Source organism: Allobrachymonas denitrificans DSM 15123, assembly GCF_900110225.1.
GTDB classification, from domain to species: domain Bacteria; phylum Pseudomonadota; class Gammaproteobacteria; order Burkholderiales; family Burkholderiaceae_C; genus Brachymonas; species Brachymonas denitrificans.
Genome location: NZ_FOCW01000001.1, coordinates 1,126,956 through 1,184,626 on the forward strand (window position 1 = coordinate 1,126,956; position 57,671 = coordinate 1,184,626).

Sequence of the window (57,671 nt, forward strand, 5' to 3'; positions counted from 1 at the left end):
CAGCATGCCGATCTGCCTGCGGGCAGCACGGTGCGGGAGGCACTGGCGCTGTGGCAGCATGCTGAAGTCCAGGCTTGGCTGGCTGCCGATGGTGCGGATGAAACGCTGCAATGCGGCATCTGGGGCCGCAAGGTGGCGCTGGACCATGTCCTACGTGCGCAGGATCGCGTAGAGTTGTATCGTATGCTCCAGGTGGACCCCAAGGTGGCGCGGCGCGAGCGCTTTGCCAGCCAGGGCGCCCGCACGGCTGGCCTGTTTGCCCGCCGCAGGGCAGGGGCCAAGCCCGGATACTGACAAACCCGGCGTGCCTGCACGCAGAAAAGGACTGTTCATGCTGCATCCCTTCGCTTTTCGCAAGAGTCTCGCTCTGTCTGCGCTTGCCGCTGTCGCCTTGCTCGCGGGCTGTGCCAGCACCCTGTCGGGCCAGGGCCCTGTGCCTGCGGCTGCCGAAACCTGGACCAAGCCCGGTGCCACGCTGCAGGATACGCAACAGGCGCTGCAGGCCTGCGGCTACGTCGACCGCTTCAGCATCGGCACCAAGGCCATCGCCAGCCAGTTTGCCTGCATGAACGACAAGGGCTACACCTTCAACGTCAACCGCCAGCTCAGGCGCGAGCACTGCGTCGCCCCGGAAATGCCGGCCGGCTGCGCGGTCTACTGGCATACGCTGAACCGCTGAACGGTGCATTGCATCGCCGGTAAACCGGCCCGTGGTTGACCGCCTGCAACACCCCGGCAGGCGCGAAAGCCTCCGTTGTTACAGGGACAGACGCCTGCGAGTACAATCTTGCTTTTGGAGGAATCCCCATGCGCCTGCTCGGCAAAGCACTCACGTTCGACGACATTCTCCTGGTGCCCGCATACTCCGAAGTCCTGCCCAAGGACACCTCGCTGCGCACCCAGTTCACCCGCAACATCCAACTCAACCTCCCGCTCGTGTCGGCCGCCATGGATACGGTCACCGAGGCACGCCTGGCCATCGCCATGGCGCAGGAGGGTGGCATCGGCATCATCCACAAGAACATGACGGCGCAGGACCAGGCCGCGCATGTGTCCAAGGTCAAGCGCCACGAAAGCGGCATTCTGCGCGACCCGGTGGTGATCACACCGACCACGACCGTGCTGGAAGTCAAGCGCCTGTCCGAGGAGCTGGGCGTGTCCGGCTTCCCCGTGCTGGATGGCGGCAAGGTGGTGGGTATCGTCACCAACCGCGACATCCGCTTCGAAACACGCCTGGATGTGCAGGTCAAGGACATCATGACCCCGCGCGAGCGCCTGGTCACCGCGCCTGAAGGCATTTCGCTGGAAGATGCCAAGGCCAAGCTGCACGAGCACAAGCTGGAGCGCCTGCTGCTGGTGAACGATGCCTTCGAACTGAAGGGTCTCATCCTGGTCAAGGACATCAACAAGCAGACCAATTTCCCCAATGCCGCCCGTGACGACAACGGCCGCCTGCTGGTAGGCGCGGCGCTGGGAGTGGGCCCGGGCACCGAAGAGCGCATCGAGGCGCTGTCTGCCGCTGGCGTGGACGCCGTGGTGGTCGATACGGCCCATGGCCACAGCGCCGGCGTGATTGACCGCGTGCGCTGGGTCAAGCAGAACTATCCGCATATTCAGGTCATCGGCGGCAACATTGCCACCGGTGCTGCTGCCAAGGCACTGGTCGAGGCGGGCGCAGACGCCGTCAAGGTCGGTATCGGCCCCGGCTCCATCTGCACCACGCGCATCGTGGCCGGCGTGGGCGTGCCGCAAATCATGGCGGTAGACAGCGTCGCCACCGCGCTCAAGGGCACGGGCGTGCCGCTGATCGCCGACGGCGGCATCCGCTTCAGCGGCGACATCGCCAAGGCCATTGCTGCTGGAGCCAACACCGTGATGATGGGTGGCATGTTCGCCGGCACCGAAGAGGCACCGGGCGAAGTGATCCTGTTCCAGGGCCGCAGCTACAAGAGCTACCGCGGCATGGGTTCCATCGGCGCCATGCAGCAGGGCAGTGCCGACCGCTACTTCCAGGAAGCGACCAGCGGCAACCCGAACACCGAGAAGCTGGTGCCCGAAGGTATCGAAGGTCGCGTGCCCTACAAGGGCTCGGTGCTCAACATCATCTACCAGATGGCCGGCGGCCTGCGTGCATCCATGGGCTACTGTGGTTGCGCCACCATCGACGAGATGCGCGAAAAGGCCGAGTTCGTGGAGATCACCGCAGCCGGTATCCGCGAGAGCCACGTGCACGACGTGCAGATCACCAAGGAAGCGCCGAACTATCGCGCGGACTGAGTCGCCATGCGGCGTCAACACGGGCTGGGACGCACCTGAAATGGTGGCTCAGCCCTTTTTGGTTTAACGGACATTCCCATGCAACACGACAAAATCCTCATTCTCGATTTCGGCTCCCAGGTGACGCAGCTGATTGCCCGCCGCGTGCGCGAGGCGCATGTGTATTGCGAGGTCCATCCCTGCGACGTGAGCAGCGACTGGGTGCGCGAGTTTGCCTCCGACGGCAAGCTCAAGGGCGTGATCCTGTCCGGCAGCCATGCCAGCGCGTATGAGGAAAGCACCGACAAGGCACCCGACGCCGTGTTCGAACTGGGTGTGCCGGTGCTGGGCATCTGCTACGGCATGCAGACCATGGCGCTGCAATTGGGCGGCAAGGTGGAAAGCGGGCACCAGCGCGAGTTCGGCTACGCCGAAGTGCGCGCCCATGGCCACACCGCATTGCTGAAGGACATCGCCGACTTCACCACGCCCGAAGGCCACGGCATGCTCAAGGTGTGGATGAGCCATGGCGACAAGGTGACCGTGCTGCCGGAGGGCTTCAAGCTGATGGCGTCCACGCCGAGCTGCCCGATTGCCGGCATGGCTGACGAGGCGCGCGGCTACTACGCCGTGCAGTTCCACCCCGAGGTGACGCACACGGTGCAGGGCAGGGCGATGCTGGATCGCTTCGTGCTGGACATCTGCAAGACCAATCCCGACTGGATCATGCGCGACCATATCGAGGAGGCCGTCAAGGCCATCCGCGAGCAGGTGGGCGACGAGGAAGTGATTCTGGGCCTGTCCGGCGGCGTGGATTCTTCCGTCGCGGCGGCGCTGATCCACCGCGCCATTGGCGACCAGCTCACCTGCGTGTTCGTGGATCATGGCCTGCTGCGTTTGAACGAAGGCGACATGGTGATGGAGATGTTCGAGGGCAAGCTGCACGCCAAGGTGGTGCGCGTGGATGCCAGCGAACTGTTCCTGGGCGAACTGGCCGGCGTGAGCGATCCGGAGCAGAAGCGCAAGATCATCGGCCGCCTGTTCGTGGATGTGTTCAAGGCCGAGGCGGAGAAGCTGAAGGCGGGCGATGGCGGCCACAAGGGTGCCACCTTCCTGGCGCAGGGCACGATCTATCCGGACGTGATCGAATCGGGCGGCGCCAAGAGCAAGAAGGCCGTGGTCATCAAGAGCCACCACAACGTGGGCGGCCTGCCCGAGCAGCTGGGCCTGAAGCTGCTGGAGCCGCTGCGTGACCTGTTCAAGGATGAAGTGCGCGAACTGGGCGTGGCGCTGGGCCTGCCGCACGACATGGTGTACCGCCATCCCTTCCCCGGCCCGGGCCTGGGTGTACGCATTCTGGGCGAAGTGAAAAAGGAATACGCCGATCTGCTGCGCCGTGCGGATGCGATCTTCATCGAAGAACTGCGCTCCACCATCGAACCGAACAGCGGCAAGAGCTGGTATGACCTGACTTCGCAGGCATTTACCGTGTTCCTGCCCGTGAAGAGCGTGGGCGTGATGGGCGATGGCCGCACGTATGACTACGTGGTGGCGCTGCGTGCGGTGCAGACGAGCGACTTCATGACGGCGGACTGGGCGGAGCTGCCGTACAGCCTGCTGAAGCGGGTGAGCGGGCGGATCATCAATGAGGTGCGGGGGATTAACCGCGTTACGTACGATGTGAGTTCCAAGCCGCCGGCGACGATTGAGTGGGAGTGAGCCAGGATGGTGGGGTCGCCATGACCCCACCTCTTGAAGGAAGGCCCGCAGCGCTTGATGCGGGCTTTTTTGTCATCTCGGACTGCGAGTGAATCTCGTTCAGGCAAGGGTGTCCAGAGCTTCGTCGATGACATCGCGCAGTCGTTTCAACTCCTCCTTAGACAGGACGCCACTGAAACGAACCCGATGCTCCGGCCAGCGCGCAGTAGGCACAAACGACGAAATCAGCAAGTGGTGCTGATCCCCCTGGATCGGCTTGACAATGGCGTCGAGTTGCCAGGAAGGGTTGGACTGGATGTTTGCCATGATGGATGCTCCGTTGGTTCCCCCGCGAGCCTGTTGAAGGAGGCATGCGAGGCGGGGAGGAGCTCGGCGTGCGACCTTTAGGCGTTGGTGACGCGGCGCCAAGTAGTGCAATAAAGCCCGCGATCAATCGCTGCGATTGATGGGAGCAAGTCTAGCATCGGATGGCCTTCAAAGAACGCTTAGACTTCTCGTTGGTGCGGTCTTCAATCCTGCCGCTGAAACACAAAATTTTTTCATGTCCCAGCTTTCTTCCAATTCGACCGATGTGGACTTCATGCGCCTGGCTCTGGAGCAGGCAGAGCAGTCATCGCGCATGGGAGAAGTGCCGGTGGGTGCCATCGTGGTCGCACCAGACGGGCGCACGATTTTGGGAAGAGGTCATAACCAGTGCATAGAGGGGCACGACCCCTCTGCCCATGCCGAGATCCAGGCCATGCGCCAGGCAGCGCAAGCCTTGGGCAACTACCGTCTTGAAGGCTGCACGCTCTATGTGACGCTGGAGCCATGTGCCATGTGCAGTGGTGCCATGCTGCACGCGCGGCTGGCGCAGGTGGTGTATGCGCTGCCTGATCCGCGCACTGGCGCGGCGGGATCGGTGCTGGATCTGTTTGCAGCGTCGGAGATCAACCATCAGACCAGCGCGCGTTGCCTGTCGGACGAGGGCGATTCAGCAGAAGTGCGACGGGAATGCTCCGAATTATTGACGGGATTCTTCCGCAAGCGCCGCCAACAGCAGGCCCGGCAACGCACGCAGGCAGAATCTGCGCCGCTGCGTGAGGATGCCTTGCGCCCCCCTGCGCGCGCCTTGGCGGGCGAGGGCGTCTGGCAGAAGGACAGTCGTTGGTCGCTGGTCCCCGACCCGCGTGACCCATCAGCCGCGGCGTGGCGCGTGCATGTGCTGGAAAGTGGCAACCTCGATGCACCCTGTGTAGTGCTGCTGCATGGTTATGCCGGCTGCGGCCATTTGTGGCAGGAGCTGAGGCAAGCGGCGACACAGGCAGGCTGGCGTGTACTCGCCCCCGATTTGCCCGGACATGGCCTGAGCGACAAGCCCCGCCAGCCCGCACTGCACACGCTGGAGTGGCAGCAGGCCATGCTGCAAGCCTGGCTGGAGCGCCAGAATCTGCCGGACGACTGGCTGCTGGTAACGCTGGATCAGTCCGTGCTGCTGGAACCCTCGGCACTTCCGGCGCACAGGGTTTTGGCGCTGGAGCACGTGGATGCCGTTGTCCGCTGGCCGGATGCGGCAGCAGGACATACCTACACCGATCTGAAGGCAAGCACAGCCACCGCAAAGGATTGGCGCCAGCGCTGCCAGCGAAGCCCCCGTTTTGACCTGCCCGAACACTGGGCACTGGATGACCATCCCAAACTGGGCGTGCTGTGCCAGGCCAGCTACCCGGATGCCGGCCACCGCGGCGCCTTGCGCTGGCCCCTGTTTGCAGCACAAGCTCTGGGCGACGCGGATCGCGCATGGTGGCAGGCCCACGGCCAACGCCGGCAAGTGCACGCCCTGGAGCCGGCTCCCGCCAAGCTGCCGCAACCCGGCGCCCGCATCCGCGCTGCGCTGCGGCACAATATCCCCTGGATTCTTCACTGGCTGGAGCAGCACCGCGCCGCTCCGCCCAACCCCTGACCATGGCACACATCTACATCTACTCCCCCTCCGGCGCAGTGCGCGACAAGACGGCTTTCCGCCGCGGCATCAAGCGCCTGCAGGCGCTGGGGCACGAGGTGGAGGTGGATCCGGATGCGCTCACCAGCTTCCAACGCTTCGCCGGAGAAGATGCCACCCGCCTGGCCGCCATTGGCCGCGCAGCCGCCAGCGGCGCCGATGTGGCACTGACCACGCGCGGCGGCTACGGCCTGACGCGCATCCTGCCCGACATTCCGTACCAGCAGATCGCCAAGGCCATCGACAAGGGCACGCGCTTTGTCGGCCTGAGCGACTTCACCGCGCTGCAACTGGCCTTGCTGGCCAAGGTGGGCAACGAGGCGGTCACCTGGGCGGGCAACCTGCTGATCGACGACTGGGGCAAGCCGGAAGAGCCGGACGAGATCACCCAAGCCTGCTTTGAAGAAATGCTGGACGGCAGCAGCGAAGGCGCCGGCTGGTACGTGACCAAGCGCGAAGAGCCGGATGCCGAACTGGCGACCCTGGTCGAGCCGATCCACGATGCCACGCTCTGGGGCGGCAACCTGTGCGTGCTGACCAGTTTGCTTGGCACGCCGTATTTCCCGCAAGTGGAGCAGGGCGTGCTGTTCCTGGAAGATGTGGCCGAACATCCCTACCGTGTCGAGCGCATGCTCACGCAACTGGCGCTGGCCGGCGTGCTGGACAAACAGCAGGCCATTGTGCTGGGCCAGTTCAATGACTACATACTGATTCCGCACGACAAGGGCTTCAACATGAAGGCCGTGGTGCAGTGGCTGCGCACACGCACCAAGACGCCGATCTTCACCGGCCTGCCGCATGGGCATGTGCCCACCAAGGTGCTGCTGCCTGTGGGCGCCCAGGTGGAGATGGCCGCCGAAGGGCGGGATCGCGTGCTGGTCTGGGGCCACCAATAGGGCGGAGCCGGCGATTGCGCCAGCCCGTCCAGACCGGATGCTCGGCGCGCTTATGCCTTCCCGGCCGTCAGCATGCGCTCCACATAGCGCGCAATCAGGTCAATTTCCAGATTGACCCGGCTGCCCGCCTGCAGCACGTGCAGCGCGGTATTCTGCACCGTATGCGGAATCAGGTTGATGCTGATTTCGCAGCCAAAGCCGTTGGCATCTACCGGCATGTCTTCTACCCGGTTCACCGTCAGGCTCACGCCGTTCACGGTGATGGAGCCCTTGTAGGCCAGAAAACGCGCCAGCGCCGCCGGCACGCGGATGCGCAGCTCCATGCTCTCGCCCACCGGTTCGAAGCTGCTGATTTCGCCAATGCCGTCCACATGGCCGCTCACGATATGCCCGCCCAGGCGATCGTGCGAGCGCAGCGCCTTTTCCAGATTGACCGGGCCGGTCACAGCCAGGCCGGCTGTCTTGTCCAGTGATTCGGCAGAAATGTCGATGCTGAAGCGGTTGGCAGCCACATCGAAATCCACCACCGTCATGCAGGCGCCGTTGAGCGCAATGCTGTCGCCCAGCGCCACGTCGTCCAGATAGCCGGCAGGGGTGTCGATGGCCAGGCGCTTGCCGTGGGCGCTGCTGGCGCCCAGATCCTGCACGTCCACGATTTTTCCAACTCCGGTAATAATGCCTGTAAACATGGTGCTCGCTGTTCGATGAAAGAAAGCTTTCATTGTATGTCGGGCGCCTTTCCTTGCCCGAGTCATGCCTGTTCAACCCTCTGCCGCCATGCCCCCCGTCGCCGACGATATCGAGCGGCTGGAAGTGTGCTCGCAATGCGATAGCGTGGTGGGCCTGAGCGCGCTGCAAAAGGGCGAAACCGCCTGCTGCGGGCGCTGCGGTCATGAACTGGAACGTTTCCACGGCTGGACGCCGCGCCAGTTGCTCGCCGTGTGCCTCACCGCCTGGATCATGCTGATCCACGTACTGGCCTATCCGCTGGTCACGCTGGACGTGCGTGGCAACCTGCAGTCCACCTCGATCTGGGAGAGCATTCTGTTTGCCTGGGAAAGCGGCAACATGGTGGTGGGCTGGATGACCTTTCTCACTGCCGTGCTGCTGCCGGTGTCGGAACTGGCGGTGATTACCAGTGCCCTCTGGTGCATCAGCGCGCGGGCCTATCCGCGCGTGCTGGTGTGGGCGCTGCGTGCGGTGGAAGTGGCACGCAACTGGAACATGCTGGCGGTGTTTTTGCTGGGTGTGCTGGTGGCGCTGATCAAGCTGACCACCATCGGGCAACTGGATATTGGCCTTGGCCTGGTCTCGATGTCGGTGCTGGTGGTGCTGCTGGCGGTGCTGGCGCGGGTGGATGCGCACACCCTCTGGCGCATGGCCGAAGAAAAGGGACTGGTGCCGCAGAGCCACCTGCCGCTGCATATCGACACGGCAGATCCGCGCTGGCATCGCAAGTTCCTGATCTGCCACAGCTGCGGCATGGTGCACAGTGCCCCGCAGGAAGACCTGCAGGCGCAAGGCCGAATGCCGGCCTGCACGCGTTGTGGCGCCACGCTGCGCCATCGCAAGAAGCACAGCCTGGCGCGCTGCTGGGCTCTGCTGATCACGGCGCTGGTGTTCTACATTCCGGCCAACCTGCTGCCCATCATGGCTACGGGGACGCTCAATGAGCCACCCACGGAGCACACCATCCTCTCGGGCGTGGTTGATCTGTACCGATCCGGCTCCTGGGGGATCGCCATCGTGGTGTTCGTGGCCAGCCTGGCGGTGCCGGTGATCAAGTTTCTGGTGCTTGGCTGGCTGTTGCTGTCGATCCAGTTCAAGTGGCTGGGCAACGTGGCGCAGAACGCGGTGCTGTTCCGTGCCATGGAGCTGATCGGCCAGTGGTCCATGCTCGACGTGTTCGTGGTGGTGCTGCTGGCGGCGCTGGTCCACTTTGACGGGTTGATGGAAGTGAAGATTGGTGCAGCGGCCTGGTCTTTCGGCACCATGGTAGTTTTCACGATGCTGGCCGCCCAGCATTTCGACCCGCGCCTGTTGTGGGATGCCTACGACGAGGCCTGCGCTGACGCGCAGAACGGCAACACTGCAGGCACAATGGACCGTTCCCCGCCGACCGAAGAGGCTCGCGAGAGCGCCTGAGGCAGGTGGCACGCACAACCTGATTTGCTACATGGACCCACGCCAAGATTCTCACGCCACACCCAGAGCGCCGAACACGACGCCTCCCACTGGCGGCCAGATTCCGCCGGAGAGCGAAGTTCCCGGCTATCCGGTTGCGGCCAGCGAGACGGGTGAGGCCGCTCCCCGCTCCTTGCCTGATCAGGGGCAGCAGTCTGGCGTACAGGGGGATGGTCTGGTGAAGCATACGGGCTCAGGCGCAACAGCGACGTCCGTTCAGGCAGAGGCTAAAGAGGCCAGCTACAGCTCCGGTACGCCCCGCAATGGCGAGCACGACACCGTGCTGCCCCCCCAGCCCGTCATCCGCGCCCAGACCCGCCGCCCGCGTTTCTCGCTGATCTGGCTGCTGCCGCTGGTGGCCGTGCTGATCGCTTTATCCATGGCCGTGCACAACTGGCTGCAGACCGGCCCCATGATTTCCATTCGCTTCCAGACCGCCGAAGGTCTGGTCGCGGGCAAGAGCCAGGTGCGCTACAAGGAGGTGGTGATCGGCACCGTGCGTTCCGTTTCGCTGGCAGAGCAGGGTGACGGCGTAGTTGTGCAGGTGCAGCTTGAGGGCACCGCTGCCAAGGTGGCCAACAGCGGAACGCGCTTCTGGGTGGTGCGTCCCCAGTTGGGCCTGGGTGGCGTCACTGGCCTCGGTACGCTGCTGTCAGGCGCCTATATCGGCACCGATGCAGGCGACTATGCCAACCCCAAGCAGACCGAGTTTGTCGGCCTGGAGCAGCCGCCTGCCGTCACGCGCGACAGCAAGGGCAAGCGCTACTACCTGATGACCAACACGCTGGGATCGCTCGGCATCGGTTCCCCCGTGTTCTACCGGCGCGTGCAGGTGGGGCGTGTCACGTCCTATGCGCTGGCCAAGGATGGCAAGGGCATCGGGGTGGAGGTTTTCATCGACCAGCCCTACGACGCCTACGTGACCCCACGTACCCGTTTCTGGAATGCTTCCGGGATTGATGTATCGGTCGGATCGGATGGGGTCAAGGTCAACACCGAATCGCTGGCCGCCATCGTGGCTGGTGGCGTGGCCTTTGGCGAGCCGCCGGAATCCGCTGTGCCGGTGGCGGCCGAGCAGATCGCCAAGGCCGTGGCCGATACGGCACCGGAAGGCACACGTTTCCAGTTGCATGACAACGCCAAGGTGGCCATGTCGAGCCGCTCCGAAACGCCGGTGGTCGTGCGCATGCGCTATGACCAGTCCGTGCGCGGGCTGGCCATCGGGGCGCCGGTCGAGCTGGGCGGCATGCCGATCGGCGAGGTGTTTGAAACCAGTCTGGACTTCGATCAGGAGCGCAAGAATTTCTTTGTCTGGGTGGATGCCTTGCTGTATCCGCGCCAGATGGGCGATGCCTTCCTGCACCTGATGGAAGAAGCCGGTGCTGCCAGCCAGACGGCCAAGGAGCAGGATCGTGCCTTCATCCGTTACCTGGTCGAGCACGGCTATCGCGCCAAGCTCAAGACCGGCAACCTGATCACCGGACAGCTCTACGTGAACATCGAACGGGTGCCCAAGGCGCCGGTGTTCAGCGGCCGCTATGACGCGCTGCCAGTGCCATTCCCGACGGTGCAGGGCGCCAATATGGAGCAGTTGCAGACGCAGCTGTCCAACATCGCCAACCGTCTGGAAAAAGTCAGGTTCGACGAGATCGGCACCGATCTGCAAAACAGTCTGAAGTCGGCCACGCGTGCACTCGACACGGCCAACCGTTCGCTCAACAACCTCACGCCGGAGGCGCGCGTGATGCTGGTCGATGCGCAGAAGGCCCTGCGCTCTGCCGAGGCCACCATGGCAGCGGTACAGCCCGCCGTAGGCCCGGGTGGCGTGACCGATCAGGCGAATGACGCCTTGCTCGAAGTGCGCAAGGCGGCGCAATCGCTGCGCGGCCTGACCGACTATCTCAAGACCCATCCGGATGCGCTGCTGCGTGGACGCAGTGGCGCAGCGCCACAACCAGCGCCCGTTCCGATGACCAGCGGCCCGCAAGGCGGCCAATAAGGAGGCGCCATGCATCGCTTGCTGTTTCGTTCCCTCATTCCCGTAGCCTGTGCCGCTGTGCTTGCAGGCTGCGCAGGCGGCAAGGAGCCCAGCTTCTATACCCTGCAGGCCCCTACGGAGGCTGCCATAACGCCGGCCGTGCGTGCCGCCAGTGTGCTGGTGGTGCCGGGTCCGGTGCGCGTGCCGGACGCGCTGGACAAGCCCGAAGTGGTGGTGTTGAGCGGGGCGCAGCAGGTCATCCCGCTGCCGACCGACCTCTGGCGCAGCCAGTTTGGCGAAGAGGTCAAGACTGCCGTGCTGGGGACGGTGCTTGCAGACAGCCGCATTGCGCAAGCGCCTGCAGGCGGCTATGCGCAAGGCAATGCGATCCCGCAATACGCGCTGCACCTGGGAGTGGACCGCATGGACATCGCGCTCGGGCAGTACGCGAGGCTGGATGCCACTTGGAGCCTGCAGCGCCTTCCGGCCGGCATGGCAGGCGCTCCGACGGTCTGCCGCGCCAGCTGGCAACGGGAGGTGCCCGGAAGCAGCGTGCAGGATGCCGTTGCAGTGCATCAGGCACTGATGCAGGAATGGGGATTGCGCATTCGACGGCAGTTGCTGGGGCAATCCGGCCAGATCAGCGGCATCAGCGGCTGCGGCGGTTGAGGCAGGCCTTGTCGCCAGTGGGCGACCGGGCCAGCTGGCTTGTCAGCTCAGCTGCAGTCCCAGCCACTCGCGCAGCACACGACGGCTTGCAGCCAGCCCGTGGCCGCTGGGCAAGGCGTCCAGCAAGGGGCGCTCATACGGTCCGGTAAACCCCATGGGCGCTGGTATCACCGTCAGACCCTTGCCGGCAAACGCCTGCAGGCTGCGTGGCAGATGCCAAGCGTGGCTGACCAGCGCGACCCGGGTGATGCCGCGCTGCCGCAGCAACCGGGCCATGTTCTCGCCGTTTTCGCGGGTATCACGTGATTGCGAATCGGCCAGGGTGACCGGAACGCCATAGGTGTGTGGCGCTACCTGCTCGGCAATGACCGCCTCGGCCAGAGCAGGGCGGGGGGCAGACAGGGTGCCTGCAGTCGGCTTGTCGGCATTGCCCCAGCCCACGCCACCGGCATAACCTAGCGGCACTTGCAGTTGTCGCGCCAGCATGGCTCCATAGCGTAGTCGCTCCATGCTCATGGCGTTGAGCTGCGGCCCGGCATACTCGGGCGCATCCAGCGTGATGCCTCCACCCAGCACGACAACGGCCTGCGCCTGCTGTTGCTGCAATTGCGCGGGCGTCACTGCCGGGTACTGGGGCAGCAGGGCGCGATCCAGCCAGACGGCTACGCTCTGGCAGGACAGCAGCCACAGTGCGCCAAATCCCGCCAGCACCACCATGCGTCCCGGCCAGGACACGGCAGGACGCGCCCGCCAAAGCAGCCAGAACCCCGCCAGTAACATCAGCAGCGGCGACAGCGGCGGCATCACCAGGGCGGTCAGCACCGGCTTCCAGGCGCCCAGCGACATCAGCCAGGCACTCACATCCGGCATGCCGATCACCGACAGAATCACTGCGTTGCCCCGAGGGTCCGCGCCCGTGCAGCAGAGGCAGCCAGCGCTTCCTGCTCGCCACGCGCTGCCTCGGCATTCCCTTTCAGTGTGTTCCAGCCGGCCAGATGCTGCAGGCTGATGTCGCCCAAGGCCTCGATCCAGGTCGCATCGTCATTCAGGCAGGGAATGTATCCATAGCGTTCGCCACCGACCTCGGTAAAGGCGTGGCGCACTTCCATATTGATCTCTTCCAGCGTTTCCAGGCAATCGCTGGTAAATCCCGGACACATCACGTCGATATGGCGCACCCCTTGCTGTGCCAGTGCCACTACAGAGGGTTCGGTATACGGCTCCAGCCATTTCGCCTTGCCGAAGCGCGACTGGAAAGTCATCAGCACCCGATCCGGCGGCAAGCCCAGCGCCTCGGTCAGCAAACGCGCCGTCTTGCGGCATTCGCAGTGATAGGGGTCACCTAGCGTATGGGTGCGCTCGGGCACGCCATGAAAACTCAGCACCAGGCGCTCGCCCTGGCCGTTTGCCTCCCAATGGCGGCGCACGCTCCTGGCCAGCGCTTCGATATACAGTGGATGATCGTGGTAGCGGTTGACGAAACGCCATTCCGGCACTGAACGCACCTCGGCGCTCCACTGGAAGATCTTGTCCAGCACGCTGGCGGTGGTTGTGCCTGAATACTGGGGATAGGCCGGCAGCACGAGGATGCGCTGCACGCCATCTGCCTTCAGTGCATCAAGCGTGGCATCCAGACCCGGTTTGCCGTAACGCATGGCGGCGCGCACCTCGACGTCGTGCCCGCGTTCCTGCAGCCATTGCGATAGCAGCTCGGCCTGGCGCAGCGTCCAGGTCAGCAGGGGAGAACCTTCCGGAGTCCAGATCGAGGCGTACTTCTTTGCCGATACAGCCGGCCGCGTACGCAGGATGATGCCGTGCAGAATCGGCTTCCAGAGCATCGGCGGAATTTCCACCACACGCGGATCACCGAGAAATTCGCGCAGATAGCTACGCACGGCCTCCGGAGTGGGGGCGTCAGGAGTGCCGAGGTTGCACAGGACGATGGCCGTGCCGGCCTTGCGGCCGTGCTGGTAGGCAGGTTCGGGGCGGAAAGCCATGCAGGAATGTGGAAAGGGAGTACAACCGGGCAGGCCCGGACAGAAGGGGCTTCATTGTCGCACATGGGCGAACTGCTCCCATTTGCACCGTTCTCGCAGCCTGTTGCACAAATTTGTGCGGCTATTGGCTTGCGGTGCCGGCATTTGTCCCCAGCTATGTTATCGTGTGCCCTTCTACAATAAACAAACACGGAGAATATCGTGAGTAATAAAGGTCAATTGCTGCAGGATCCCTTTTTGAATACCCTGCGTCGCGAGCATGTGCCGGTGTCCATCTATCTGGTCAATGGCATCAAGCTGCAAGGTCAGATCGAGTCCTTCGACCAGTACGTCGTGTTGCTGCGCAACACGGTCACGCAGATGGTCTACAAGCACGCCATTTCCACCATCGTTCCCGGCCGCGCCGTCAATTTCTCGGTAGCGCCCGAGGCTGGCGAGTCTGCTGACTCCGCTGCAGCCTGATCCCCAGCCCGATCCGCGTCCGCGCGGCGGGCTCCACCTTTCTCCTGGTGCCCTGATTCCCTGATGCAAGACAAGAATGCCGCCCCTCTCGCCGTTCTGGTGGGGGTGGATTTTGGCCTTCCGCATTTCGATGCGGAACTGGAAGAACTCGGGCTGCTCGCCCAGACCGCCGGTCTGGAGCCGGTGGCGCGTATCACCTGCAAACGCAGGGCACCCGATCCCGCCTTGTTCGTGGGCAGCGGCAAGGCAGACGAGATCAAGCTGCTGGCCGAGCAGCATGGCGCCACCGAAATCCTGTTCGACCAGGCGCTCAGCCCCGCGCAACAGCGCAACCTGGAGCGCACCCTGGGCATGCCGGTCAACGACCGCACCATGCTCATCCTGGAAATATTCGCGCAACGCGCGCGCAGCCACGAGGGCAAGCTGCAGGTCGAACTCGCGCGTCTGCAATACCTGAGTACGCGTCTGGTGCGCCGCTGGAGCCACCTGGAGCGCCAGCAGGGCGGAACCGGCACCCGTGGCGGCCCCGGCGAAACCCAGATCGAGCTGGACCGCCGCATGATCAACGAGGCGATCAAGCGCATCAAGGAGCGGCTCGAAAAGGTCAAGCGCCAGCGCGCCACGCAGCGCCGCCAGCGCCAGCGTACCGACACCTTTGCTGTTTCGCTGGTGGGCTATACCAACGCCGGCAAGTCCACACTGTTCAATGCACTAGTCAAGGCGCGTACCTACGCGGCCGACCAGTTGTTCGCCACACTCGACACCACCACACGCCAGCTTTACCTGCCGCAGATCGGCCGCAGCATTTCGCTGTCCGACACGGTGGGTTTCATCCGCGACCTGCCGCACGGTCTGGTCGAGGCCTTCGAAGCCACGCTGCAGGAGGCAGTCGACGCCGACCTGCTGCTGCATGTGGTGGATGCCTCCAGCCCGGAGTGGGTGGAGCAGATCAACGAAGTGCAGCGCGTGCTGGGCGAAATCGGAGCGGACAAGATTCCGCAGGTGCTGGTATTCAACAAGCTCGACGCCCTGCCTGCTGATCGCGAGCCGGTGGCCCTGGCAGATACCTATGCCATCGACAGCGTGCAGGTGCCGCGTCTGTATCTGAGCGCCCAGAAGGGCATCGGCCTGGATGCGCTGCGCGACCTGATGGCCGAGGCGGCCCAGGCCAAATGGCAGCAGGCCTGGCCAGGGCAGGGCGATGGCGATGGCGATGGCGATGGCGATGGCGATGGCGATGGCGATGGCGATGGCGATGGCGATGGCGACACGCCTTGATCCCCGCGGAAATTTTGTCATTTCCAGGCTGGTATAGTCTTTAGTTCCGGAAGAACGGCCCCATATCCCTTCCCATACCGGTGCATTGCGCCGGCCGTGCTGGAGCGTCCTGCCGCGCGCGAAACATGCGCGCATGCCTGCCAGCTCCTGAGAAGTCGCCCCAGACACCCATGGATTCAATGAACGAGACCACTTATTCCTCCTCTGGTCGCGCCCAACCCGGCGCAACCGGGCTGCGCCGTCTGGCGCTGGCCCTGCCGCCCGCGTTCCAGCGCATGTTCAACCTGAACGATCCCCGCTGGGGCCGCAACGAGGATGATGCGGAAGATCGCCCGGCTGCCGCGCACGAGCCGCGCAACCAGCAGGACGACGACCGCCCGCAGCAGCGTCCCGGCAAGCGCCCCGAGCAGGGGCCGCCCGATCTGGATGAACTGTGGCAGGACCTCAACCGCAAGCTGGGCAACCTGTTTGGCGGCCGCGGTGGTCAGGGCGGCGGTGGCGGTGGCGAGCCACGCTGGAATCCGCTGGGAGGCGCGCAGCCGCCGAGTGGCAAGGGTGCCAGCATCGGCATCGGCATGATCGCGGCCGTCGCGGTGGTGGTCTGGCTGCTGAGCGGCTTCTTCATCGTGCAGGAAGGCCAGCAATCCGTGGTCACCCGTTTCGGCAAGTACCAGTCGACCGTGGGAGCCGGTATCAACTGGATCCTGCCGTACCCGATCGAGCGCCACGAAACCGTCAACGTCACGCAGATCCGTTCCGTCGATATCGGTGGCGACTCCGTCATCAAGAGCACCGGCCTGCGCGACTCTGCCATGCTGACTGCCGACGAGAACATCGTCGAAGTCAAGTTTGCCGTGCAGTACCGCCTGAGCAATGCGCGTGACTATCTGTTCGCCAGCCGCAACCCGGATCAGGCCGTGGTGCAGGCAGCCGAAACCGCCATCCGCGAAGTGATCGGCAGCATGCGCATGGATGCCGCGCTGGCCGAAGAGCGTGACCAGATCGCCCCCCGCGTGCGCAAGCTGATGCAGGTCATCCTGGATCGCTACAAGCTGGGCGTGGATGTGGTCGGCGTGAACCTGCAGCAGGGTGGTGTACGTCCGCCCGAGCAGGTGCAGGCTGCGTTTGACGATGTGCTGAAGGCCGGCCAGGAGCGCGAGCGCGCCAAGAACGAGGCGCAGGCCTATGCCAACCGCGTGATTCCGCTGGCTGTCGGTACTGCTTCTCGCCTGAAGGCCGAGGCTGAAGGTTACAAGGCCCAGGTGGTGGCTCAGGCAGAGGGTGATGCCTCCCGCTTCTCCGCCATCCTGCCCGAGTACCAGAAGGCCCCGCAGGCCACGCGCGACCGCATGTACAACGACACCATGAAGGATGTCTACAGCAAGGTCACCAAGATTCTGGTGGATGCCAAGCAGGGCAGCATGCTCTATCTGCCGCTGGACAAGATCCTGCAGAACCAGGGCGCGGCTGCGACGACCGGCACGACGGCAGCACCCGCTGCCAGGCCGGCGGCCCCGGCCACCGAAACTCCGGCGCCGGCAGCTGCCACCAGCACGGATGCCCGTGCCCGTGACGCCGACCGTTCGCGCGAGCGCTGATCGCCTGACAAACGCATTCCGCTGAAAGAGACACTGTCCGATGAATAAACTCATTACTGCCGGCCTGGCCCTCGTGATTGCCTTGTTTGCCGCCAGCTCCGTCCTGTTCGTGGTGGACCAGCGCCAGTTCGGCGTGGTCTACGCCCTGGGCCAGATCAAGCGCGTGGTGACCGAGCCCGGCCTGTACGTCAAGCTGCCGCCGCCGTTCCAGAACGTGCGCTTCGTGGACAAGCGCCTGCTCATGCTGGACAGCCAGGACAACGAAACCATGCTGACCGCCGAGAAGCAGCGCGTGGTGATCGACTGGTATGTGCGCTGGCGTATTTCCGACCCGCAGGCCTATATCCGCAACGTCGGTACCGACGAGACTGCCGGCTCCAACCAGCTGCTGCGCGTGGTGCGCAACGCTTTCCAGGAAGAGATCAACAAGTACACCGTGCGTGAGCTGCTGTCAGGCAAGCGCGAGGCGCTGATGCAGAACGTCAAGGCCGAGGTGGTGCAGGCGGTCCAGGGCGGCAAGACCTGGGGTGTGGAAATCGTGGACGTGCGCATCACCCGCGCCGACTATGCCGAAGCGATCACCGAATCGGTGTACCGACGCATGCAGGCCGAGCGTGAGCGCGTGGCCAACGAGCTGCGCTCCACCGGTACTGCCGAGGGCGAAAAAATCCGTGCCGATGCTGATCGCCAGCGCGACATCACCGTGGCCGAAGCTTACCGCGACGCGCAGCGCGTGAAGGGTGAGGGCGATGCCGAGGCAACCCGCATCTATGGCGACTCGTTCGGCAAGAGCCCGCAGTTCGCCAACTTCTACCGCGGCCTGGAAGCCTATCGCAAGAGCTTCGAGAACAAGAACGACGTGATGGTGGTCGATCCCGCCAGCAACGACTTCTTCAAGTCGCTGCGCCAGGGTGGTGCAGCCGTGGGCGGCAACTGATCCACCGGGGCAGCATGCAGGACGATGTGCTGTGGCTGGCATTGGCCTTCATGCTGATGTTCGAAGGCCTGTTTCCGCTGCTGCTTCCGGCGCGCTGGCGCGAGGTGTTCCTGGAACTCACGCGCCTGCCTGACCACCGCATTCGCCTGTTCGGCTTCATCAGTGTGGCTGGCGGGTTGCTGCTGTACTGGATCAGCAGCAACTGAGTGGGTCATCGGGTGACGGTTTGTGTCAACCTGATGGATTGCTTGTAAAATCTGGTTTTTAACAGACCTGATATTTTCCAATGTCCGCCTGGGTACTTCCCGACCATATCGCTGATGTGCTGCCTGCGCAGGCACGACTGATTGAAGACTACCGGCGTACCCTGCTGGACACTGCGCGCAGCTACGGCTACGAGCTGGTGATGCCGCCGCTGGTAGAGCATATCGACTCCCTGCTGTCCGGCACCGGCGAAGCGCTGGATCTGCAGACCTTCAAGATGGTCGATCTGCTGTCCGGCCGTACGCTCGGTGTGCGTGCCGATACCACGCAGCAGGTCGCCCGCATCGACGCCCACCTGCTCAACCGCGAAGGCGTGGCCCGTCTCTGCTATTGCGGCCCGGTGCTGCATACGCGCCCCGAGCAGCCCCACGCCACGCGCGAGCCGCTCCAGTTCGGTGCAGAAATCTATGGCTGCAGCGGCTCTGGCGCAGAGCTCGAAATCCTATCCCTGGCCCTCGATTCGCTCAAGTGCGCGCACACTCCGACGGAACGTGGTCTGGTGGCCGACCTGGCCGATGCGCGCATCGTGCCCGCATTGCTGCAGCAGGCTCCCGATGCCAATGTCGACATCGACCGCCTGCAGACGGCCCTGATCTCCAAGAACGCCGACGCGCTGGAACTGGCTGCCCAGGCACTGCCCGGTGCGGTGCGTCAGCAGCTGCATGCGCTGCTCGGCCTGTACGGCGACGTGTCCGTCATCCGCAAGGCGCGCAATGCCTTGCCCGCGCTGCCGCAGATCAGCCAGGCGCTGGACGAGCTCCAGTGGCTGTGCGATCACATCCAGCGCACGCATCCCGACATTACCCTGCTGATCGACCTGGCCGATGCTGCTGGTTACGCCTACTACAGCGGCGTGCGCTTCGCGCTCTATCTGCGCGGCTGCAGCGAGGCGCTGGTGCGTGGCGGCCGCTATGACGAAGTCGGCGCCGTGTTCGGTCGCAATCGTCCCGCCGTCGGTTTCAGCCTGGATGTGAAGGCGCTGGCCAACCTGTCCACGCCGTCTGCGCGCCCGGCCGCCATTGCCGCCGAATGGCGCGAGGCACTGGACTGGCGCCAGACCGTGCGCGCGCTGCGTGCCGGTGGTGAAACCGTCATCGTCTCTTTCCCGGGGCAGGGCGTCGAAGAAGACACTGCCTGCTGCGACCGCAAGCTGGTCGAGCAAGACGGACAATGGGTGGTGCAGCCCGTGTCCGCCGCCTGAGCGGATCGCTGTTCGCGCGATCCCGTTAACCCTTTGTTTTGATTGAAGGAACATGCAATGAGCAACAATCTGGCTGGCCAGGCCGCCAAGGGCCGCAACGTCGTGGTGGTTGGCACCCAGTGGGGTGACGAGGGCAAGGGCAAGCTGGTCGACTGGTTGACCGAGAGCGCCAACGGCGTCGTCCGCTTCCAGGGCGGCCACAATGCCGGCCACACGCTCGTCATCAACGGCGTCAAGACCGCGCTGCACCTGATTCCGAGCGGCATCATGCGCCCGGGAGTGAAGTGCTACATCGGCAACGGCGTGGTGCTGTCCGTGACCAAGCTGCTCGAAGAAATTGCCGGTCTGGAAAAGGCGGGCGTGGAAGTGCGTTCGCGCCTGCGCGTGAGCGAGGCCTGCCCGCTGATCCTGCCGTTCCACGCCGTGCTCGACATCGCCCGCGAAGCGGCCAAGACCCGTGCCGGCGCCGAGAAGATCGGCACCACCGGCCGCGGCATCGGCCCGGCTTACGAGGACAAGATTGCCCGCCGTGCGCTGCGCGTGCAGGACCTGAAGCATCCCGAGCGTTTCGCCGCCAAGCTGCGCGAACTGATCGAGCTGTACAACCACATCCTGAGCAGCTGGCTGCATGCCGCCGAGGTGGATTTTGGCGATGCGCTCAAGCCCTATCTGGTGAACGGCCAGGTGCAGTATGACGCGGTGTATGCCGAAGCCATGCAGCAGGCCGAAGTCATGAAGCCCATGATTGCCGACGTGTCGCGCGAGCTGAACGAAGTGCACAAGCAGGGCGGCAATCTGCTGTTCGAAGGTGCGCAGGGCACGCTGCTTGATGTCGACCACGGCACCTATCCCTTTGTCACCTCCAGCAACTGCGTGGCCGGCAACGCCGCTGCCGGCGCAGGCGTTGGCCCCGGCATGCTGCACTATGTGCTGGGCATCACCAAAGCCTACTGCACCCGCGTGGGTGGCGGCCCGTTCCCCACCGAGCTGGACTGGGAAACCGAAGGCACGCCGGGCTGGCACATGGCCACGGTGGGCGCCGAAAAGGGCGTGACCACCGGCCGCAACCGCCGTTGCGGCTGGTTCGATGCCGCACTGCTCAAGCGCAGCGCCCAGGTCAACGGCCTGAGCGGCCTGTGCATTACCAAGCTGGACGTGCTGGACGGCCTGACCGAACTGCAGCTGTGCGTGGGTTACGAACTCGACGGCGAGCAGATCGACATCCTGCCGCTGGGCGCTGATGACATCGCCCGCTGCAAGCCGGTGTACGAAACCCTGCCGGGCTGGAGCGATACCACCGTGGGCGTGACCGAGTACGACAAGCTGCCGGAACAGGCACGCAAGTACCTGCAGCGCATCGAGGAAACCACCGGCGTGCCGGTGCACGTGATTTCGACCAGCCCGGATCGTGATCACACCATCATGATGCGTCACCCCTTTGCAGCGCCCGAATCCTGCTGCTAAAACATTCACACCGGCCCACAAGGCCGGTTCTTCACTGGGAGGCCCGGCCATGTTGACGGAAGACGGCAAGCATCTGTATATCTCCAACGACGAGTATCACCGCGTGATCGAGCGTCTCGCGCTGCTGGTGCACGAGTCGGGCTGGCAGTTTGACACGATCCTGTGCCTGGCGCGCGGCGGCATGCGCCCGGGAGACGTGCTCAGCCGCATCTTCGAGGTGCCGCTGGCCATCATGTCCACCAGCTCCTACCGCGAGAACGAGGGCAAGACGCAGGGCACCCTGGATATTGCCCACTACATCACCACGCCCAGAGGCCAGATTGCGGGCCGCGTGCTGCTGGTGGACGATCTGGCAGACAGTGGCGTCACGCTGCAGGCCGTGGTGGAAAACCTGCGCTCCCACTACCCGGCGATTACCGAGCTGCGCTCCGCCGTGCTCTGGACCAAGGGCGTTTCGGCCTTCAAGCCGGATTACTCGGTCGAGCACCTGCCCACCAGTCCGTGGATCCACCAGCCGTTCGAGCACTATGACTCCGTGCGCCCGGCGGCCTTGTCCACGCGGCTCGGCTTCTGACGCGGAGCCGGCTGACGACCATGGGCTTCTTCCGGCGCTGGATCCCCGATCAGGAAACGCTGGCGCGCAGCCGCTGGCTGGGCTGGCTCGCCCCCTGGCTGGGACAGCCGGCCTTGTGGGTCTGGTCGCGTCACGGGGTGGCGCTGGGTGTTGCCATTGGCATCTTCTTCGGCATGCTGGTGCCGGTGGCCCAGATTCCGGCATCTGCGGTGGCGGCCATCGTGCTGCGCGCCAACCTGCCGGCTGCTGCAGCCAGTACGCTGGTGAGCAATCCGGTGACGTTTGCTCCGGTGTATTACCTGGCGTATCGCCTTGGCAATCTGGTGCTGGAACCTGATCAGCCTGCAGCCGGTCCGGACAAGGCCAGCGCCGCGCGGCAAAAGGCCAGCGAGATGCAGCACACCATCGAGAGCAGCCGCAAGGTCGGCTTCTGGGAAGGCATCAAGCTCATGGGCAGGCCGCTGATGGTGGGGCTTGCCATTCTGGCAGTCGCCGGAGGCGTGCTGGCTTACGTGTTGATCAGCCTGATCTGGTCGGCGCGGCAGTGGTACAAGATGCGCCGCGGGCGGGCCTGAATTTGCGCGTTATCATGCCGGCATGAAACGTCACGCCAGCACCGCTCTCATCCATCACGACTACCAGCCGCCCTCCGAATTCGAGGCGCCGCAGCCTCCGGTCTGCAAGGCGTCCACCGTGTTCTTTCCCAATGTGGCAGCCATGCGCGAGCGTACCTGGCTGGACAAGAGCGGCTACACCTACGGCCTGCATGGAACGCCCACCAGCTACACACTGGAAGAGCGCCTCTGTGCCCTGGAGGGAGGGCGCCACGCGGTGCTGGTTCCGAGCGGGCTGGCTGCCATCGCCTGTGTCAACATGGCCTTGCTGCATGCGGGCGACGAGGTGCTGATTCCCGACAATGCCTACGGCCCGAGCAAGACGCTGGCCGAGGGTGAGCTGGATCACTGGGGGATTGCGCATCGCTACTACGACCCCATGGATGTGAATGATCTGGCGGACAAGATCGGTCCCAATACCCGTCTGGTGTGGCTGGAGGCGGCAGGATCGGTGACGCTGGAGTTTCCCGACCTGCTGGCACAGGTGCGCACCTGTCGCGAACTGGGGGTGCTGACAGCCCTGGACAATACATGGGGCGCGGGCCTGGCGTTCCAGCCATTCGACTTGCTGCGCAGTGGGGATGAAAATGCCGTCGGTGTCGACGTCAGCATCCATGCCCTGACCAAGTATCCGAGCGGCGGCGGAGACGTGCTGATGGGCAGCGTCATCACGCGCGACCCGGCACTGCACAAGCGCATCCTGCTGAGCCACATGCGCATGGGATTCGGGGTGGGCATGAATGATGTGGAGGCGGTGTTGCGCAGTCTGCCCAGCATGGCGCTGCGCTACCACGCGGCTGATCGTGGCGCGCGCCATGTTGCACATTGGTGTGCACAGCAGCCGCATTTCGCCCAGGTGCTGCACCCCAGCCTGGCGGATGCTCCCGGGCATGCGCACTGGCAATCACTCTGCTGCACGCCGGATCAGCCGCACGGGGCTGCGGCGGGTTTGGTTAGCGTGGTGTTCGAGCCGCACTACACCCAGGATGAAATCGATGCCTTCTGCGACAGCCTGCAGCTGTTCCGCATCGGTTACAGCTGGGGTGGGCCGGTCAGCCTGGTCATGCCGTACCAGCTGGAAGAAATGCGCGAAGTCTGGCCCGAGCACATCGCTCAGGGTACGCTGGTGCGCCTGTGCATCGGACTGGAAGATCCGCGCGATCTGGAGGCGGATCTGGCGCAGGCCTTGCAGGTGCTGCCGGTCTGATTCGATCCCCTGAGGATGCGTCAAGCGTGTCCTTGCGCTGGCGTGAATGTGTCGTCACGCCAGCTTTGATGCCCGATGGTTTTTGCTGCGGCAACAGCGCTGCCGATTACTTCGGCAGAAGCTTTCTGAGTTCCGGCAACACGTTGCCGGCAATGGTGGCCTGCGCCCGGGCGTTGGGGTGGATGCGGTCGGACTGGAAGTACTGCAAGGCATTTGGGGCGTCGGCCACGCCCTTGAGCAGGAAGGGCAGCACTGCGACGCTCTCCGCCTTGCCCACGTCCGTGAACACCTGGGCGAACTGGCGTGTATAGCTTGCGCCATAGTTGGGCGGCACCTGCATGCCCAGCAGCAGCACCTTGGCCCCGGACTTTTTCGCCAGCTGCGTCATGGAGGTGAGGTTGGCTTGGGTCTGCGCAAGCGGCAGGCCGCGCAGGGCATCGTTGGCCCCCAGCTCCAGCAGTACGACCTTGGGTTGATGGGTTTTCAGCAACTGTGGCAGACGAGCGCGGCCGCCGGCAGTGGTGTCTCCGCTGATGCTCGCGTTGATCACTTTGGCCTTGATCTTGTCAGCGTCCAGCTGCTTCTGCAGCAAGCTAACCCAGCCTGAGCCGCGGGGCAGGCCGTATTCGGCGCTGATGGAGTCGCCGACCACAAGCACGACAGGCGGTACGGCTGTCTGCGCAAGCGCCGGGGTGGCAAAGGCGCAGGCAAGCAGGGCGCAGACAAATCCGGATACACGGCGGCGCGGGAGGGAGGCAGAAGGCGAAGTTGTCATGGGTATTGGAATGGAAAAGGGCACCGAAGGTTCCCGGACGCATGCGGACACGACATGCATCAGCGGATGCATGGTTACCATGGATGCTGTTTCCGCCATTACAAGTGACCTGCATCATGAGCTCTTCCTTGCCCACCGAACCGTCCAATACCCCTTTGGCTGCAGACACCATTGTCAGCGTGCGCAACGTATCGAAAAGCGTGGAGCAGGCAGACGGCACGCTGCACATTCTGCGCGATATCAGTTTTGATCTGGAGCGCGGCAGCGTGACCGCCATCGTGGGGGCATCCGGTTCGGGCAAGAGCAGCCTGCTGGCCATCATGGCTGGGCTGGATGTTCCGACATCAGGCACGGTGCTGGTGGACGGAGCCGACCTGTTCGCGCTGGATGAGGACGGCAGGGCGGCCCTGCGTGGCCAGACCATGGGCTTTGTATTTCAGAATTTCCAGCTCATGCCGAACCTGACCGCGCTGGAAAACGTGATGTTGCCCCTGGAGCTGGCAGGCCGCGCAGATGCACGCGATGCGGCGAGAGCGATGCTGGAGCGCGTGGGTCTGGGGGAGCGCCTGAATGCCTATCCGCGGGTGCTTTCTGGCGGGGAGCAGCAACGGGTGGCGTTGGCACGGGCCTTTGTGCAACGGCCGAAGCTGCTGCTGGCGGACGAACCTACAGGAAGCCTGGATGCCGCGACAGGTGAGCGGATTTTGCAGCTGCTGTTCGCCTTGAACCGGGAGCAGGGCACCACACTGGTTCTGGTAACCCATGACGCCGGGCTGGCACAGGGGTGCCAGCAGCAACTGGTAATAGTGAACGGGCGAGTCGTTGGCTTGCACCCCTGAGCGACGTTGCGACCGTTCCGGGCGCCCGGCCCTGAATAGCCTTCTGAAACCGCATGCGATCCTTGAGGTCCATGCGGTTTTGCGTGGTGCAGCGGCGATAATTCCAGTATGTCCTCATCCCACAAGATTGTTTTCGGCTTTCATGCCGTCGGCGTGCGCCTGAAAATGGCACCGCAGTCGGTGCTGGAGGTGTTTGTCGACCCCACGCGCCGCGATGCGCGCATGCGCCAGTTCATCGAGCGTGCCAAGGAAGCCAGGGTGCAGCTGGTGGAGGCCGACGGCCTGCGCCTGTCGCGCCTGAGCGGCAGCCACGGGCATCAGGGCGTGGTGGCGCGCGTGACCGAGATCCAGCTCAAGCAGTCGCTGGACGATCTGCTGGACAGCCTGGACGAGCCGCCGTTGCTGCTGGTGCTGGATGGCGTAACCGATCCGCACAACCTGGGCGCCTGCCTGCGCGTGGCCGATGGCGCCGGGGCGCATGCCGTGATCGCCCCCAAGGACCACGCTGCCGGCATCAATGCCACGGTGGCCAAGGTGGCCAGCGGGGCGGCCGACACCGTGCCGTATTTCATGGTGACCAATCTGGCGCGTACGCTCAACGAACTGAAGGAGCGCAATATCTGGATCATCGGCACCAGTGGCGATGCCGACAAGACGCTGTATCAGGTCGACATGCGTACGCCCACGGCTCTGGTGCTGGGCGCAGAAGGGCCGGGCATGCGCCAGCTTACGCGCAAGACCTGTGACGAGCTGGTCAGCATTCCCATGCAGGGTGCCGTCGAGAGCCTGAACGTTTCGGTGGCGAGCGGCGTATGTCTGTATGAGGCGCTGCGACAGCGCGCTCAGCCCTAGCGCCCGGAATCGAAGGGAGAGGAGTCCCATGCCCTTGCAGGAAAAATTGCAGCAGGTGCGCGGCTGGATCCAGTCGGCGCAGCGAATCGTGGCGCTGACTGGCGCCGGCATCAGTGCCGAATCCGGCGTACCGACCTTCCGGGACGCACAGACCGGAATGTGGGCCCGTTTCAAGCCGGAGGATCTGGCGACCGAGGCGGCGTTCCGCCACGATCCGCAGCGCGTCTGGGATTGGTATGCGTGGCGGCGCGAGCTGGTTGCGAAGGTGCAGCCCAATGCGGCGCACCATGCGCTGGCAGAGTTTGCCACTCGCCATCCAGGCAGGCTGACGCTGGTGACCCAGAACGTGGATGGCCTGCACCAGCAGGCGGGCAGCAGCGATGTGCTGGCCCTGCACGGAAATCTGCAGCAGGATCGCTGGCTGCGCCCCTGCCCGCAGGAACGCTTCCCTGAACGCGATTGCGAGCCGGCTACTGCCACCGACGGGCATCCGCCCAAGTGCGATGTCTGCGGAAACATGCTGCGCCCTGGCGTGGTCTGGTTCGGCGAGGCCTTGCCCGAAATTGCCCTGTTCCGTGCCGATGAGGCAGCGGGCAATTGCGAGCTGATGCTGGTGATCGGCACTTCCGGCCTCGTGTATCCGGCAGCGGGGCTCGCGGATGTGGCGCGCCGCGCCGGCGCGCGTGTGGTCATCATCAATACCGCTCCGACTGAATTGGATGATCTGGCCGACTGCGTGCTGCGCCGCAAGGCTGCCGAGTGCCTGCCGTCCTTGCTGCAGGTGGAGTCACAGAGCGTGACGATGGAGGAGGGCGCATGAGTCTCCGAAAAGCCGGACTGGCTGCCGTTGTACTTGCCATGGCATTGCTGGGCTGCACCCAGGAACAGCAGAACAAGATCAGCCGCGATATCCAGAACTGGACCGGCACGAACGGCGTGCTGGAGGTGTACTCCGGCGACAAGGTGGTGCGCCGCTTTCTCAAGATCGACAAGATGAGCACGGCCATGGGCACCGATGACGGGCGCGCGCGCAATTACCGCTTCGGCTATGGCGTGCTGGACGAAAACCTGAATTTCGTGGCCGATCCCGACGAGCGCAAGGTGTACTTCGAGATCAGCGACTACACCAACATGGTGTTTTTCGAGAACCCGCGCTGAGGGGGCGCTGGCTGCAAGCCGTGTGTCGATGGCGCTGTGCGCAGGGGCAGGGCGACCAAAGCCCTTTGCCCCTGTTGTGAACAGGCACGCCAAAGCCGTTGCCAGGGCAGGGCGTTGCCCGTTCTGCTGGCGCCAAAACCCTGCACAAACTAGAATGCGCGCATGATTGCTACCAGCGCCCGCAGTACTTCGCGCGCCTTTACCTCCCGTTCTTCCGCCAAGCCGCTCAACAGCTACAAGCCCTTCTGGGCCAAGCGTTTCGGCACGGCGCCTTTCCTGCCCATGAGCCGCGCCGAGATGGAGCAGCTGGGCTGGGACAGTTGCGACATCGTCCTGGTCACTGGCGACGCCTATGTCGACCATCCGAGCTTCGGCATGGCCGTGATCGGCCGCGTGCTGGAAGCGCAGGGTTTCCGGGTGGGCATCATCGCCCAGCCGGACTGGCAGAGTGCCGAACCCTTCAAGGCGCTGGGCAAGCCCAACCTGTTCTGGGGCGTGACCGCTGGCAACATGGACAGCATGATCAACCGCTACACGGCTGATCGCAAGATCCGCAGCGACGATGCCTACACGCCCGGCGCCGAGGCCGGCAAGCGTCCCGACCGCGCCGCCATCGTCTACAGCCAGCGCTGCCGCGAAGCGTACAAGGATGTGCCCATCGTGCTGGGTGGCATCGAGGGCAGCCTGCGCCGCATTGCCCACTACGACTACTGGAGCGACAAGGTCCGCCGCAGCATGGTGGTGGACAGCAAGTGCGATCTGCTGCTGTATGGCAACGCAGAGCGTGCGCTGGTGGAAGTGGCGCACCGTCTGGCCCAGCGCGAGCCGGTGGAGAGCATTACCGATGTGCGCGGCACGGCATTCGTGATGCGCAGCAGTCCCGAAGGCTGGCAGGAAATCGATTCTTCCGAAGTGGACCAGCCGGGCCGTGTCGATGAGCACGTGCATCCGTATCAGACGACGGGTGAACGCGCTCAGGAACAGGCCTGCGCTACTTCGCAGGCTGCCGGAGAGCAGGTCGTGCGGATTGTGCGCCGGCAGGACAGTAGCCCGGGTGGTGCGGTTGCCGGGAACAAGGCGCCAGCATTGTCTGCCCCGGCGGTCAATGTGGAGAAGGGGAGCGAGCCAAAGAACGCTTCCGTGCAGCCATCGCACCGTGTCGCCTCTATCGTGCGCGATCGCAGCGTGATCCGCCTGCCCAGCTACGAGCAGGTCAAGGCCGATCCCGTGCTGTACGCGCATGCCAACCGGGTGCTCCATCTCGAAACCAACCCCGGCAACGCCCGCGCGCTGGTGCAGGCGCATGGCGAGGGACATACTGCGCGTGACGTATGGCTGAATCCGCCTCCGATTCCGCTGACGACGGAAGAAATGGACTGGGTCTTTGATCTGCCTTACGCACGCAGCCCGCACCCGCGTTATGCCGACGAAAATGGCCGCCATGACGGCGCCACCAAGATCCCGGCCTGGGAGATGATCCGCTTCTCGGTCAACATCATGCGCGGCTGCTTTGGCGGCTGCACCTTCTGCTCCATCACCGAGCACGAGGGCCGCATCATCCAGAGCCGCAGCGAAGCGTCCATCATCCGCGAGGTGGAGGACATGCGCGACAAGGTGCAGGGCTTTACCGGCATCGTCAGCGATCTGGGCGGGCCGACGGCCAATATGTACCGGCTGGGTTGCAAGAGCAAGGAGATCGAGGCAGCCTGCCGCAAGCCGAGTTGCGTGTATCCGGGCATCTGCCAGAACCTCACCACCAACCACGATCCGCTGATCGCCATCTACAAGCGTGCGCGCAAGCTGCCGGGCGTGAAGAAGGTGCTGATCGGTTCCGGCCTGCGTTATGACCTGGCGGTGAAGTCGCCCGAATACGTGAAGGAGCTGGTGCAGCATCACGTGGGTGGCTATCTCAAGATCGCGCCCGAGCATACGGAGCAGGGACCGCTGTCCAAGATGATGAAGCCGGGCATCGGCAGCTACGACCGCTTCAAGCAGATGTTCGAGAAGTTCAGCAAGGACGCGAACAAGCAGCAATTCCTGATTCCGTACTTCATTGCTGCGCACCCCGGTACCAGCGACGAGGACATGATGAATCTGGCGCTCTGGCTCAAGCGCAACGGCTTCCGTGCGGATCAGGTGCAGACCTTCTATCCCAGCCCCATGGCCACGGCCACGGCGATGTACCACTCGCGCATGAACCCGCTCAAGGGGGTGCACCGCCCCGATGGCCCCAATGCCGATCGCGCGGAAGTGGTGGACGTGGTGAAGGGCGAGCGCCGCCGTCGCCTGCACAAGGCGTTCCTGCGCTACCACGATCCGAACAACTGGCCGCTGCTGCGCGAGGCGCTCAAGGCCATGGGCCGTGCCGACCTGATCGGCAACGGCAAACAGCATCTGATTCCGACCTGGCAGCCGCTGGGAGATGGGGGCTACCAGAGCCCGCGCCGTACCAACTCGACCGTCGGAACCACGCCCGGCCAGCGCGCCACCGTGGCAACGCCGGCAAAGCGGAGTGGGGCATCAGGCAAGCCGGTCAAGGGTACCCTGCTGACGCAGCATACGGGGTTGCCACCGCGTGAACTGGGTGCCAAGTCCGGCGCGAAACCCATGCGCCCGGGCTCAGCACGTCCAGATGGACGAAGCCGCCTTGACGCAAAGCGCGGCAGCCCGGTCGGGCGTGGCAAGCGGGGGTGAGGGTGACCCAAAGTCGCCCCGAGCCTCAATCCTCGTCCTGCACCTTGTACTCGGACACCAGTTGCTGCTGCACGTTCGGCGGCACGATCTCGTAGTGCGACAGGGACACTGAATACGTGCCCTGACCAGCGGTCATGGCATGCAGGCGGGCCTGGTAGCCGGCAATCTCTGCCAGCGGCACCTGGGCCTGTACCACCATGTTTCCGAGGTTGGCGGCATCGGTCCCCGTTACCATGCCACGGCGTGTGGAAAGGTCGCCCGTGATGGCGCCCACGGCATTTTCGGGCGCGGTGATCTGCATCTTGGCGATCGGCTCCAGCACCACGGCGCGTGCCGCACGCATGGCTTCGAGGAAGGCCTTGCGGCCGGCCGTGACGAAGGCGATTTCCTTGCTGTCCACGGGATGGTGTTTGCCATCATGCACCACAACGCGCACGTCCACCACCGGATAGCCGGCAATGGCACCGGTAGCCAGCGCCTCACGCACGCCTTTTTCCACGGCGGGAATGAACTGGTAGGGAATCGCTCCGCCCTTGACCTCGTCGGCGAATTCGAAACCGGCGCCACGTGGCAGCGGTTCGATGCGCAGGTGCACCTCGCCAAACTGGCCGGCGCCGCCGGTCTGCTTCTTGTGGCGGTACTGGGCCTGCGACCCCTGGGTGATGGTTTCGCGGTAGGCGATGCGCGGGGGGCGGGTATCGACCTCGAACTTGTACACCTCGCGCATGCGGTCGAACATGAGACGCATGTGCAGTTCACTCAGGCCGTAGATGATGGTTTCGTTGGTGGTTGCGACATGCTCGATGCGCAGGCAGGGGTCTTCCGCCACCAGCTTGCCCATGATTTCCCACATGCGCTGCTCGTCGCCGCGACGCTTGGGCGAAATGGCCACGCCATAGACGGGAACGGGGAAGGGCAGGGGCGCCAGATGCATGTGGGCATCTTCTGCGGCGTCGTGCAGCACGGCGTCGTAATGCAGTTCGTCCACCTTGCCGATGGCACACAGGTCGCCCGGGCCAACCTGGGGCACCTCGATATGCTCCTTGCCCTGCACGAGGAACAGGTGTCCGACCTTGAATGGCTTGCGGCCGTCGCCGATGTAAAGCTGGCTGTCGCGGCGGATGGTGCCTTGGTGCACGCGCAGCATGGCGAGCTTGCCGACGTAGGGGTCGATGCTGATCTTGAACACCTGGGCCAGCACATGGGCGGCCGGGTCGGGCGTGGCGTGCTCGGGCACGGCAGCGTCGCCTTCACCGCGCAGGAAGTCGGGCGGGTTGCCTTCGGACGGGTTGGGCAGCATCTTGACGATGATGTCCAGAAGCTCGGCCACGCCGGCTCCGGTACGGGCGGACACGAAGCACACCGGAATCAGGTGGCCCTCGCGCATGGCCTGCTCCAGCGGGGCATGCAGTTCGGAAGCATCCACGTCACCTTCGTTCAGGTAGCGCTCGACGAAATCGCTGTCCACTTCCACCACCTGCTCCACCAGGGCCCGATGGGCATCGGCCACGGCGCCGAAATCGCTGTGACCATCACGGTTGAAGAAGCAGTCCACCACCTTGCTGGCGCCGGCGTCGGGCAGGTTCAGCGGCAGGCATTCCTTGCCGAAGGTTTGCTGGATCTGTTGCAGCAGGCCCGGCAGGTCGGCTTCGGCGGCATCGATCTTGTTGACGATGATGACGCGGTCCAGATTGCATTGCGCAGCATATTGCATCAGGCGCACGGTCATGGGTTCGATGCCCTTGGCGGCATCGATGACGATGGCAGCGGTTTCCACAGCCTCAAGCGCAGGCAGGATCTGGCCGGCAAAATCGGGCAGGCCGGGGGTGTCGATCATGTGGATGCGGGTGTCGCCGCGCTGCATGTGCATCAGTGCGGATTGCAGCGAATGCTGGGACTTGATTTCCAGCGGATCGTGATCGCTGACGGTGCTGCCACGCTCCACCGTGCCTGCCGTGGCAATGGCGCCAGCCTGTTGCAGCAGGGCCTCTGCCAGCGTGGTCTTGCCGCTGCCTGCCGCGCCGGTCAGCGCCAGGGTTCGGATGTTCTCAGGGGCGATGGAAAATGCGGTACCGGAAAGTGTCGTCATAGTGCTTTGCTCCTTCTGAAAGCAGCATAGCACCGGCGCGGCGGCTTGCCGGAAACGGGCGCAGCAATTTGTTGATGCAGGTCGACCAATCGCCGGCTTGCGAGATCAAAAACGGTGCTGGTAGTACAGCACGCCAAAATCCATGCCCGGATTCGGCTTCTTGATGCCTGCGTTGGAGATGTGCTGGTAGCGCAGGCCGACGGTGTGTTGCGCGTCGCGGCCCCACTGGTAGCCCATGCCGAGCATGTCCGAGAACTGGAAGGCGCTAGAGACGTTCTTGTCTGCCGTCACTTGCGTGCGCGACAGCAGGCGCAATCCAATGGACGCTTCGGCGAAGAAGCGCCCCTGTTCAGGCGGGGCGTTGCGGTACAGCCGCAGCACCGGCGAATAGCCGACTTCGACCACATCCTTGTGCTGCTTCACCAGCCACTGCGACACACTCGCTTCGTGGCGCAGGCCGAGATGCCACTTCTTTCCCTGCCACAGGGGTTCTCCCGGGTGATCCCAGCCAAGCACGATCCCGGCCTTGGATACGTCACCATCTACGGCTGGGCCGGCGACAATGCCTGCGTCGAACGCACAAGCGCTGGAAGTGAAGCCAGTAAACGTCAGAGCTGCCAGAAACGCCTTGCGTAGCTGGCCGGTGGGAAGGGAAGGGGAGTGCATGGAGGATCCTGAAGTTCTGCAAGAAGAGGCGGATTCTAGGGACTTCAATTTATTCCCGCGTGAAAAGTCAGTTGGTGCCAACAAACAACGCACGGAAAAACACTTGGTAAAAACACCAATCTCGACGATAATCCCATCTCTTTGGTGACCAAGGCGTAGGACGCCTTCGCCAATCGCAGTACATCTCCCATCTAGCACCTCAGGCCACTTGGCCTTCTCCCACATTTTTCGTGGTGAATGCTGTCAGACGGTTGATGCACTTTTTCAACCCTGACACACGCAGCCCGCAACGGGCATCTGCGTGCGTGCGAGTAAAAAAATGACTGAAAACCAGACCACTGGGGCTGCCGCATTGGCGCAGTCCGATATTTCCATGGCCGATGCTGCCCTGCAGGCCATTTCCGAGACCAACAACACCATTCCGGACCCGCATCTGCATGCCCCTCTGGCAGCTGACGCACTGGCTCCCGTGGCCGAAGGCGACAACGGCTTTGTGAAGCTGGGTCTGGCCGAGCCGCTGGTGCAGGCCTGCCTGGACCTGGGCTACACCCAGCCGACCGTGGTGCAGAACACTGCCATCCCGATGGCGCTGGCCGAGAAGGATGCCGAGGGCCACAACTATGTGGACCTGATGGTGTCCAGCCAGACCGGTTCCGGCAAGACTGCCGCCTTCCTGCTGCCCGTGCTGCACACGCTGCTGGAGCAGCAGCAGGACGCCATCGCCGCCGAGAAGGCCGAGTGGCAGCGCAAGATTGACGAGGCCATCGCCAACGGCGAGGAGCCGCCCAAGAAGCCGCGTCGCAAGAACCCGACCGACCGTCGCCATTTCAAGGCGGCCCAGCCGGGCGCGCTGGTGCTGTGCCCCACGCGCGAGCTGGCGCAGCAGGTGGCACATGATGCCATCGACCTGGTCAAGCATTGCAAGGGCCTGCGCATTGCGCACGTGGTGGGCGGCATGCCCTATGCTGTGCAGATCGCACGCCTGCAGAATGCTGATCTGGTGGTGGCCACGCCCGGCCGCCTGCTGGACCTGCAGCGCTCCATGCAGATCAAGCTGGACAAGGTGCAGTTCCTGGTGGTGGACGAGGCCGACCGCATGCTGGATCTGGGCTTCCAGGAAGACCTGGCCGAAATCCACCAGCTGACGGCTGACCGTCGCCAGACCATGATGTTCAGCGCCACGTTCGCGCCGCGCATCCAGCAGCTGGCTGCCCGCGTGATGCGCAGCCCGCAGAAGGTGCAGATCGATTCTCCGCAGGAGAAGCACGCCTCCATCGAGCAAAAGCTCTACTGGGCCGACAACTTCGCGCACAAGCGTGCCATGCTGGACCACTGGCTGCGTGATCCCTCCATCGAGCAGGCCATCGTGTTTGCCAGCACGCAGATCGAGTGTGACGGCCTGGCCGAAGACCTGCAGCAGGCCGGTTTCGTGGCCGTGGCACTGCACGGCGCCCTGAGCCAGGGTCTGCGCAACCGACGCCTGATGGCCCTGCGCCAGGGCAAGGTGCAATTCCTGGTGGCGACCGATGTGGCGGCCCGTGGTATCGACGTGCCCAGCATTTCGCACGTGTTCAACTTCGGCCTGCCGATGAAGGCCGAGGATTACACGCACCGTATCGGCCGTACCGGCCGTGCCGGCCGCAGCGGCATTGCCGTGACCTTTGCCGAGTTCCGCGATCGCAACCGCGTGTGGGACATCGAGGACTACACCAGGCAGCCGTTCATGACGGCCGTGGTGCCGGGCCTGGAGCCCGAGCAGCGCACACCGACGCGCCATCCGCCCAAGGGCAAGGGCCGCGCCGGTTTTGGCGGCGGTGAAGGCCGTGGTGGTCGTGGCAGGGGCGGTTTTGGCGGCAATGGTCCGCGCAAGGGCTTCAGCCAGGGTCGCGTGGCCGGTTTCGGTGGCTTTGACGGCGGTGCTCCGGCTCCGCGTCAGCCGCGTGCCAATGCCGAGGGCGGTGGCAGCTGGGGTCGTCCGCAGCGCGAGGCAGCGCACCATGCCGGTCGCCGTCCGGAGCGCCAGGAGTTTGGCGGCGGCGGCCGTCCTTCCTTTGGCGGCAATGGTCCGCGTCGCGAAGGCGGTGGCATGCGTGGCGGTGCCATGGCAGCCGGCCACCATTCCGGCAAGCGCGGTCGCTGAGCGGTTCGGGTTCACGCAGTTCCGTGAGCTGAAGCGATTGTGAGCGGCTTGTCAGCCGCAGCAATACGCCCTCTGCAAAGAACGAAGCCCTGCTGATTCAGCAGGGCTTTTTCAATGGTGCGTTTGATTGGCTGTGGGCGCAGCAGCTCAATGCTGCATGGCCTCAAGCTCCATCAGCAGGTTGGAGCGGCAGATATCCGCCACGAAGTAGGCCACCTGGGCCTGGGCGGGCAGTCGTTCAGTGCAGATCCTGCGTACCTGTTCCAGATCACGCGCATGGCGCACGTAGACCTTGTACAGCGTGAGCTGTTGCAGGCTGGATCCTGCATTGCCGGCTACCAGGGCAATGTTGTCGATGGCTGCGTGTGTTTGTGCGACGACATTGCCGATGTGCACGGTCTGGTGACCGATGATGCTGGCCGTACCGGAAATGAACAGTGGCTGGCTGCCGGGCAGGCGCGCCGTACTGGCGCGGGCAAAGCAGGGGGGACGCGGGCCATGGTCGGCCGGGTAGCGGTAGGCTGCCACCTGGCGCGGGTTTTCCACATGCGTGCCGGGATTGCGTCCCGCCAGGAAATACAGGCGGATGCTGTCCCCGTCACAGCCAATGCCGGTAGCGGCAGGCATGTGGCGCGTGGCCCAGGGCATTTGCACCAGTCCCTGGTCGTAGGCGTCGGCAAAGGCCTCGGCACGGCCGAAGTTGAAATCGCGGTACATCTCCAGCCCCTCGCTGTTGGGCTGGTTGATGCGCGGAATGTAGTTCCAGATGCGCCAGAGGTGCGGGAATCCGCTGGCCTGCAGGAGGTTGAACAGTTCCAGATAGGCTGCAGCGACTGCAGGAGCGCATGCCCCCTTGGCCGGAACGGGAATGGCGGTGCAGCCCCAGAGGACCTCGGTGTTGTGACGGCAGGCGTAGTTGCCGTACTGCAGCGCCTGGACCGGGGCCTGGCTCAGCCAGGTTTCGTGCCACTCGGTTCCGGGGGTGTCGCTGGCCATGGGGATCGCGAAATGGCCGGCAGTGTCGCCTGTCTTTCCTGATCCATAGATCGCATTTCCTAGTATGAAACCCTGATCGGGATCATATGAAGCATCTGCTGAGCAGATGTCAGCATGCCTCGACAAGTTCTTCCTGATCAGGCGGCAGGTGAGCAACGGCGTCCGGCAGTGCAAATCCTTCATCGGCTTACTCCAGACCATTGCGGTTGGCCAGTTCGCGGAACAGGCCGGAGTGATCCAGCTCCGAGAGCCCATGAGAGATGGCTTGCGCATAAAGCTGCTCCACCAGCGTGGCAATCGGCAGTGTGCATTCCAGTTCGGCGGCGGTGGCCATGGCGTTGCGCATGTCCTTGAGCTGCACGTCCATGCGGGCGCGCTTGGCGAAATCGCGTTGAACCATGCGTTCACCGTGCAGGGTCAGGATACGGCTGTCGGCAAAGCCGCCCATCAGCGCCTCGCGCACCTTGCCCATGTCTGCGCCGCCCTTGGCGCACAGGATCAGGGCCTCGGCCACGGCACCGATGGTGGTGCCGACGATCATCTGGTTGGCCACTTTGGCAAGTTGTCCGCTGCCGGCAGGGCCCACATGCGTGGCTCGGCCGAGCGGGGCAAACACGGGCAGGGCAGCAGCGAAATCGGCCGCGCTGCCTCCTGCCATGATGGAAAGCGTTCCCTGTTCGGCGCCCACGGTGCCGCCGGAAACTGGTGCATCCAGAGCGCGAAGACCCTGTGCTTCCAGCTGCTCCGCGTGTGTACGCGCCTCGGATGGCGCAATGCTGGCCATGTCGATCCACAGTGCGCCGGGGCGCATGGCTGCCGCCACGCCCTGATCGAACAGCACCTCATGCACCACGGAGCCGTTTTCGAGCATGCTGATGACCCTATCGGCCTGTGCAGCGGCTTCGGCGGCCGTGGGGTGGCAGATGGCACCGTATTGCTGCAAGCCTTCCGCCTTGCTGGCGGTGCGGTTCCAGACGTGGACGGTAAAGCCTGCCTCGCACAGGCGACGAGCCATGGGAAAACCCATGGCGCCAGTGCCCAGCAAGGCAAGCACGGGGCGTTCGGAAAGAGAATCGGTCATCAATGGAAATCCGGGCGTCGCGCCGGGCGACGAATGCGGCAATCATAGCGGCAGCCAGCGATGCGGACGAAGCCGGATCGCAACGCTTTGCATCCAGCGGGCAAGCCGGGCCTTGCTTCAACAAGGCCGGCGCTCCAGATGGCTCAGGGCTCCACCCGCTTCAGATCAAGCGCCTTTTGCAACTGGCGGAATTCTTCGGACTGCGTTAGCAGCTCGGCCCCTACACGCTTGAGCTTTTCCACGGTCGGGCCGGGCAGGTAGAGCGTGGTGGGGACGTTGAGCATCTCTTTGCGCAGGGCAGGGTCGGCCACATCCTTCAGCGCCAGGCTGATGTAGTACATGGCGATGGGCTCGCCACCTTCCAGACGAACGCGTCGCTCTTCGTCCTTGCGCCAGTTGTCGGCCATGCGGCGGAACTGGCGCACGCTTTCTTCCGAATTGCGGTCGATCGGGATGTCGACCAGGGCCTGCATGACGGAGCGGGTGCTGGGCACGTCGGCCGTCTGGTCGATGGCCGTGTCGATGCGGTTCTGCGCATTGATGTTGATCACCACGATCTTGCGCGTCTTGCGCTGCGTGAACTGGTCGTAGAGCTGCTGACTGCTGTAGAGCTGGGTCATTTCCAGCAGGCTGCCCATGCCCAGGTTGTCCACCAGGCCGCCATCCAGCAGGTGGATGTAAGGGCGCTTGGACCGGTCGCCGTAACTCAGCACGCTGTCCAGCAACTCGCGCCGGGTGGCAGTCTGCAGGGCGTTGGGATCGGAGTGGAACACGGCGCGCTCCATGTCCTCCGGGATGGCGTAGCCGCAATGTCCGCCGTTGTTGTTGAGCGTGAGCGGCGCAAACACCAGGGGCACGGCGCTGGAAGCCGCCACCGCCCGTGCAATCGGCAACTTCGACAGATCGAGACACAGGGCGTCGAACACTTCCTGTGTGAAATCCAGCCGGGTTCCTGCCGTCATGTCGGTGCTGGCAATAACGGTGAACGGCCCCTTGCGCTTGCGCGCGAGATCGTCAAACGTGGCATGGCGGAACAGGGTCTGGTTGAGCTGCTCTTCCAGCAGGTCACCGCGGCCGAACTGGGGCGAGGTCAGGCGCGACCAGTTGGCCACGGCAAACACCTTGCGCTTGAGGTTGTCCTGCAGGTTCTGCTTCAGGAAATCACGCTCGAAGTTGTCGAAGATGTCTTCGCCATGCAGGGCGTGGTACGCAGAGAGCATGGAGCCGCCCGAAACGCCGAATGTCATGTCGATCTGGTCAAACAGGCTCAGGGGCTTGCCATTCCAGTCGAAACGCTGGCGGTTCAACTCCTCCAGCACGCCATAGCCCAGGGCAGCGGCGCGCGAACCGCCGCCCGAGAACATCACCACCATGAACACATCATCCGCGTTGCCGGGCAGTTTCTGTTGCGAAATGGCCTGGCGGGGGCGGTAGCCCTCATCGGGCGAGATGCGGTCGATGGTGGCTAGCGGCTGGTATTGCACGGAGGCGCAGGCCTGCAGCAGCAGGACCAGCAGCAGGGAGGCGAGCAGCTTGAAGGAAGAGGGCATGGGCAGAGGTGTTACATCAGCAGGTGTTCGGCATTATTGTCACCGCCCAGGATGACGTAATTGACCTTGCGGATGTCCATCAGTGCGCGACCGCCGGAATAACTGATGGAACTTTGCAGATCCTGTTGCATTTCCAGCAGCGTGTCGGCCAGCTTGCCCTTGATCGGTTCGAGAATGCGCTTGCCCTCCACATGGCGGTATTCGCCCTTGTTGAAGTCGCTGGCCGAGCCGTAGTATTCCTTGAACAGTTCGCCATCCACTTCCACCGTGCGACCGGGCGATTCTTCATGCCCGGCAAACAGGGCACCTACCATCACCATGGTGGCGCCGAAGCGGATCGACTTGGCAATGTCGCCATGGCTGCGGATGCCGCCATCGGCAATCAGCGGCTTGGTGGCCACGCGGGCGCACCACTTGACGGCGCTGAGCTGCCAGCCACCCGTGCCAAAGCCCGTCTTGAGCTTGGTGATGCACACCTTGCCCGGACCGATGCCGACCTTGGTGGCATCCGCGCCCCAGTTTTCCACGTCGATCACCGCTTCGGGGGTGCCGACGTTGCCGGCGATCACGAAGCTCTGCGGCAGCTTGTCCTTGATGTGCCAGATCATGTGCTTGACCGAATCGGCGTGGCCATGGGCGATGTCGATGGTGATGTAGTCGGGCACCAGGCCTTGGGCGGCGAGGGCATCCACGGTGGCGCGGTCCTGCTCCTTGATGCCCAGCGAAATGCTGGCATACAGCCCCAGCTCGTGCATGCGGCGCACGAAGGCGACCGTGTCCAGATCGAAGCGGTGCATCACGTAGAAGTAGTCGTTCTGCGCCAGCCAGATGCACAGTGGCTCGTCCACCACCGTCTTCATGTTGGCGGGCACGGCAGGCAGCTTGAAGGAGCGCGGGCCGAACTGCACGCTGGTGTCGCATTCGCTGCGGCTTTCCACCCGGCATTTGCGCGGCAGCAGCAGTACGTGGTCGTAATCGAAGATTTCCATGAGGTTCCAAGTCCTTTGTATGCGAAATGACAAAAAGAAAGGCACTTGGATTGCACCGCGGTCCCCAGCCATGCCCGTGAAGCAGGCACAAAAAACCGGGCGCAAATACTTGGGCCCGGTAGTTGATTCTAGCCTTGATCCGCGCATCGTGCATGGGGCATTCAGGTTTCTACAATAGCGCCATGTCTTCCATTTTTGACGATGATTTTTTTGCGCCCACCGACCCCATGGCGAATGTCGGCGATACGCTGCTGCACGGCCTGAATGACGAGCAGATGCGGGCCGTGACGCTGCCCGACGAACACGCCCTGATCCTGGCCGGAGCAGGCTCGGGCAAGACGCGCGTACTGACCACGCGCATTGCATGGCTATTGCAGCAGCAGCGCGTGTCGCCCGGCGGCATCATGGCCGTGACCTTTACCAACAAGGCCGCCAAGGAAATGACAGCGCGCCTGTCGGCCATGCTGCCCATCAACGTGCGCGGCATGTGGATCGGGACCTTCCACGGCCTGTGCAACCGCTTTCTGCGCGCGCACTACAAGGTGGCGAATCTGCCCCAGGGCTTCCAGATCCTCGACACGCAGGACCAGCTCTCTGCCATCAAGCGCCTGTACAAGCAGTTCAACATCAATGACGACCAGTTTCCGGCCAAGCAGATGCAGTGGTTCATCGGCGGTTGCAAGGAGGAGGGCCAGCGTCCCGGCGATGTGCCGGTGCGCGATGCCGAGAGCCGCAAGAAAGTCGATATCTACCAGCTGTACGAGGAGCAGTGCCAGCGCGAGGGCGTGGTGGACTTCGGCGAGCTGATGCTGCGCAGCTACGAGATCCTGCGCGACCATCCGCTGGTGCGCCAGCATTACCAGCGCCGCTTCCGCCACATTCTGGTGGACGAGTTCCAGGATACCAACCGCCTGCAGTACCTCTGGCTCAAGCAGTTTGTGCCCGAAGTGGGTGACGCGGTGCCCCGCAATGCCATCTTTGCCGTGGGCGACGATGACCAGAGCATCTACGCCTTCCGCGGTGCTCGCGTGGGCAACATGAACGACTTCGTCACCGAACTGAAGGTGCAGCACCAGATCAAGCTGGAGCAGAACTACCGCAGTTACAGCAACATCCTCGACAGTGCGAACGCGCTGATCAGCCACAACACGCGCCGTCTCGGCAAGAACCTGCGCACCGATCAGGGCTCTGGCGAACCGGTGCGGGTGGTGGAGCTGCCCGGTGATCTGGCCGAAGCGCAGTGGATCGTGGACGAGATCAAACAGCTGGTGCGCGACGGCAGCGCGCGCAAGGAAATTGCCATTCTCTACCGCAGCAACGCGCAGAGCCGGGTGATCGAATCCACGCTGTTCAACCACGCGATTCCCTATCGCGTCTATGGGGGTCTGCGCTTCTTCGAACGGGCGGAGATCAAGCACGCGCTGGCCTATCTGCGCCTGCTGGACAACCCGCGTGACGACACCTCCTTTCTGCGTGTGGTCAACTTCCCGCCGCGCGGCATCGGCGCGCGCACGCTGGAGCAGTTGCAGGATGCCGCACGCAGTGGCAACACCGCCCTGGTGGATGCCGTGCAGCAGGTGCCGGGCAAGGCCGGGGCCAATCTGGCCTCGTTCGTTGCGAAGATCGACGCCATGCGCGAACAGGCGGACCAGATCACGCTGAAGGAAATCGTCGAACTGGTGCTGGACAACAGCGGCCTGCTGGAACATTACCGCAACGAGCGCGACGGCGCCGACCGCGTGGAAAACCTGCAGGAACTGGTGAACGCCGCCGAGAGCTTCGTCAGCCTGGAAGGTTTCGGCAAGGAGAGCGCCGGCATGCACCAGCTCGACACCAGCGCCGCACCGGCCTGGCCGGGCGAGAGTGATGCTGCCGCCCAGGACGCAGCCAATTCCGCCAGCGCGGCCGAAGTGTTGCCTGATGGCGAAACCCTTTCGCCCCTGGCCGCCTTTCTGACACACGCTGCACTGGAAGCGGGCGACAACCAGGCGCAGGCCGGCCAGGATGCCGTGCAGCTCATGACGGTGCATGCGGCCAAGGGTCTGGAGTTCAACAACGTGTTCATCAGCGGGCTGGAAGAGGGCCTCTTTCCGCACGAGAATTCGCTCAACGACTATGACGGTCTGGAGGAAGAGCGCCGCCTGATGTACGTGGCCATTACCCGCGCGCGCCAGCGCCTGTACCTGAGCCATGCGCAGACGCGCCTGCTGCATGGCCAGACGCGCTACAACATCCGGAGCCGCTTCTTCGACGAGTTGCCCGAGGAGTGCCTGAAGTGGATCACGCCAAAGCGCGCCGGTTTTGCCGACGCCATGCCGGGCTACGAAGGCCGCTGGGGTGGCAACCAGGGTGACAGCTGGAACCGCGACGTGCGCCAGGCCGTGGGGCAGGGCAGCGCCGAGGTGGTGCGCAAGAGCGAACCCGGCCATGGTCTGAAGAAGGGCATGCGCGTATTCCACACCAAGTTCGGCGAAGGCACGGTGCAGATGCTGGAAGGCAGCGGCGCCGACGCCAAGGCGCAGATCAACTTCAGCCGCCATGGTGTGAAGTGGCTGGCCTTGAGCGTGGCCAAACTAACGCCGATTGATTGACATGACACCGTGCGTCGCCCTGTGTTGCCATGCACAATAGGCGGGTGCACGAACCTGATTGAGAGGAGAACCTCCCCATGCGAGCCTTGTCCCGCACCCTGCAATTGACGATGATGCTGGCCGGCGCTGCCTGGCTGACCGGCTGTGCCACCGTGTCGCTGGACAGCCCGAGCTGGCCGCCGGTGGATGGTCGCCGCACCGCTCCGGTGGAAAGCCGCAGCACCACGCCTGTGCCCGTGCCACCTCCGCCCTCTGTGCAGGATCAGCTGGAAGATGCGGGTGTCGTCGTCACTCCCGTTCAGGATGCTTCCCTGCCCCGCGTGCCAGTGTCGCCAGAGGAGCCTGCCGCCCCCGCGCAGGACCAGTCCTGGGTTGGGCACTACGACGGCATGCTGCCCTGTGGGGACTGCGAAGGCATCCGCACGCTGCTGTCGCTGTACGAGAACCACACCTACATCCTGAGCATGAAGCGCGAAGGCAGCAACAGCCTGCCCAGCATCATGCGCGGCAGCTTCAGCTGGAATGCGGATCACACCGTCGTGCAACTGGACCAGAATGCCCAAAACCGCCGCTATCAGGTGCTTTCGGGTTCGGCGCGCCTGCTCAACAAGGACGGCAGCCTGATCACCGGCGTGCTGGCCGACCGCTACATCCTGAAGCAGCGACAGGACTGAGTCGTCGCCTGTCCGGGCCGGTGGCTCGTCACACGCGCATCGAAGGCTCTCCATGGATCAGATTGATTGCGTAGTCATTGGCGCAGGCGTCATTGGCCTCGCCGTCGCTCGCGCGCTTGCCCAGGCAGGGCGCGAGGTGGTGGTGCTCGAGCGTGAAAAAGCCATCGGGCAGGGCGTCAGCTCACGCAACAGCGAAGTCATCCATGCCGGCCTGTACTACGAGCCCGGCTCCCTCAAGGCGCGTCTGTGTGTGCGCGGCAAGGAACTGCTGTACGCCTTCTGCCAAAGCCATGGCGTTGCCCATCTGGTCTGTGGCAAGCTGCTGGTGGCGACTGCGCCCGAGCAGCACACCGCCCTTGAGAACATCCAGCGCACGGCGCAGGCCAACGATGTCCCCGTCGAATGGCTGGAGGCCGATGCGGCCATGGCTCTGGAACCGGCCTTGCACTGCACCGCGGCCCTGCATTCGCCGACTACCGGCATCATCGATACCCATGAACTGATGCTGGCACTGCAAGGCGATCTGGAACGCGCGGGCGGTGCCATTGCATTTGGCGCGCGGGTGACCGGGGCAAAGCTGGATCCTTCCGGACAGGGCCTGCACCGGATCGCTCTGGAGGATGGTGCCGTGCTCGGAGCGCGCTGGCTGGTGAATGCGGCATCCTTGCATGCCTGCGCACTGGCCCGAAATTTCTCGGGGCTGGAGTCAGGATACGTGCCGCAGGAATACTTTGCCAAGGGCAGCTATTTTGCGCTGGCGGGACGCAGCCCGTTTTCCCGGCTGATCTATCCCGCGCCTTCTGGGGCTTGGCTTGGGGTGCACCTCACCCTCGATCTGGGCGGTCAGGCGCGCTTCGGTCCCGATCACGAGTGGCTGCAAGAGACAGACCCTGACGCGATCCGTTATGCCGTCGATGCACAACGGGGTGAGGCCTTTTATGCCTCGGTGCGCAGATATTGGCCCGGCTTGCCGGATCATGCGCTCCAGCCCGCCTACAGCGGCGTGCGTCCCAAGATTCACTCGCCCGGAACGCCTGCGCCGGACTTCCGCATCGATGGCCCGCAGCAGCACGGCGTGCCGGGGCTGGTGAACCTGTTCGGCATCGAATCACCGGGCTTGACCAGCAGCCTGGCGATAGGAGAGCAGGTGCTTGCGAAGCTGGTCGAGTGATTTTTTGAACCGAACCTGAAGCGCACGATCTTGCTGTCGGAGCCCACTCTACCCGTCGCGCCTTCTCAATCAGCCACAAGCCCGGTCACGCAACCCTCAGCGCGGACAGATATTAATAGCTCCGGCTCAACGCTTCAGCGCCAGCGCAGCTTCGTGCACCAGCGCCGGCCCCCGATAGATCAGCCCGGTAAAGATCTGCACCAGATCAGCGCCGGCCGCCAGCTTGCTGCGGGCGTCTTCACCACTCAGCACGCCGCCCACGCCGATAATCGGAAAGTCCTTGCCCAGCGCAGCACGCAACTGGCGGATGACGTGGTTGCTTTTCTCCAGCACGGGTGCGCCGCTGAGCCCGCCGGTTTCTTCGGCGTGGGGCATGCCCTGCACGGCTTCGCGGCAGATGGTGGTATTGGTCGCAATCACCCCCAGCTTGCCGGCGTGGCTGCCGTCGGCGTTGCAGCCATAGCGGCGCAGCGTGGTGGCAATCAGGTCAATCTGGTCCTGCTCCAGGTCCGGAGCGATCTTGATGAACAGCGGCTTGTCCTTGCCATGCTGTTGCGCAAGCGCCGCGCGGCGCTGCATCAGCGTATCGAGCAGGGCATCCAGCGCTTCGTCGCTTTGCAGCGCGCGCAGGTTCTTGGTGTTGGGGCTGCTGATGTTTACCGTCACATAGTCCGCCCACGGATAGACGCCATCCAGGCAGGTCAGGTAGTCATCCGCCGCCTGCTCGATCGGCGTGCTGGCATTCTTGCCGATGTTCAGACCCAGCAGGCTGCGGCTGTTGGCGGGGCGGGTACGCTGCACATTGCGCACAAAGGCATCCAGACCCTCGTTGTTGAAGCCGAGACGGTTGATCAGCGCATTGGCCTTGGGCAGGCGGAAAATACGCGGCTTGGGGTTGCCCGGCTGACCCTTGGGCGTAACTGTTCCGACCTCGATCGAACCGAAGCCCATGGCTTCCCACGCTGCGATGCAGCGCGCGTTCTTGTCCAGACCGGCGGCCAGGCCGACGCGGTTGGGAAAGCGCAGACCGCACAGCGTTACCGGATCGTCCACGAAGGGCTGTGTGTAAGCGCGGCGCAGCAGCGAGTGCTGGGTTTTGGCCAGCATGTCGATGGTGGTTTCGTGGGCGGTTTCTGCATCCAGACGGAACAGGACGGAGCGGGACAGGGAGTAGGGGATCAGGGACATGTTGCTGTGTTCTAGTTGTTGGTGTGCCGGTTGCAGCAGGCACAATATGCCTATTGTCCCAAATCCTTTGCAGGAATAGCAGCCCATGACACAAGACGAACTCAAAACCCTGGTCGGCCAGGCCGCCCTCAACTATGTCACTCCCGGCACCATCGTAGGCGTGGGCACCGGATCGACCGTCAACAAGTTCATCGAAGCGCTGGGCACCATGAAGGACCAGATCCAGGGCGCAGTGAGCAGCTCTGTCGCCTCGACCGAACGCCTGCAGGCGCTGGGCATTCCGGTGTTCCCGGCGGAAGAGGTGGAGTGGCTGGATGTCTACATCGACGGCGCCGACGAGATCGATGGCCACGGTTACATGATCAAGGGCGGCGGCGCGGCGCTCACGCGCGAGAAAATCGTGGCTGCCCAGAGTCGCCGCTTCGTGTGTATCGCCGATGCCAGCAAGCGCGTGGAAGCGCTGGGCGCGTTTCCGCTGCCGGTGGAAATCATTCCGATGGCAGCCGGCCGCATCATGCGCCAGTTCGAGGAGATGGGTGGTCAGGCCAATATCCGCCTGAAAGATGGCGTTCCGCTTGTCACCGACAACGGCCAGCACATCCTTGACGTGCATGGCCTGCGCATCACCGATCCGCTGGCCTTCGAGAACCTGGTCAACCAGTGGCCCGGCGTGGTCACGGTGGGGGTGTTTGCCCACCAGAAGGCGCATGTGTGCCTGCTGGGGACGGAGCATGGCGTGGAGACGCTGCTCTACTGAGTGCAGAGGTTTCATGCAGACGACCACCTTGTCTTCAACCCGGTCCGCAGGTAAGAAAAAACCCGGTCGGTGCAAACCTTCCGGGTTTTCTGTTGTCTGCCTCCAATGGGAGGCAGCTTCACGCTTAGACGATCAGCAAACGCCTTGAGCCAGCATGGCGTCGGCCACTTTCACGAAACCGGCGATGTTGGCACCGTTCACGTAGTTGACGCGGCCCTTGCCGTCCTTGCTGCCGTAAGCCACGCAGTTGCTGTGGATGTCGGTCATGATGTTCAGCAGCTTGGCGTCCACTTCCTGGCTGCTCCAGTACAGGCGCTGGGCACCCTGGGCCATTTCCAGGCCGGACACGGCCACGCCACCGGCGTTGCTGGCCTTGCCCGGAGCGTACAGCACCTGCTCGTTGGCCAGGAACACGTCCACGGCTTCCAGCGTGCTGGGCATGTTGGCGCCTTCGGCCACGCAGATCACGCCGTTCTTCACCAGGGTCTTGGCGTCGTCTTCGTTCAGTTCGTTCTGGGTGGCGCAGGGCAGGGCGATGTCCACCGGGATGTGCCAGGGCGTCTTGCCGTCGATGTATTCCAGACCGAACTGCTGGGCAAACTCGCTCATGCGGCCGCGCTTCTCGTTCTTCAGGTCCATCAGGGCCAGCAGCTTCTCTTTCGTAAAGCCGTTGGCGTCATACACGGTGCCGTTGGAGTCGGAGGCGGTCACCACCTTGGCGCCGAATTCCATGGCCTTCTCGATGGCATATTGGGCCACGTTGCCGGAACCGGACACGGAAACGGTCTTGCCTTCCATGGAATTGCCGGCGTGCTGCAGCATGGCCTGGGCGAAGTACACCGTGCCGTAGCCGGTGGCTTCCGGACGGATCAGGCTGCCGCCGTAGGTCAGGCCGCGGCCGGTGAAGACGGTGCCGGTGTTGTTCGACAGCTTCTTCATCATGCCGTTCATGAAGCCCACTTCACGCGCGCCCACGCCGATGTCGCCAGCCGGCACGTCGGTGTCGGGGCCGATGTGGCGGTACAGCTCGGTCATCAGCGCCTGGCAGAAGCGCATCACTTCGTTGTCGCTCTTGCCCTTGGGATCGAAGTCGGAGCCGCCCTTGCCGCCGCCCATGGGCAGGGTGGTCAGCGCGTTCTTGAAGGTCTGCTCGAAAGCCAGGAACTTCAGGATCGACAGGTTGACGGAGGGGTGGAAGCGCATGCCGCCCTTGAACGGGCCGATGGCGTTGCTGTGCTGGATGCGGAAGGCGCGGTTGACGTGGGTCTGGCCCTTGTCATCCTGCCAGCTCACGCGGAACTGGACCACACGCTCGGGCTCGCACAGGCGCTCGAGCAGGGCTTGCTGGGCGTAGCGCGGATTCTGCTGCACGAACGGCCACAGGCTCGACAAGACCTCTTTCACCGCCTGCAGGAATTCGGGTTGATTGGGGTCGCGCTTGATCAGCGTGGCCAGGAAAGAGTCGAGAGAGGAGTTTTGTAGCATCTTGTCGTGCCCGTATCGTGAGAGATGAGGAAACCCCCGGAGAGGCACACAGTCACGCACACACGACACAACCCTGCGCTCTTACCGGATCAGGGCAGGTATTAACCCGCCACAAAGGCGGTCAGAACTTCGTCCGTATCACACTTTGCAAAGCGATTTTACAGACGTCGAAAGCATCCATGGGAACTTTTGGGCCCACGAATTGATGCAGCGCACCATTGTTACGGATGCGTCAAGCAAAAATGTTGCCGTGATGAGACGTTGAACCGTTTCGCAGCGCCCTGAATCCCAGCGTTTTTGTCATGTTTGGGCGGGAGAAAAACGCGGGTTGGTCAGGGTTCTGGGGCAGCAGAGGGTGACGACATCAGGCCACCTCGGCCATGCCCTGGTGCCGCAGCAGCGCCTCGATGCTGGGCGCACGGCCACGGAAGGCCTTGAACGATTCCATCGCCGGGCGACTGCCGCCGCGCTCCAGGATTTCCTCGCGGAAGCGGCGTGCCGTCGCCGGATCCGGTGTGCCGTCGAAGGCTGCGGTTTCCTCGAAGGCGCCGTAGGCGTCGGCGCTCAGCACTTCTGCCCACTTGTAACTGTAGTAGCCGGCCGAATAGCCGCCTGCGAAGATGTGGCTGAAGGTGTGCGCCATGCGGTTCCATTCCGGCGGCAGAATCACCGCCACTTCCTGGCGCACGGCGTGCAGCAACGGCATCACGTCGACCGGGGCCGGAGTCTGGCTGTGCAGCAGCATGTCGAACAGGGCGAACTCCACCTGGCGCAGCGTCTGCATGCCGCTCTGGAAGTTGCGCGCCGCCAGCATGCGGTCATACAGCTCGCGCGGCAGCGGCTCGCCGGTGTCCACGTGCGCCGTCATGTCGCGCAGAACGTTCCATTCCCAGCAGAAGTTTTCCATGAACTGGCTGGGCAGTTCCACGGCGTCCCACTCCACGCCGCTGATGCCGGACACATCGTGCTCGTTCACCTGCGTCAGCATGTGGTGCAGGCCGTGGCCGGTCTCGTGGAACAGGGTGATGACGTCGTCGTGCGTGAGCAGCGGGGGCTTGCCGCCGACACCTTCGGCGAAGTTGCAGACCAGGTGTGCCACCGGCGTCTGCAGGCTGCCGTCATCGGGGCGCACCCAACGCGCACGCACATCATCCATCCAGGCGCCACCGCGCTTGCCCTGGCGGGCGGGCGGATCCAGGTAGAACTGGCCGACCAGCACGCCATTGCGCTCCAGCCGGTAGAACTCCACGCTGTCGTGCCAGACGGGAGCGTGGTCGCGCCGGATGCTCACATCGAACAGGCTCTCGACAATCTTGAACAGGCCGGCCAGCACCTTGGGCGCCGGGAAGTACTGCTTCACTTCCTGCTCGCTGAAGGCGTAGCGCGCTTCCTTGAGTTTTTCGCTGATATAGGGCCAGTCCCAGGGCTGCGGATCGGTCATGCCCAGTTGTGCTGCGGCAAATTCACGCAGGTCGGCCACGTCTTTCTCGGCGTACGGACGGGCCTTGATGGCCAGGTCGCGCAGAAAGCTGATGACTTCATCCGGGCGGTCTGCCATCTTGGGCACCAGAGACACCTCGGCAAAGGTGCCATAGCCCAGCAGTGCCGCTTCTTCCTGACGCAGGGCCAGGATCTCTGCCATCACGGCGCTGTTGTCGAACTTGACTGCGTCGCCGTCCGCCTGGTCGGAAGCGCGGGTGTTGTAGGCACGGTAGAGCGTCTGGCGCAGGGCGCTGCTGTCCGCAAACTGCATCACCGGCAGGTAGCTGGGGATCTTCAGTGTGAGCTTGTAGCCGTCCTTGCCATCCGCCTCTGCAGCGGCTCGGGCTGCATCGATCACATCCTTCGGCACTCCTTTGAGTTCGTCGAGTGTGGCGTAGTAGGCCCAGCCGTCCGTGGCATCCAGCGCGTTCTCGCTGAACTTCTGCGTCAACTCGGCCATGCGTTCCTGGATGGCGGCGTAGCGTTCACGGTCTGCGCCTTGCAGCTCGGCACCGCTCAGCACGAATCCGCGCAGTGCGTTTTTCAGGGCCTGCTGCTGCTCGGCATTCAGGCTGGAGGCGTCAATGGTTTTGTATTTGGCATAGAGGCGCTCATCGGCGCCCAGGCGCGTCCAGAAGTCGGACACGGCAGGCAGCATGGCGTTGTAGGCGGCGCGCAACTCGGGCGTTTCGTTGACGCTCTTGAGGTGGCCGACTGCACCCCAGGCACGGCCCAGCTTTTCGGTGGCAACGTCCAGCGTGCCTGCGAGAGCCTGCCATTGGGCCGGAAACTCCGGCGCCGTCACCGTGTTCAGAGCCGCATCAGCCTCGGCCAGCAACTGCGTGATGGCCGGAGCCACATGTTCCGGCTGGATCTGGTCGAACAGCGGCAGGGCGCTGAAATCGAGCAGGGGGTTGGAAGAGGGGATGGAGGAGGCAGGAGTCGATGCAGTCATCCTGCCAATGTAAGGCTGAACGCCGGCCCTTCAAGGGTGGCAGCCAAGAGCCCTTGCGTTGGGCAAGGAGTTGCATTGCCAGCAATGCAACTCCTTGAGCGCATCAACGTGCAGCAGCGTCGCGCTCGGCCGCTTCGATGGTATTCACCAGCAGCATGGTGATGGTCATGGGACCGACGCCGCCTGGAACCGGCGTGATGTAGCCAGCCACTTCCTTCACGCCCTCGAAGTCCACGTCGCCGCAGAGTTTGCCTTCGTCGTTGCGGTTCATGCCCACGTCCAGCACCACGGCACCGGGCTTGACCATGTCGGCTGTCAGCACGTTGCGCTTGCCGACTGCGGCCACGATCACATCGGCCTGCAGGGTCTGCGCCTTCAGGTCGGCCGTGCGGCTGTGGCAGACGGTGACGGTGGCATCCTTGGCTAGCAGCATCAGTGCCATGGGCTTGCCCACGATGTTGCTGCGGCCGATCACCACGGCGTGCTTGCCCTTCAGGTCGTAGCCGATGCTTTCCAGCATCTTCATGCAGCCATAGGGCGTGCAGGGCCAGAAGCCGGGCATGCCGGTCATCAGGGCGCCGGCGCTGGCGATGTGGAAGCCGTCCACGTCCTTGGCAGGGCTGATGGCTTCGATCACCTTCTGGGCATCGATGTGTGCGGGCAGCGGCAGTTGCACCAGAATGCCGTGGATGGACGGATCCTGGTTCAGGGCATCGACGCGGGCCAGCAGTTCGGCTTCGGTCATTGACGCCTCGTACTTTTCCAGCACGGAGTGCAGGCCGTTGTCCTCGCAGGCCTTGACCTTGTTGCGCACGTAGACCTGGCTTGCCGGGTTGTCGCCCACCAGCACCACGGCCAGACCGGGAGTGATGCCCTTGGCCTTGAGCGCAGCAGCGCGTTCTGCCACTTCGCCGCGCAGTTTCCGGGAGAGTTCGTTACCGTTGATGAGTTGAGCAGTCATGGGAGATCCGGGAAAAATGGGAGTGATCAAAAAAACATTCCCGCTCGGGCGGGAATGCAGGATTCAGCGGCAGGGCGCCACGCTCAGGACTTGGGTGCGTTGGAACTCAGGGCCACCTTGAGCAGATCCGCCACCGTATTGGCGTTGAGTTTTTCCATGATGTTGGCGCGGTGCGCCTCTACCGTCTTGATGCTGATGTTCAGGTCGTCGGCAATCTGCTTGTTCAGGCGGCCGGCCACGATACGCTCCAGCACTTGGGCTTCGCGGTTGGTCAGCTTGCCCAGCAGCGATTCGCGCGTGCTGGCCTGCTGGTGCTCGGCAAAGGCGGCACGGGCGCGGTCCAGCATCTTCTCGACCAGGGTTTCCAGGTCTTCCTCGCGGAAGGGCTTCTGGATGAAGTCGAGCGCGCCTTTCTTCATGGTTTCCACCGCCATGGGCACGTCGCCATGGCCGGTGATGAACACCACGGGCAGCGGCGACTTGCGCTCGATCAGGCGATCCTGCAGGTCCAGACCGCTCATGCCGTCCATGCGGATGTCCACGAACATGCACGCAACTTCGCGCGGGTCGTAGCGGCTGAGGAAGGTTTCGGCGGAGTCGAAGCAGCGCACGCGGTAGCCCTTGCCCTCGAGCAGCCACTGCAGCGAGTCGCGCACGGCCTCGTCATCATCCACGACGTAAATGGTGCCTTTTTCTGGAATCAAGCTCATGATGTGATCGTCTGTGAGTCGCGGGAAACAGGAGTGGTGGGAATCGGCAGCCAGAACGTGAAGCGGCAACCAGTCACCATATTGTCATTGTAGATGTTCTCGGCCATCAATCGGCCCTGGTGCGATTCAACAATGCTGCGGCACAGGTTCAGGCCGATGCCCATGCCCTCGGCCTTGGTGGTGTAGAAAGCCTCGAACAGGTGGTCCAGCGTCTCCTGCGACAGGCCCGAGCCCTGATCCTCGATGCTGAATTCGATCACCGGGCGATCCTCGCGCACTGCGGTGCTGACGTCCAGCCGCACATGGCGGCGTTCGGCCAGCATGCCTGCCAGATCGATGGCTTCAGCTGCATTCTTGAGCAGGTTGATCAGCACCTGCTCCACCAGAATCTTGTCCACGCGCAGGATGGGCAGGCCGCGTTCCACGCGGTATTGCAGGCGCACGTTGCGACGGCGCATTTCGATTTCGGCGAGCTCGACCGCTTCCACCACCATGGTTTCGACATCGGCATCCGAGTAGTTCGGCGTGCTGCGCTTCACGAAGGTACGGATGCGCTGGATGATCTGTCCGGCACGCTGGGCCTGGCGCGAGGTCTTGTCCAGCGCACCCAGCAGCGCCTCCTGGTCGATCTGGCCATTGCGCAGGCGGCTGATCATGCCGTTGCAGTAATTGTTGATGGCGGTGAGCGGCTGGTTCAGTTCATGCGCCACGCTGGAGGCCATCTCGCCCATGGTCACCAGACGGCTGGCGGCCTGCGCACGCGCTTCGTGCTGGGCGCTCTGTTCCTCGGCCTGGCGGCGTGCCGTGATGTCGGTGGCCACGACCAGTTGCGCCAGGCGTCCGTCGACCCATTCCAGATAGCGTGAGCGCACCTCGATCCACTTGCCGAGTCCGGCCAGATAGATCTCGGTATTGTTGCTGGCATCCTGCAGGGCCGTGGTGGGCAGACCTGCCAGGGTGTCTTCGCCATTGCGCGCCACGCCTTCGACTGGGGCGCCCGGACTGCCGGCCTTGGTCAGCATCTGCATGTGGCCGGCTGCGTTGTCATCCGTGAACCAGTGGCGGTAGGCCTGGTTGGCAAACAGCAACTCCTTGCTGCCCAGCGGCGCTACCGAGATGCTTACGTCGAGTGCATCGAGCACGCGCGTGAAACGCTCGTAGGCGTTGGTCAGTTGGCGCTTGATGCGGTTGGGCTCGGTAATGTCCGTCATCGAGGACATCCAGCCCGTTTGCCGTCCGTCAACCCCGATCAGGGGGGACATGTAGATGCGTGCTTCGAAGGTGGTGCCGTTCTTGCGCAGCACGCGCATCACGTAGCCGCCCTGGGGAATCTGGTCCTGCAAGGTCTTGCTCAGGATGCGGTGGTGGCGCGTGTGATCGTCCTCATGCCAGAAGGAATAGGGCGGGCGCTGCCCGATCAGTTCCTCGGCGCTCCAGCCGGTCATCTGGCAGAACGCGGAGTTGACATAGCTGATGCGGCCGTCCAGATCCAGCGCCCGCATGCCGATGACCAGCGAGTTTTCCATGGCGCGGCGGAAGCTGGTTTCGGACAGCAACTCCTGCTGCGAGCGCTGGCGGCGGCGCAGGTGCAGCCAGTTGGCAATCAGCATCCAGGCCGTGAGCGCACTCAGCGCCAAGACCAGCAGGAACAGGCCGCGATTGGTCATACTGCCGCTGGCACGGTAGGCACGCAGGTGCAGCGTCAGTACATTGTCGACCGTGGCCAGCGGTGCGTTGTAGACACTGCTGTGCATGGAGGACCAGAGCTGCCACCAGGCAATCTTTTCGTCGTCCGGGTTCACGCTCTGTCCTGCCACCACGCGCTTGTGTGCGTCCATCAGCGACACGGCGTAGCTGGCGAACACATCGGAGGGAATGGCGTAATACAGCAGGGAAGACAAGTTGTAGCGGGCGTACAGGAAGCTGTCGGGTGCATCACGCTGCCCCAGCGGCAACATGAAGGCGAGGAAAGCGTCTTCCCCTTCGTGGCGGGTGACCACCACATAGCGGGCTTGCCGGGACTTTCTCACTTCATCGAGCAGCACCTGTTCCTGGGGCAGAGGCAGCCCCATACCCGGGCGTGGCAGGGGGTAGCCTGCGGTGTCATGCATTTCCTTGGACGCACGCGCCTTGCCATCCAGGTTCAGCCAGGTCACGTCCAGCACCTCCGGGTTGTCCAGCGAGAGGAGGGAGACGCGGTCGGCAAAGGCTGCAGGGGATGCCAGTTCCGGTTGCAGCTCGCGCCCGAACTTCTGCAGCTGCTCCTGACGCTCTGCCAGCCGCAGATTCACGCGCTGGCGCGAATGTTCGCCATCGCGCTGCACGGACTGCTGTTCGGCCTGCATTTCCTCCATGCGCAGGTAGCTGATGGCTGCCACCACTGCCATGGCAAACAGCAGCACCGCGAGCACCGGAAACAGACCCATGAAACGGTCCTGCCGGTGCGCGGGCAGATCACGCCACCACTGCAGCGAGTTCAGGAGTTTCCCGGATCGGGACCAGATGCTGTTACCCATGAAAACGTCGATCGAACAGATTGGAGGCGGCGTGCGCTCGATATTAAACGCACATCATGCCAGCCAAGCTTTCCACGCGGCTTACAGGGAACGCCCGATCGGTCATATTTTCTTAATATGAAAATAATGATCATATGTTGAAATAGGGGTTTCCTTGTGAGATACTGCGCATGCATTTATGCACAATCCCCTGAGAACCATAACGCTAGGAGACAACACCATGTCAGACGCACAGATGCCAGTGGACGGTCACATCATTCCGGATACCGATACACAGGAAACACGCGAGTGGATGGATGCACTGGCCGCAGTGATTGCCAACGAAGGCAAGGAGCGCGCCCACTTCCTGCTGGAGCACCTGCTGGAAACGGCTCGCCAGCACAGCATGGACATGCCTTTTTCCGCGCACACTGCCTACGTCAACACGCTCGAACCCGAGCAGGAGGCGCGCAACCCCGGCAACGTCACCATCGAGAAGCGCCTGCGCTCCTTCATGCGCTGGAACGCCATGGCCATGGTGGTGCGCGCCAACCGCCTCAATCCCGCTGACGGTGGTGACCTGGGCGGCCACATCGGCTCCTTTGCCTCGCTGGCCAGCATGCTGGGCGCCGGCTTCAACCATTTCTGGCACGCCGAGAGCGAAAACCACGGCGGTGACTGCCTTTACATTCAGGGCCACAGCGCGCCCGGCATCTATGCCCGCGCCTACCTGGAAGGCCGCCTGAACGAAGACCAGCTCGACAACTTCCGCCAGGAAGTCGGCGGCAAGGGCCTGTCCAGCTATCCGCATCCGAAGCTGATGCCCAATTTCTGGCAGTTCCCGACGGTGTCCATGGGCCTGGGCCCGCTGATGGCCATCTACCAGGCGCGCTTCCTGAAATACCTGCATGCCCGCGGCATCGCCAATACCGAAAACCGCAAGGTCTGGGTGTTCCTGGGCGACGGCGAGATGGACGAAGTGGAAAGCCTGGGTGCCATCAGCCTGGCTTCGCGCGAGAAGCTCGACAACCTGATCTTCGTCATCAACTGCAACCTGCAGCGTCTGGATGGCCCCGTGCGCGGCAACGGCAAGATCGTGCAGGAACTCGAAGGCGAATTCCGCGGTTCCGGCTGGAACGTGATCAAGCTGCTGTGGGGCAGCAACTGGGATCCGCTGCTGGCCCGTGACAAGGACGGCATGCTGCGCCAGTTGATGATGGAAGTGCTGGATGGCGACTACCAGTCCTTCAAGGCCAACGATGGCGCCTATGTGCGCAAGCATTTCTTCGGTCGCCACCCCGAAACGGCCAAGCTGGTCGAGCACATGAGCGACGACGAGATCTGGGAACTGCGCCGCGGCGGCCACGATCCCCAGAAGGTCTACGCAGCCTTCCACGCTGCCAACGAGCACAAGGGCCAGCCCACGGTGCTGCTGGTCAAGACCATCAAGGGCTTCGGCATGGGCAAGGCTGGTGAAGGCAAGAACACCGTCCACCAGACCAAGAAGCTGAGCGACCAGGACATCCGCTATATCCGCGACCGCTTCAACATCCCGATTCCGGACAGCGAGCTGCCCAACATCCCGTACTACAAGCCGGCGGATGACACCCCCGAGATGCAGTACCTGCACGCCCGCCGCAAGGAGCTGGGAGGCTATCTGCCGCATCGCCGCGCCAAGAGTGACGAGAGCTTCACCGTACCCTCGCTGGAAACCTTCAAAGCCGTGCTCGAGCCCACCGCGGAAGGCCGCGAGATCAGCACCACGCAAGCGTATGTGCGCTTCCTGACGCAGCTGCTGCGCGACCAGGCCCTCGGCCCGCGCGTGGTGCCCATTCTGGTGGACGAGGCCCGTACCTTCGGCATGGAAGGCCTGTTCCGCCAGATCGGCATCTACAACCCGGCTGGCCAGAACTACACGCCGGTCGACCGCGACCAGGTGATGTACTACAAGGAGCAGACCGACGGCCAGATCCTGCAGGAAGGCATCAACGAAGCCGGCGGCATGGCCAGCTGGATCGCAGCGGCCACCAGCTATTCCACGTCGAACCGGATCATGATCCCGTTCTACGTCTACTACTCCATGTTCGGCTTCCAGCGCGTGGGCGACCTGGCCTGGGCCGCCGGCGACATGCAGGCGCGCGGTTTCCTGCTGGGCGGCACGTCCGGCCGTACCACGCTGAACGGCGAAGGCCTGCAGCACGAGGACGGTCACAGCCACATCCTGGCCGGAACCATCCCGAACTGCGTCACCTACGACCCGACCTTCGCGCACGAAGTCGCCATCATCCTGCACCATGGCCTGAAGCGCATGGTCGAGAAGCAGGACAACGTGTTCTTCTACCTGACGCTGCTGAACGAGAACTACGCCATGCCTGGCCTGACTCCCGGCACGGAAGAGCAGATCATCAAGGGCATGTACCTGTGCAAGCCTGGTGCCGAAGGCGTCCAGCAGCGCGTGCAGCTGCTGGGCTCCGGCTCCATCCTGCGCGAAAGCATCGCAGCGCAGGCGCTGCTGGCCCAGGACTGGGGCATTGCTGCCGATGTCTGGAGCTGCCCGAGCTTCAACGAGCTGGGTCGCGACGGCCAGGACGCCGAACGCTGGAACCTGCTGCATCCGCTGGAGCAGCCGCGCAAGTCCTTTGTGCAGCAGCAGCTGGAAGGCAGTACCGGCCCGGTCATCGCCTCTACCGACTACATCAAGGCCTACGCCGAGCAGATCCGTCCGTTCATCCCGGCCGGTCGCAGCTACCGCGTGCTGGGCACCGACGGCTTTGGCCGCAGCGATTTCCGCTACCGCCTGCGCGAGCACTTCGAGATCGACCGCCACTACATCGTGCTGGCCGCGCTGCGCTCGCTGGCCGATGAAGGCAAGCTGCCGGTGGCCAAGGTGGCTGAAGCCATCGCCAAGTACGGCATCGATGCCGACAAGATCAACCCGCTGTACGCCTGATCCGGCGCGAAAGGAGACAGACTATGGCAACGATCGAGGTCAAGGTGCCGGATATCGGTGATTTTTCCGATGTGGCAGTGATTGAAGTACTGGTCAAGGCTGGCGACACCGTCAAGGTGGAGCAGAGCCTGATCACGGTGGAGAGCGACAAGGCCTCCATGGAAATTCCTTCCAGCCATGCTGGCGTGGTGAAGGAAGTCAAGGTCAACCTGGGCGACAAGGTGCGCGAAGGTTCCGTGGTGCTGCTGCTGGAAGCAGCCGGCGCGGATGCGGGGCAGGGTGCTGCGGCACCGTCGCCCGCCAATGCCGAGCCGCCCGTGAGCGGCAGCGAAGTGGTGCCGGGTGCAAGCGAGGCTTCTGCAGCTGCTCGTGCGGCCGATACGGCTGGCGCTGGTGCTGCGCAGGCAGCGACCGGTGGCAGCGTCGAGGTGCGCGTGCCCGATATCGGCGACTTCAAGGATGTCGCTGTGATCGAGATGTTCGTCAAGCCGGGTGATACGGTGAAGGTCGAGCAGAGCCTGCTCACCGTCGAGAGCGACAAGGCCTCGATGGAAATCCCGTCCAGCCATGCCGGCACGGTGAAGGAAGTCAAGGTCAACCTGGGTGACAAGATCAACCAGGGGGATGTGATCGTGATTCTGGAAGCCGCTGCGGGCGCTGCTGCTCCGGCAACTCCGGCCGCGCCTGCGCAAGCCACCGGTGCTCCGGTTCCGGCTGCCGCCCCGGCTCCTGCTCCAGCAGCACCTGCCGCTGCTGCGGCGGCTGCGACGACGGCGCCAGCCGCTGCGCACAACCCTGCGGCAGCGCCGGCCAGCGGCAAGCTGCCCCACGCCTCGCCCTCCGTGCGCAAGTTCGCCCGCCTGTTGGGTGTGCCGATCGCCGAAGTCAAGGGCACCGGTCCCAAGGGCCGCATCACGCAGGAAGACATCCAGGCCTTCACCAAGGCCGTCATGTCCGGTGCCCAGCAGACGCAGGCGCAGGTTGCCAAGGCTCCGGCCGGAGGCGGCGTGACGGGCGGCGGCGAGCTCAACCTGCTGCCCTGGCCCAAGGTCGATTTCGCCAAGTTCGGCGAGATCGAAACCCAGCCGCTGTCGCGCATCAAGAAAATCTCGGCGCAGAACCTGTCGCGCAACTGGGTGATGAT

General features: G+C 63.9%; 48 protein-coding genes (2 of these 48 cut by a window edge). 31 read left to right on the top strand and 17 right to left on the bottom strand.

The genetic code is table 11. From position 1 onward, the window contains the following. The 4 genes from BMW28_RS05250 to guaA all read left to right on the top strand — a co-directional run. A protein-coding gene (locus tag BMW28_RS05250; protein WP_091814688.1) for an RnfH family protein crosses the window boundary here: on the top strand, window positions 1-294 show its 3' portion. Its footprint begins 66 nt before the window's first position; the window shows 294 of its 360 coding nt (coding positions 67-360); its start codon lies beyond the left edge, outside the window; its stop codon occupies window positions 292-294. A gap of 37 nt (window positions 295-331) precedes the next feature. After that, complete coding sequence (locus BMW28_RS05255; RefSeq protein WP_091814691.1) at window positions 332-679, top strand: hypothetical protein; 348 nt, start codon at window positions 332-334, stop codon at window positions 677-679. Window positions 680-807: 128 nt separating this feature from the next. Beyond that, entirely contained in the window at window positions 808-2,277 is a 1,470-nt protein-coding gene (gene guaB / locus BMW28_RS05260; RefSeq protein WP_091814694.1) for an IMP dehydrogenase, read from the top strand. Between the two features lie 78 nt (window positions 2,278-2,355). After that, a complete protein-coding gene (gene guaA / locus BMW28_RS05265; RefSeq protein WP_091814697.1) occupies window positions 2,356-3,975 on the top strand; it encodes a glutamine-hydrolyzing GMP synthase in 1,620 nt (539 codons plus the stop codon). A gap of 99 nt (window positions 3,976-4,074) precedes the next feature. Here the strand turns inward: guaA and BMW28_RS05270 are convergent, their stop codons facing one another. Further along, window positions 4,075-4,281 carry a hypothetical protein gene (locus BMW28_RS05270; RefSeq protein WP_091814700.1) on the bottom strand — a complete coding sequence of 69 codons (207 nt, stop codon included), beginning with the start codon at window positions 4,279-4,281 and terminating at the stop codon, window positions 4,075-4,077. 235 nt (window positions 4,282-4,516) lie between these two features. Between BMW28_RS05270 and tadA the strand changes: the two genes are divergently transcribed. Beyond that, on the top strand, window positions 4,517-5,917 hold the full coding sequence (gene tadA, locus BMW28_RS05275) for a tRNA adenosine(34) deaminase TadA (RefSeq protein WP_159430718.1): 1,401 nt from the start codon (window positions 4,517-4,519) through the stop codon (window positions 5,915-5,917). A gap of 2 nt (window positions 5,918-5,919) precedes the next feature. Then, window positions 5,920-6,852, top strand: coding sequence for an LD-carboxypeptidase (locus BMW28_RS05280; RefSeq protein WP_091814705.1), 933 nt, complete (start codon window positions 5,920-5,922; stop codon window positions 6,850-6,852). Window positions 6,853-6,902: 50 nt separating this feature from the next. Here the strand turns inward: BMW28_RS05280 and BMW28_RS05285 are convergent, their stop codons facing one another. Continuing rightward, window positions 6,903-7,541 carry a riboflavin synthase gene (locus BMW28_RS05285; protein WP_091814708.1) on the bottom strand — a complete coding sequence of 213 codons (639 nt, stop codon included), beginning with the start codon at window positions 7,539-7,541 and terminating at the stop codon, window positions 6,903-6,905. An 88-nt stretch (window positions 7,542-7,629) separates the two neighbouring features. Between BMW28_RS05285 and BMW28_RS05290 the strand changes: the two genes are divergently transcribed. From BMW28_RS05290 to BMW28_RS05300, 3 genes are read left to right on the top strand one after another with little or no spacing between them, the layout of a single operon-like run. After that, window positions 7,630-8,997, top strand: a complete 1,368-nt coding sequence (locus BMW28_RS05290) for a paraquat-inducible protein A (RefSeq protein WP_159430719.1) — start codon at window positions 7,630-7,632, stop codon at window positions 8,995-8,997. 31 nt (window positions 8,998-9,028) lie between these two features. Then, the gene (locus BMW28_RS05295; RefSeq protein ID WP_159430720.1) at window positions 9,029-11,035 is read left to right on the top strand and encodes a PqiB family protein; all 2,007 of its coding nucleotides are present in this window, start codon (window positions 9,029-9,031) and stop codon (window positions 11,033-11,035) included. A 9-nt stretch (window positions 11,036-11,044) separates the two neighbouring features. Further along, window positions 11,045-11,683: a PqiC family protein gene (locus BMW28_RS05300; protein WP_091814715.1), complete on the top strand. Its 639-nt coding sequence runs from the start codon at window positions 11,045-11,047 to the stop codon at window positions 11,681-11,683. A 42-nt stretch (window positions 11,684-11,725) separates the two neighbouring features. Here BMW28_RS05300 and BMW28_RS05305 read toward each other — a convergent pair whose 3' ends face one another. Next, the gene (locus BMW28_RS05305) at window positions 11,726-12,574 is read right to left on the bottom strand and encodes a YdcF family protein (protein ID WP_234969985.1); all 849 of its coding nucleotides are present in this window, start codon (window positions 12,572-12,574) and stop codon (window positions 11,726-11,728) included. Then, a complete protein-coding gene (gene hemH / locus BMW28_RS05310) occupies window positions 12,571-13,680 on the bottom strand; it encodes a ferrochelatase (protein ID WP_091814718.1) in 1,110 nt (369 codons plus the stop codon). Before hemH ends, BMW28_RS05305 begins: the two co-directional genes overlap by 4 nt. A gap of 201 nt (window positions 13,681-13,881) precedes the next feature. Here hemH and hfq point away from each other — a divergent pair, with 201 nt between their 5' ends. The 10 genes from hfq (at window position 13,882) to BMW28_RS05360 (ending at window position 23,279) form a co-directional block, all read left to right on the top strand. Further along, on the top strand, window positions 13,882-14,142 hold the full coding sequence (gene hfq / locus BMW28_RS05315) for an RNA chaperone Hfq (RefSeq protein ID WP_091814720.1): 261 nt from the start codon (window positions 13,882-13,884) through the stop codon (window positions 14,140-14,142). 63 nt (window positions 14,143-14,205) lie between these two features. Then, a complete protein-coding gene (gene hflX / locus BMW28_RS05320) occupies window positions 14,206-15,420 on the top strand; it encodes a GTPase HflX (RefSeq protein WP_091814723.1) in 1,215 nt (404 codons plus the stop codon). 275 nt (window positions 15,421-15,695) lie between these two features. Beyond that, entirely contained in the window at window positions 15,696-17,018 is a 1,323-nt protein-coding gene (gene hflK / locus BMW28_RS05325; protein ID WP_234970039.1) for an FtsH protease activity modulator HflK, read from the top strand. 40 nt (window positions 17,019-17,058) lie between these two features. Further along, the gene (gene hflC / locus BMW28_RS05330; protein ID WP_091814729.1) at window positions 17,059-17,955 is read left to right on the top strand and encodes a protease modulator HflC; all 897 of its coding nucleotides are present in this window, start codon (window positions 17,059-17,061) and stop codon (window positions 17,953-17,955) included. A 14-nt stretch (window positions 17,956-17,969) separates the two neighbouring features. Beyond that, complete coding sequence (locus BMW28_RS05335; RefSeq protein WP_091814732.1) at window positions 17,970-18,161, top strand: DUF2065 domain-containing protein; 192 nt, start codon at window positions 17,970-17,972, stop codon at window positions 18,159-18,161. 80 nt (window positions 18,162-18,241) lie between these two features. Continuing rightward, a complete protein-coding gene (locus BMW28_RS05340; protein WP_091814735.1) occupies window positions 18,242-19,420 on the top strand; it encodes an ATP phosphoribosyltransferase regulatory subunit in 1,179 nt (392 codons plus the stop codon). Window positions 19,421-19,477: 57 nt separating this feature from the next. Then, complete coding sequence (locus tag BMW28_RS05345) at window positions 19,478-20,884, top strand: adenylosuccinate synthase (RefSeq protein WP_091814737.1); 1,407 nt, start codon at window positions 19,478-19,480, stop codon at window positions 20,882-20,884. Between the two features lie 49 nt (window positions 20,885-20,933). Beyond that, window positions 20,934-21,458 carry a phosphoribosyltransferase gene (locus BMW28_RS05350; RefSeq protein ID WP_091814740.1) on the top strand — a complete coding sequence of 175 codons (525 nt, stop codon included), beginning with the start codon at window positions 20,934-20,936 and terminating at the stop codon, window positions 21,456-21,458. Between the two features lie 20 nt (window positions 21,459-21,478). Next, window positions 21,479-22,033 carry a DUF2062 domain-containing protein gene (locus tag BMW28_RS05355; RefSeq protein ID WP_091814742.1) on the top strand — a complete coding sequence of 185 codons (555 nt, stop codon included), beginning with the start codon at window positions 21,479-21,481 and terminating at the stop codon, window positions 22,031-22,033. Between the two features lie 22 nt (window positions 22,034-22,055). Further along, entirely contained in the window at window positions 22,056-23,279 is a 1,224-nt protein-coding gene (locus BMW28_RS05360; RefSeq protein WP_091814745.1) for a PLP-dependent transferase, read from the top strand. A 106-nt stretch (window positions 23,280-23,385) separates the two neighbouring features. Here the strand turns inward: BMW28_RS05360 and BMW28_RS05365 are convergent, their stop codons facing one another. Continuing rightward, on the bottom strand, window positions 23,386-24,054 hold the full coding sequence (locus BMW28_RS05365) for an arylesterase (RefSeq protein WP_091814747.1): 669 nt from the start codon (window positions 24,052-24,054) through the stop codon (window positions 23,386-23,388). A 116-nt stretch (window positions 24,055-24,170) separates the two neighbouring features. Between BMW28_RS05365 and BMW28_RS05370 the strand changes: the two genes are divergently transcribed. From BMW28_RS05370 to BMW28_RS05390, 5 genes are all read left to right on the top strand, one after another. Then, on the top strand, window positions 24,171-24,893 hold the full coding sequence (locus tag BMW28_RS05370; RefSeq protein ID WP_091815549.1) for an ABC transporter ATP-binding protein: 723 nt from the start codon (window positions 24,171-24,173) through the stop codon (window positions 24,891-24,893). A 108-nt stretch (window positions 24,894-25,001) separates the two neighbouring features. Next, window positions 25,002-25,745, top strand: a complete 744-nt coding sequence (gene rlmB, locus BMW28_RS05375) for a 23S rRNA (guanosine(2251)-2'-O)-methyltransferase RlmB (protein ID WP_091814752.1) — start codon at window positions 25,002-25,004, stop codon at window positions 25,743-25,745. A gap of 28 nt (window positions 25,746-25,773) precedes the next feature. Beyond that, entirely contained in the window at window positions 25,774-26,565 is a 792-nt protein-coding gene (locus BMW28_RS05380; protein ID WP_091814755.1) for an SIR2 family NAD-dependent protein deacylase, read from the top strand. Beyond that, entirely contained in the window at window positions 26,562-26,903 is a 342-nt protein-coding gene (locus BMW28_RS05385; RefSeq protein WP_091814757.1) for a hypothetical protein, read from the top strand. Before BMW28_RS05380 ends, BMW28_RS05385 begins: the two co-directional genes overlap by 4 nt. 162 nt (window positions 26,904-27,065) lie before the next feature. Next, window positions 27,066-29,597: a YgiQ family radical SAM protein gene (locus BMW28_RS05390; RefSeq protein WP_091814761.1), complete on the top strand. Its 2,532-nt coding sequence runs from the start codon at window positions 27,066-27,068 to the stop codon at window positions 29,595-29,597. Window positions 29,598-29,622: 25 nt separating this feature from the next. Here the strand turns inward: BMW28_RS05390 and fusA are convergent, their stop codons facing one another. Beyond that, window positions 29,623-31,686: an elongation factor G gene (gene fusA / locus BMW28_RS05395; protein WP_091814764.1), complete on the bottom strand. Its 2,064-nt coding sequence runs from the start codon at window positions 31,684-31,686 to the stop codon at window positions 29,623-29,625. Window positions 31,687-31,791: 105 nt separating this feature from the next. Further along, window positions 31,792-32,352: an acyloxyacyl hydrolase gene (locus BMW28_RS05400; protein ID WP_159430721.1), complete on the bottom strand. Its 561-nt coding sequence runs from the start codon at window positions 32,350-32,352 to the stop codon at window positions 31,792-31,794. 319 nt (window positions 32,353-32,671) lie between these two features. On the opposite strand from BMW28_RS05400, the gene BMW28_RS05405 reads away from it, so the two are divergent. Then, on the top strand, window positions 32,672-34,492 hold the full coding sequence (locus BMW28_RS05405) for a DEAD/DEAH box helicase (protein WP_234969989.1): 1,821 nt from the start codon (window positions 32,672-32,674) through the stop codon (window positions 34,490-34,492). A 147-nt stretch (window positions 34,493-34,639) separates the two neighbouring features. Here the strand turns inward: BMW28_RS05405 and BMW28_RS05410 are convergent, their stop codons facing one another. The 4 genes from BMW28_RS05410 to BMW28_RS05425 all read right to left on the bottom strand — a co-directional run bounded on the left by BMW28_RS05410 (window position 34,640) and on the right by BMW28_RS05425 (window position 39,108). Next, complete coding sequence (locus tag BMW28_RS05410; protein ID WP_091814773.1) at window positions 34,640-35,488, bottom strand: chorismate transformation FkbO/Hyg5 family protein; 849 nt, start codon at window positions 35,486-35,488, stop codon at window positions 34,640-34,642. Between the two features lie 187 nt (window positions 35,489-35,675). Continuing rightward, a complete protein-coding gene (locus BMW28_RS05415) occupies window positions 35,676-36,569 on the bottom strand; it encodes an NAD(P)-dependent oxidoreductase (RefSeq protein ID WP_091814776.1) in 894 nt (297 codons plus the stop codon). 143 nt (window positions 36,570-36,712) lie between these two features. After that, the gene (locus BMW28_RS05420; RefSeq protein ID WP_091814778.1) at window positions 36,713-38,119 is read right to left on the bottom strand and encodes a patatin-like phospholipase family protein; all 1,407 of its coding nucleotides are present in this window, start codon (window positions 38,117-38,119) and stop codon (window positions 36,713-36,715) included. Window positions 38,120-38,130: 11 nt separating this feature from the next. After that, window positions 38,131-39,108 (bottom strand): GMP reductase, encoded by a 978-nt coding sequence (locus BMW28_RS05425; protein ID WP_091814781.1) that lies wholly within the window; start codon window positions 39,106-39,108, stop codon window positions 38,131-38,133. A 227-nt stretch (window positions 39,109-39,335) separates the two neighbouring features. On the opposite strand from BMW28_RS05425, the gene BMW28_RS05430 reads away from it, so the two are divergent. The 3 genes from BMW28_RS05430 to BMW28_RS05440 all read left to right on the top strand — a co-directional run bounded on the left by BMW28_RS05430 (window position 39,336) and on the right by BMW28_RS05440 (window position 43,544). Continuing rightward, on the top strand, window positions 39,336-41,699 hold the full coding sequence (locus BMW28_RS05430) for a UvrD-helicase domain-containing protein (RefSeq protein WP_234970040.1): 2,364 nt from the start codon (window positions 39,336-39,338) through the stop codon (window positions 41,697-41,699). 77 nt (window positions 41,700-41,776) lie between these two features. After that, window positions 41,777-42,373: a copper resistance protein NlpE gene (locus BMW28_RS05435; protein WP_091814787.1), complete on the top strand. Its 597-nt coding sequence runs from the start codon at window positions 41,777-41,779 to the stop codon at window positions 42,371-42,373. Between the two features lie 52 nt (window positions 42,374-42,425). Continuing rightward, on the top strand, window positions 42,426-43,544 hold the full coding sequence (locus BMW28_RS05440; RefSeq protein WP_091814790.1) for an NAD(P)/FAD-dependent oxidoreductase: 1,119 nt from the start codon (window positions 42,426-42,428) through the stop codon (window positions 43,542-43,544). 126 nt (window positions 43,545-43,670) lie between these two features. Here BMW28_RS05440 and BMW28_RS05445 read toward each other — a convergent pair whose 3' ends face one another. Beyond that, a complete protein-coding gene (locus BMW28_RS05445; protein ID WP_091814792.1) occupies window positions 43,671-44,732 on the bottom strand; it encodes a quinone-dependent dihydroorotate dehydrogenase in 1,062 nt (353 codons plus the stop codon). Window positions 44,733-44,817: 85 nt separating this feature from the next. On the opposite strand from BMW28_RS05445, the gene rpiA reads away from it, so the two are divergent. After that, the gene (gene rpiA / locus BMW28_RS05450; RefSeq protein WP_091814795.1) at window positions 44,818-45,489 is read left to right on the top strand and encodes a ribose-5-phosphate isomerase RpiA; all 672 of its coding nucleotides are present in this window, start codon (window positions 44,818-44,820) and stop codon (window positions 45,487-45,489) included. A 132-nt stretch (window positions 45,490-45,621) separates the two neighbouring features. Here the strand turns inward: rpiA and gdhA are convergent, their stop codons facing one another. The 5 genes from gdhA to BMW28_RS05475 all read right to left on the bottom strand — a co-directional run bounded on the left by gdhA (window position 45,622) and on the right by BMW28_RS05475 (window position 53,508). Further along, complete coding sequence (gene gdhA / locus BMW28_RS05455; RefSeq protein WP_091814798.1) at window positions 45,622-46,974, bottom strand: NADP-specific glutamate dehydrogenase; 1,353 nt, start codon at window positions 46,972-46,974, stop codon at window positions 45,622-45,624. 364 nt (window positions 46,975-47,338) lie between these two features. Next, a complete protein-coding gene (locus tag BMW28_RS05460; protein WP_091814801.1) occupies window positions 47,339-49,411 on the bottom strand; it encodes a M3 family metallopeptidase in 2,073 nt (690 codons plus the stop codon). Window positions 49,412-49,514: 103 nt separating this feature from the next. Beyond that, window positions 49,515-50,372, bottom strand: coding sequence for a bifunctional methylenetetrahydrofolate dehydrogenase/methenyltetrahydrofolate cyclohydrolase FolD (gene folD, locus BMW28_RS05465; protein WP_091814804.1), 858 nt, complete (start codon window positions 50,370-50,372; stop codon window positions 49,515-49,517). A gap of 83 nt (window positions 50,373-50,455) precedes the next feature. Continuing rightward, window positions 50,456-51,082 carry a response regulator transcription factor gene (locus BMW28_RS05470; protein ID WP_091814807.1) on the bottom strand — a complete coding sequence of 209 codons (627 nt, stop codon included), beginning with the start codon at window positions 51,080-51,082 and terminating at the stop codon, window positions 50,456-50,458. Further along, a complete protein-coding gene (locus tag BMW28_RS05475; RefSeq protein ID WP_091815552.1) occupies window positions 51,079-53,508 on the bottom strand; it encodes a PAS domain-containing sensor histidine kinase in 2,430 nt (809 codons plus the stop codon). The genes BMW28_RS05470 and BMW28_RS05475 overlap by 4 nt, the downstream gene beginning before the upstream one ends. Before the next feature lie 310 nt (window positions 53,509-53,818). Between BMW28_RS05475 and aceE the strand changes: the two genes are divergently transcribed. Both aceE and aceF read left to right on the top strand, forming a co-directional pair. After that, window positions 53,819-56,527, top strand: a complete 2,709-nt coding sequence (aceE, locus tag BMW28_RS05480) for a pyruvate dehydrogenase (acetyl-transferring), homodimeric type (RefSeq protein ID WP_234969990.1) — start codon at window positions 53,819-53,821, stop codon at window positions 56,525-56,527. 23 nt (window positions 56,528-56,550) lie between these two features. Continuing rightward, window positions 56,551-57,671 carry the 5' portion of a dihydrolipoyllysine-residue acetyltransferase gene (aceF, locus tag BMW28_RS05485; RefSeq protein WP_091814812.1) on the top strand. 613 nt of this gene lie beyond the right edge of the window, so only the first 1,121 of its 1,734 coding nucleotides appear in the window; the start codon lies at window positions 56,551-56,553; its stop codon lies off the right edge, out of view.

Bases quoted from the DNA above. Each gene is read 5' to 3' on its own strand.
- BMW28_RS05460 (WP_091814801.1), bottom strand. From the start codon at position 49,411: ATGACTGCATCGACTCCTGCCTCCTCCATCCCCTCTTCCAACCCCCTG.
- BMW28_RS05415 (WP_091814776.1), bottom strand. From the start codon at position 36,569: ATGACCGATTCTCTTTCCGAACGCCCCGTGCTTGCCTTGCTGGGCACT.
- folD (WP_091814804.1), bottom strand. From the start codon at position 50,372: ATGACTGCTCAACTCATCAACGGTAACGAACTCTCCCGGAAACTGCGC.
- BMW28_RS05475 (WP_091815552.1), bottom strand. From the start codon at position 53,508: ATGGGTCTGTTTCCGGTGCTCGCGGTGCTGCTGTTTGCCATGGCAGTG.
- rlmB (WP_091814752.1), top strand. From the start codon at position 25,002: ATGTCCTCATCCCACAAGATTGTTTTCGGCTTTCATGCCGTCGGCGTG.
- BMW28_RS05390 (WP_091814761.1), top strand. From the start codon at position 27,066: ATGATTGCTACCAGCGCCCGCAGTACTTCGCGCGCCTTTACCTCCCGT.
- BMW28_RS05380 (WP_091814755.1), top strand. From the start codon at position 25,774: ATGCCCTTGCAGGAAAAATTGCAGCAGGTGCGCGGCTGGATCCAGTCG.
- BMW28_RS05435 (WP_091814787.1), top strand. From the start codon at position 41,777: ATGCGAGCCTTGTCCCGCACCCTGCAATTGACGATGATGCTGGCCGGC.
- BMW28_RS05445 (WP_091814792.1), bottom strand. From the start codon at position 44,732: ATGTCCCTGATCCCCTACTCCCTGTCCCGCTCCGTCCTGTTCCGTCTG.
- BMW28_RS05420 (WP_091814778.1), bottom strand. From the start codon at position 38,119: ATGCCCTCTTCCTTCAAGCTGCTCGCCTCCCTGCTGCTGGTCCTGCTG.
- fusA (WP_091814764.1), bottom strand. From the start codon at position 31,686: ATGACGACACTTTCCGGTACCGCATTTTCCATCGCCCCTGAGAACATC.
- gdhA (WP_091814798.1), bottom strand. From the start codon at position 46,974: ATGCTACAAAACTCCTCTCTCGACTCTTTCCTGGCCACGCTGATCAAG.
- BMW28_RS05400 (WP_159430721.1), bottom strand. From the start codon at position 32,352: ATGCACTCCCCTTCCCTTCCCACCGGCCAGCTACGCAAGGCGTTTCTG.
- BMW28_RS05300 (WP_091814715.1), top strand. From the start codon at position 11,045: ATGCATCGCTTGCTGTTTCGTTCCCTCATTCCCGTAGCCTGTGCCGCT.
- BMW28_RS05430 (WP_234970040.1), top strand. From the start codon at position 39,336: ATGGCGAATGTCGGCGATACGCTGCTGCACGGCCTGAATGACGAGCAG.
- rpiA (WP_091814795.1), top strand. From the start codon at position 44,818: ATGACACAAGACGAACTCAAAACCCTGGTCGGCCAGGCCGCCCTCAAC.
- BMW28_RS05440 (WP_091814790.1), top strand. From the start codon at position 42,426: ATGGATCAGATTGATTGCGTAGTCATTGGCGCAGGCGTCATTGGCCTC.
- hemH (WP_091814718.1), bottom strand. From the start codon at position 13,680: ATGGCTTTCCGCCCCGAACCTGCCTACCAGCACGGCCGCAAGGCCGGC.
- BMW28_RS05280 (WP_091814705.1), top strand. From the start codon at position 5,920: ATGGCACACATCTACATCTACTCCCCCTCCGGCGCAGTGCGCGACAAG.
- BMW28_RS05340 (WP_091814735.1), top strand. From the start codon at position 18,242: ATGTCCGCCTGGGTACTTCCCGACCATATCGCTGATGTGCTGCCTGCG.
- BMW28_RS05285 (WP_091814708.1), bottom strand. From the start codon at position 7,541: ATGTTTACAGGCATTATTACCGGAGTTGGAAAAATCGTGGACGTGCAG.
- BMW28_RS05360 (WP_091814745.1), top strand. From the start codon at position 22,056: ATGAAACGTCACGCCAGCACCGCTCTCATCCATCACGACTACCAGCCG.
- BMW28_RS05255 (WP_091814691.1), top strand. From the start codon at position 332: ATGCTGCATCCCTTCGCTTTTCGCAAGAGTCTCGCTCTGTCTGCGCTT.
- BMW28_RS05350 (WP_091814740.1), top strand. From the start codon at position 20,934: ATGTTGACGGAAGACGGCAAGCATCTGTATATCTCCAACGACGAGTAT.
- BMW28_RS05425 (WP_091814781.1), bottom strand. From the start codon at position 39,108: ATGGAAATCTTCGATTACGACCACGTACTGCTGCTGCCGCGCAAATGC.
- BMW28_RS05385 (WP_091814757.1), top strand. From the start codon at position 26,562: ATGAGTCTCCGAAAAGCCGGACTGGCTGCCGTTGTACTTGCCATGGCA.
- tadA (WP_159430718.1), top strand. From the start codon at position 4,517: ATGTCCCAGCTTTCTTCCAATTCGACCGATGTGGACTTCATGCGCCTG.
- BMW28_RS05290 (WP_159430719.1), top strand. From the start codon at position 7,630: ATGCCCCCCGTCGCCGACGATATCGAGCGGCTGGAAGTGTGCTCGCAA.
- BMW28_RS05355 (WP_091814742.1), top strand. From the start codon at position 21,479: ATGGGCTTCTTCCGGCGCTGGATCCCCGATCAGGAAACGCTGGCGCGC.
- BMW28_RS05270 (WP_091814700.1), bottom strand. From the start codon at position 4,281: ATGGCAAACATCCAGTCCAACCCTTCCTGGCAACTCGACGCCATTGTC.
- BMW28_RS05365 (WP_091814747.1), bottom strand. From the start codon at position 24,054: ATGACAACTTCGCCTTCTGCCTCCCTCCCGCGCCGCCGTGTATCCGGA.
- aceE (WP_234969990.1), top strand. From the start codon at position 53,819: ATGTCAGACGCACAGATGCCAGTGGACGGTCACATCATTCCGGATACC.
- hflX (WP_091814723.1), top strand. From the start codon at position 14,206: ATGCAAGACAAGAATGCCGCCCCTCTCGCCGTTCTGGTGGGGGTGGAT.
- BMW28_RS05335 (WP_091814732.1), top strand. From the start codon at position 17,970: ATGCAGGACGATGTGCTGTGGCTGGCATTGGCCTTCATGCTGATGTTC.
- guaB (WP_091814694.1), top strand. From the start codon at position 808: ATGCGCCTGCTCGGCAAAGCACTCACGTTCGACGACATTCTCCTGGTG.
- BMW28_RS05410 (WP_091814773.1), bottom strand. From the start codon at position 35,488: ATGGCCAGCGACACCCCCGGAACCGAGTGGCACGAAACCTGGCTGAGC.
- guaA (WP_091814697.1), top strand. From the start codon at position 2,356: ATGCAACACGACAAAATCCTCATTCTCGATTTCGGCTCCCAGGTGACG.
- BMW28_RS05470 (WP_091814807.1), bottom strand. From the start codon at position 51,082: ATGAGCTTGATTCCAGAAAAAGGCACCATTTACGTCGTGGATGATGAC.
- BMW28_RS05370 (WP_091815549.1), top strand. From the start codon at position 24,171: ATGAGCTCTTCCTTGCCCACCGAACCGTCCAATACCCCTTTGGCTGCA.
- BMW28_RS05345 (WP_091814737.1), top strand. From the start codon at position 19,478: ATGAGCAACAATCTGGCTGGCCAGGCCGCCAAGGGCCGCAACGTCGTG.
- BMW28_RS05295 (WP_159430720.1), top strand. From the start codon at position 9,029: ATGGACCCACGCCAAGATTCTCACGCCACACCCAGAGCGCCGAACACG.
- hflK (WP_234970039.1), top strand. From the start codon at position 15,696: ATGTTCAACCTGAACGATCCCCGCTGGGGCCGCAACGAGGATGATGCG.
- BMW28_RS05405 (WP_234969989.1), top strand. From the start codon at position 32,672: ATGACTGAAAACCAGACCACTGGGGCTGCCGCATTGGCGCAGTCCGAT.
- hflC (WP_091814729.1), top strand. From the start codon at position 17,059: ATGAATAAACTCATTACTGCCGGCCTGGCCCTCGTGATTGCCTTGTTT.